Annotated in this window: 38 protein-coding genes and 4 tRNA genes; 16 read left to right on the top strand and 26 right to left on the bottom strand. The window is 37.8% G+C overall.

What is annotated here, in order from left to right; translation table 11 throughout:
* The first annotated feature begins 48 nt into the window (after window positions 1–48).
* From pspF to H4J50_RS08160, 6 genes are read left to right on the top strand one after another with little or no spacing between them, the layout of a single operon-like run.
* Complete coding sequence (gene pspF, locus H4J50_RS08185; RefSeq protein ID WP_108455290.1) at window positions 49–1,149, top strand: phage shock protein operon transcriptional activator; 1,101 nt, start codon at window positions 49–51, stop codon at window positions 1,147–1,149.
* Between the two features lie 9 nt (window positions 1,150–1,158).
* Window positions 1,159–2,778 (top strand): ABC transporter substrate-binding protein, encoded by a 1,620-nt coding sequence (locus H4J50_RS08180; protein WP_108455289.1) that lies wholly within the window; start codon window positions 1,159–1,161, stop codon window positions 2,776–2,778.
* Window position 2,779: 1 nt separating this feature from the next.
* Complete coding sequence (locus H4J50_RS08175) at window positions 2,780–3,811, top strand: ABC transporter permease subunit (protein WP_182255599.1); 1,032 nt, start codon at window positions 2,780–2,782, stop codon at window positions 3,809–3,811.
* Entirely contained in the window at window positions 3,798–4,691 is an 894-nt protein-coding gene (locus H4J50_RS08170; RefSeq protein ID WP_108455288.1) for an ABC transporter permease subunit, read from the top strand. The genes H4J50_RS08175 and H4J50_RS08170 overlap by 14 nt, the downstream gene beginning before the upstream one ends.
* A complete protein-coding gene (locus tag H4J50_RS08165) occupies window positions 4,691–5,683 on the top strand; it encodes an oligopeptide/dipeptide ABC transporter ATP-binding protein (protein ID WP_108455287.1) in 993 nt (330 codons plus the stop codon). Before H4J50_RS08170 ends, H4J50_RS08165 begins: the two co-directional genes overlap by 1 nt.
* Entirely contained in the window at window positions 5,680–6,465 is a 786-nt protein-coding gene (locus H4J50_RS08160) for an ATP-binding cassette domain-containing protein (RefSeq protein ID WP_108455286.1), read from the top strand. Before H4J50_RS08165 ends, H4J50_RS08160 begins: the two co-directional genes overlap by 4 nt.
* Before the next feature lie 171 nt (window positions 6,466–6,636).
* On the opposite strand, the gene H4J50_RS08155 is transcribed toward H4J50_RS08160, so the two are convergent.
* The 14 genes from H4J50_RS08155 to H4J50_RS08090 all read right to left on the bottom strand — a co-directional run bounded on the left by H4J50_RS08155 (window position 6,637) and on the right by H4J50_RS08090 (window position 21,319).
* Window positions 6,637–8,544 carry a SurA N-terminal domain-containing protein gene (locus H4J50_RS08155; RefSeq protein WP_108455285.1) on the bottom strand — a complete coding sequence of 636 codons (1,908 nt, stop codon included), beginning with the start codon at window positions 8,542–8,544 and terminating at the stop codon, window positions 6,637–6,639.
* Window positions 8,545–8,866: 322 nt separating this feature from the next.
* Entirely contained in the window at window positions 8,867–9,376 is a 510-nt protein-coding gene (locus tag H4J50_RS08150) for a cytochrome c-type biogenesis protein (RefSeq protein ID WP_259366202.1), read from the bottom strand.
* Window positions 9,376–9,927, bottom strand: coding sequence for a DsbE family thiol:disulfide interchange protein (locus H4J50_RS08145; RefSeq protein WP_182255597.1), 552 nt, complete (start codon window positions 9,925–9,927; stop codon window positions 9,376–9,378). Before H4J50_RS08145 ends, H4J50_RS08150 begins: the two co-directional genes overlap by 1 nt.
* A 4-nt stretch (window positions 9,928–9,931) precedes the next feature.
* Window positions 9,932–11,920: a heme lyase CcmF/NrfE family subunit gene (locus H4J50_RS08140; protein WP_108455283.1), complete on the bottom strand. Its 1,989-nt coding sequence runs from the start codon at window positions 11,918–11,920 to the stop codon at window positions 9,932–9,934.
* A 148-nt stretch (window positions 11,921–12,068) separates the two neighbouring features.
* Complete coding sequence (gene ccmI / locus H4J50_RS08135; protein WP_182255596.1) at window positions 12,069–13,328, bottom strand: c-type cytochrome biogenesis protein CcmI; 1,260 nt, start codon at window positions 13,326–13,328, stop codon at window positions 12,069–12,071.
* 501 nt (window positions 13,329–13,829) lie between these two features.
* Complete coding sequence (hupB, locus tag H4J50_RS08130) at window positions 13,830–14,105, bottom strand: nucleoid-associated protein HU-beta (protein WP_085302046.1); 276 nt, start codon at window positions 14,103–14,105, stop codon at window positions 13,830–13,832.
* A 287-nt stretch (window positions 14,106–14,392) separates the two neighbouring features.
* Window positions 14,393–16,741, bottom strand: a complete 2,349-nt coding sequence (gene lon / locus H4J50_RS08125) for an endopeptidase La (RefSeq protein WP_108455281.1) — start codon at window positions 16,739–16,741, stop codon at window positions 14,393–14,395.
* Window positions 16,742–16,892: 151 nt separating this feature from the next.
* Window positions 16,893–18,170: an ATP-dependent protease ATP-binding subunit ClpX gene (gene clpX / locus H4J50_RS08120; RefSeq protein ID WP_108455280.1), complete on the bottom strand. Its 1,278-nt coding sequence runs from the start codon at window positions 18,168–18,170 to the stop codon at window positions 16,893–16,895.
* Window positions 18,171–18,262: 92 nt separating this feature from the next.
* Window positions 18,263–18,862, bottom strand: coding sequence for an ATP-dependent Clp endopeptidase proteolytic subunit ClpP (gene clpP / locus H4J50_RS08115; protein WP_108457750.1), 600 nt, complete (start codon window positions 18,860–18,862; stop codon window positions 18,263–18,265).
* 128 nt (window positions 18,863–18,990) lie between these two features.
* On the bottom strand, window positions 18,991–20,298 hold the full coding sequence (tig, locus tag H4J50_RS08110; protein ID WP_108455279.1) for a trigger factor: 1,308 nt from the start codon (window positions 20,296–20,298) through the stop codon (window positions 18,991–18,993).
* Window positions 20,299–20,703: 405 nt separating this feature from the next.
* Window positions 20,704–20,780, bottom strand: a tRNA-Pro gene (locus H4J50_RS08105).
* A gap of 37 nt (window positions 20,781–20,817) precedes the next feature.
* Window positions 20,818–20,893 (bottom strand) — tRNA-His (locus H4J50_RS08100).
* A gap of 7 nt (window positions 20,894–20,900) precedes the next feature.
* Window positions 20,901–20,977 (bottom strand) — tRNA-Arg (locus tag H4J50_RS08095).
* Window positions 20,978–21,242: 265 nt separating this feature from the next.
* Window positions 21,243–21,319, bottom strand: a tRNA-Pro gene (locus H4J50_RS08090).
* Window positions 21,320–21,596: 277 nt separating this feature from the next.
* On the opposite strand from H4J50_RS08090, the gene folD reads away from it, so the two are divergent.
* Entirely contained in the window at window positions 21,597–22,451 is an 855-nt protein-coding gene (gene folD, locus H4J50_RS08085) for a bifunctional methylenetetrahydrofolate dehydrogenase/methenyltetrahydrofolate cyclohydrolase FolD (protein ID WP_182255594.1), read from the top strand.
* A 130-nt stretch (window positions 22,452–22,581) separates the two neighbouring features.
* Here folD and cysS read toward each other — a convergent pair whose 3' ends face one another.
* On the bottom strand, window positions 22,582–23,964 hold the full coding sequence (cysS, locus tag H4J50_RS08080) for a cysteine--tRNA ligase (RefSeq protein ID WP_182255592.1): 1,383 nt from the start codon (window positions 23,962–23,964) through the stop codon (window positions 22,582–22,584).
* Between the two features lie 225 nt (window positions 23,965–24,189).
* On the opposite strand from cysS, the gene H4J50_RS08075 reads away from it, so the two are divergent.
* Together H4J50_RS08075 and H4J50_RS08070 are read left to right on the top strand one after the other, a co-directional pair.
* A complete protein-coding gene (locus H4J50_RS08075) occupies window positions 24,190–24,681 on the top strand; it encodes a peptidylprolyl isomerase (protein WP_182255590.1) in 492 nt (163 codons plus the stop codon).
* A gap of 24 nt (window positions 24,682–24,705) precedes the next feature.
* A complete protein-coding gene (locus H4J50_RS08070; RefSeq protein ID WP_182255588.1) occupies window positions 24,706–25,476 on the top strand; it encodes a UDP-2,3-diacylglucosamine diphosphatase in 771 nt (256 codons plus the stop codon).
* Between the two features lie 275 nt (window positions 25,477–25,751).
* Here the strand turns inward: H4J50_RS08070 and H4J50_RS08060 are convergent, their stop codons facing one another.
* The 3 genes from H4J50_RS08060 to H4J50_RS08050 form a co-directional block, all read right to left on the bottom strand.
* Complete coding sequence (locus H4J50_RS08060; protein WP_182255586.1) at window positions 25,752–27,632, bottom strand: DUF885 family protein; 1,881 nt, start codon at window positions 27,630–27,632, stop codon at window positions 25,752–25,754.
* A 394-nt stretch (window positions 27,633–28,026) separates the two neighbouring features.
* Window positions 28,027–28,470: a DoxX family protein gene (locus H4J50_RS08055; protein WP_108455272.1), complete on the bottom strand. Its 444-nt coding sequence runs from the start codon at window positions 28,468–28,470 to the stop codon at window positions 28,027–28,029.
* Window positions 28,471–28,530: 60 nt separating this feature from the next.
* Window positions 28,531–29,124, bottom strand: a complete 594-nt coding sequence (locus tag H4J50_RS08050) for an FMN-dependent NADH-azoreductase (RefSeq protein ID WP_182255584.1) — start codon at window positions 29,122–29,124, stop codon at window positions 28,531–28,533.
* Window positions 29,125–29,401: 277 nt separating this feature from the next.
* On the opposite strand from H4J50_RS08050, the gene H4J50_RS08045 reads away from it, so the two are divergent.
* The 5 genes from H4J50_RS08045 (at window position 29,402) to H4J50_RS08025 (ending at window position 34,999) form a co-directional block, all read left to right on the top strand.
* A complete protein-coding gene (locus H4J50_RS08045; protein ID WP_310733258.1) occupies window positions 29,402–30,319 on the top strand; it encodes a pirin family protein in 918 nt (305 codons plus the stop codon).
* A 248-nt stretch (window positions 30,320–30,567) separates the two neighbouring features.
* The gene (locus tag H4J50_RS08040; RefSeq protein ID WP_182255582.1) at window positions 30,568–32,475 is read left to right on the top strand and encodes a monovalent cation:proton antiporter-2 (CPA2) family protein; all 1,908 of its coding nucleotides are present in this window, start codon (window positions 30,568–30,570) and stop codon (window positions 32,473–32,475) included.
* A 13-nt stretch (window positions 32,476–32,488) separates the two neighbouring features.
* Window positions 32,489–33,391: a LysR family transcriptional regulator gene (locus H4J50_RS08035; protein ID WP_182255580.1), complete on the top strand. Its 903-nt coding sequence runs from the start codon at window positions 32,489–32,491 to the stop codon at window positions 33,389–33,391.
* Between the two features lie 119 nt (window positions 33,392–33,510).
* Window positions 33,511–34,203 (top strand): pirin family protein, encoded by a 693-nt coding sequence (locus tag H4J50_RS08030; protein WP_182255578.1) that lies wholly within the window; start codon window positions 33,511–33,513, stop codon window positions 34,201–34,203.
* 64 nt (window positions 34,204–34,267) lie between these two features.
* Window positions 34,268–34,999, top strand: a complete 732-nt coding sequence (locus H4J50_RS08025; RefSeq protein ID WP_108455266.1) for a sulfite exporter TauE/SafE family protein — start codon at window positions 34,268–34,270, stop codon at window positions 34,997–34,999.
* Window positions 35,000–35,073: 74 nt separating this feature from the next.
* Here H4J50_RS08025 and H4J50_RS08020 read toward each other — a convergent pair whose 3' ends face one another.
* A complete protein-coding gene (locus tag H4J50_RS08020; RefSeq protein WP_182255576.1) occupies window positions 35,074–35,838 on the bottom strand; it encodes a tRNA isopentenyl-2-thiomethyl-A-37 hydroxylase MiaE in 765 nt (254 codons plus the stop codon).
* Between the two features lie 576 nt (window positions 35,839–36,414).
* On the opposite strand from H4J50_RS08020, the gene H4J50_RS08015 reads away from it, so the two are divergent.
* Complete coding sequence (locus H4J50_RS08015) at window positions 36,415–36,696, top strand: hypothetical protein (protein ID WP_108455264.1); 282 nt, start codon at window positions 36,415–36,417, stop codon at window positions 36,694–36,696.
* Window positions 36,697–36,910: 214 nt separating this feature from the next.
* On the top strand, window positions 36,911–37,510 hold the full coding sequence (locus H4J50_RS08010; RefSeq protein ID WP_108455263.1) for a Yip1 family protein: 600 nt from the start codon (window positions 36,911–36,913) through the stop codon (window positions 37,508–37,510).
* 103 nt (window positions 37,511–37,613) lie between these two features.
* On the opposite strand, the gene purF is transcribed toward H4J50_RS08010, so the two are convergent.
* The 7 genes from purF to H4J50_RS07975 all read right to left on the bottom strand — a co-directional run.
* Window positions 37,614–39,131, bottom strand: coding sequence for an amidophosphoribosyltransferase (purF, locus tag H4J50_RS08005; RefSeq protein ID WP_182255574.1), 1,518 nt, complete (start codon window positions 39,129–39,131; stop codon window positions 37,614–37,616).
* Window positions 39,132–39,163: 32 nt separating this feature from the next.
* Window positions 39,164–39,646 carry a CvpA family protein gene (locus tag H4J50_RS08000; protein WP_108455261.1) on the bottom strand — a complete coding sequence of 161 codons (483 nt, stop codon included), beginning with the start codon at window positions 39,644–39,646 and terminating at the stop codon, window positions 39,164–39,166.
* Window positions 39,647–39,717: 71 nt separating this feature from the next.
* The gene (locus H4J50_RS07995) at window positions 39,718–40,350 is read right to left on the bottom strand and encodes an SPOR domain-containing protein (protein ID WP_182255572.1); all 633 of its coding nucleotides are present in this window, start codon (window positions 40,348–40,350) and stop codon (window positions 39,718–39,720) included.
* Between the two features lie 18 nt (window positions 40,351–40,368).
* Window positions 40,369–41,643: a bifunctional tetrahydrofolate synthase/dihydrofolate synthase gene (folC, locus tag H4J50_RS07990; protein ID WP_182255571.1), complete on the bottom strand. Its 1,275-nt coding sequence runs from the start codon at window positions 41,641–41,643 to the stop codon at window positions 40,369–40,371.
* A 10-nt stretch (window positions 41,644–41,653) separates the two neighbouring features.
* Entirely contained in the window at window positions 41,654–42,511 is an 858-nt protein-coding gene (gene accD, locus H4J50_RS07985) for an acetyl-CoA carboxylase, carboxyltransferase subunit beta (RefSeq protein ID WP_108455258.1), read from the bottom strand.
* Between the two features lie 301 nt (window positions 42,512–42,812).
* Window positions 42,813–43,595 (bottom strand): tRNA pseudouridine(38-40) synthase TruA, encoded by a 783-nt coding sequence (gene truA / locus H4J50_RS07980; protein WP_182255569.1) that lies wholly within the window; start codon window positions 43,593–43,595, stop codon window positions 42,813–42,815.
* 145 nt (window positions 43,596–43,740) lie between these two features.
* On the bottom strand, window positions 43,741–45,189 hold a 1,449-nt coding region (locus tag H4J50_RS07975), incomplete at its 5' end, for a FimV/HubP family polar landmark protein (RefSeq protein WP_182255567.1).

Below are 45,189 nucleotides of genomic sequence, written 5' to 3'. Positions count from 1 at the left end.
TAAAATACACTATTTGTTAGTGAAAAAAACCAATTATTAGGTCAGTAAATGACACGTTTCAAACAACAAGATAATCTCATTGGTCAATCTAACAACTTTTTGGAAGTGCTTGAGCAGATTTCACAAATAGCCCCTTTAAGTAAACCCGTGCTGATTATTGGCGAACGTGGCACAGGTAAAGAACTTGTTGCTGCCCGTTTACACTACTTATCAAAACGTTGGGATCAAAATTATCTGAAACTCAACTGTGCTGCTCTAAATGAAAATTTATTAGAAACGGAATTATTCGGTTACGACAGCGGCGCCTTTACTGGCGCAAGTAAACGACATGAAGGTCGTTTTGAACGAGCGGATAATGGCACTTTATTTTTAGATGAAATAGCGAATACTACAGGATTAATTCAAGAAAAATTACTCCGTGTTGTAGAGTACGGTGAATTTGAACGTGTCGGTGGCTCTAGAACGATTAAAACTAATGCGCGCTTAGTAGCTGCAACCAATGAAGATTTACCTTCAATGGCCGCTGCTGGTGAGTTTCGTGCAGATCTTCTAGACAGGCTAGCCTTTGATGTTATTACCCTGCCGCCTTTACGTGAACGTTTAGATGATATTATGGTACTAGCTGAGCATTTCGCTATTAATATGGCGCGTGAACTTGAGTTTGAACTTTTTAGCGGTTTTACTGAAAAAGCAAAGCGTGCCTTACTTGAATATCATTGGCCTGGTAATATTCGCGAATTAAAAAATGTTGTTGAACGCAGCGTATATCGTTGCAACAATCCTCATTTACCCGTACATGAGTTAGTCATAGACCCCTTTGAATCGCCTTATAGACCGTCTAAACGCATTAAAACCCATGATAGAATAAAAGCCACACCTAAACTAGATACAACGGAAACAGCAACGGAGGTTGAACCTCAAGTTAAGTCTGAGGTAAAAACGCTGCCAATTACTGCCTCTTTGCAATTCCCTCTATCATTAAAAGATTTATCACAAAATTATGAAGTTGATTTAATTAAATCTGCATTGGCTAATTGCCAATATAATCAAAAGAAAACTGCTGATGCCTTAGAATTAACCTATCATCAATTAAGAGGCTACTTAAAAAAATATAATCTACTCGACTCAAGTAGTTCAGACGAAGAATAAAGATTCGCTATGGCTTACTCTACAACAACATCTTACAACCTTTTAGCGCTGTTTATGATACTTGTGCTATCTGGATGTGATTCAAATGAAACACTTTCTCTCAGTAAGAAGAGTATTATCTACTGTAGTGAGGGGCCGCCGGAGAGCTTCAATCCTCAAACCGTTTCTTCTGGTACGACAATAGATGCAACCTCCAATCAATTATATAATCGTCTGATGGAGTTTGATCCCTCAGACAATGCAATTATTCCCGCTATTGCTAAGTCATGGCATGTAACACGCGATGGCAAAATGGTAACCTTTTACCTTCGCAAAGATGTTCAATTCCATCAAACTAGATACTTTACGCCAACACGGCCTCTGAATGCCGACGATGTCATTTTTAGCTTCAATCGTATGTTGGATGTAAACCATGAATACCATGAAATTTCTGGTGGCAAATATCCATTTTTTGAGAATGCACAATTAGCTAACCTTATTGATAATATAGAAAAGATTAATGACCATACGGTTCGTTTTCAACTATCGCATTCAGATAGTTCATTTCTCGCTAACATTGGTGGAGATTCAGCCGTTATTTTATCAAAAGAATATGCTGAGCAACTCTTGCAACTCAATACGATGCAAGAAATTGATATGTTACCGATTGGCACAGGACCATTTAAGTTTAAATGGTACAGCTCTGGCTCATTTATTCGCTATGAACCTCATGAAAATTATTGGCGAGGAAAGTCTGAACTTAAACAACTTGTTTTCGATATAACACCACGAGATACCGGTCGACTAACCAAGTTATTGGCAGGCGAGTGTGATGTTATTGCTTACCCGATTGCACACGAAAAAATTAAACAACACCCTAACTTAATACTAGAATCAGTAACCGCTTTTAATGTGGGTTATTTAGGCTTCAATACCAGCAAACCCCCGTTCAATAATCCATTAGTGCGTAAAGCATTGTCTTATGCGATAAATAAACAAGCTATTCTTGATGCTGTTTATACTGGGCAAGCCGAAATAGCTAATGGTATTATTCCAAACTCTTCTTGGGCTTACGATGCCAGCATACCGAGCCAAGAGTATTCAATTCAAAAAGCACAAGAATTACTCACACAGGCGGGCTATAGCGAAGGATTTGCGATGGATTTATGGGCTATGCCTGTGCAACGTTCCTACAACCCAGATGCTGTGACTATGGCGAAGCTTATTCAGGATGACTTACTCAGAATAGGTATCAAAGTTGATATAGTGTCAGGCTACGAATGGTCAACTTTTTTGCGTAAAATTTCAGATGGCGAACATCAAAGCGTACTTTTAGGTTGGTCGGCTGATCATCCAGATCCCGATAACTTTTTTTCGCCCTTACTCAGTTGCTCTTCGGCATTAACGGGGAGTAATAGAACTTTCTGGTGTAATGAAAAATTCGACAAACTTATTCAACGAGCTTTACAAACAAACAATATTAATAAGCGTAAAGTATTCTATTCAAAAGCCTTAGCGTTAATTAATGAAGAAGTACCGTTAATTCCAATTGCGCATTCAAAGCGCTTTCAAGCACGAGCAAATAATATACACGGAAAATTGTTACGCGCCATTGGTGGCATTGATTTTAATGGGGTAACAAAAAACTAATATGCTTATATTTACCCTTCGCCGTCTTAACTTATTTATTTTTACAATCTTGTTATTAACAATATTGTCTTTCAGTTTAAGTTTTTTATTCCCTGGTGAGCAACTTATCAATTTAACCGGACAGTTAAATGCTTCACCAGAGCAATTGGCAATTTTAGCTGATGAATATAAACAACAATCAGGGCTAATAAGTCAGTATTTCAGTTATCTTAGTCATTTGTTTAATGGTGAAATGGGCTACTCTATGACAAGCCATTTACCTATTTCAACCGAAATACTTAATCGGTTACCCGCAACAATTGAATTGACCTCTGTAGCATTGCTCGTTGCAATGTTTTTCGGGATTCCCATTGGTTTTTTTGCTGCTATATATCATCGTAAATTACCTGACAACTTAATACTTACCGTTGCGATGCTTGGCTATTCAATTCCGGTTTTCTGGTTAGGCATACTTGCGATACTTGTATTCTCAATTCAGTTGGGTTGGTTTCCATCAGCAGGTCAAATCAGCCTATTATTTGAAATTGAACCTGTTACCGGCTTACAGCTTATTGATATTTTGCTCAGCGACAGTCCTTATAAATGGCAAGCATTTCAAGATGCAACTCGACACCTTATATTACCCGTTATTGTGGTGGCATTAGCCCCAGCCACTATTTTTATGCGTCTGGCTCGCACCGCAATGCTAGAAGTTTTAGACACGCATTACATTAAAGCGGCTAACGCAAAAGGCTTAACCTTTGCTCAGATTATATATCGTCATGCTATGCGTAATGCCTTTATTAAAGTTATTAGAGACGTGGGCTTGCAGTTTGCCAACCTTATAACTATTGCAATGGTTACCGAGGTAATTTTTAGTTGGCCGGGCATTGGGCGTTGGTTAATCGAAAGTATTTATCAACGCGATTACACGGCAATTCAAGGGGGGTTAATTGTGCTTTCTACCTTTATTTTTATCGTGCACATTATTATAGATTTTGTTTACGCTGCGCTTAACCCATTAGCTAGGGAGCCACGTAATGCCACGAGATAAAATATATCAGGAAGAAGAGTTTCCAACACCATTAATGCAACTATGGCATAACTTTAAAGAGCCGCCTGTCGTGCTTATTGGCTTTGGCTGTTTCTTGTTTCTTATTGCACTTGCAGTACTGGCTAATGTTATTACCCCTTATTCTTCAGTGGAGAACCATTTAGATCACTTGCTTTTGCCACCCGCATGGAGTGACGATGGTAATGTAAGTTTTTTACTTGGCACAGACAACCTTGGCCGCGACATGTTATCGCGCTTGATTCATGGTACATCACTCACTTTTGGCTTAAGCATTATTGTTGTTGTTGCATCGTTAGCGATTGGCGTTGTCATTGGCTCACTATCAGCGTTAACTTCTGGTATTAAATCTAGCTTTTTGAACCACTTTCTTGATGTGATCTTGTCAATACCTTCATTATTGTTAGCGATTATCATTGTCGCAATACTCGGCCCAGGTTTAGAAAACACCTTATGGGCCATTATCATGGTATTAATACCGCAGTTTGTACACATAACTCGAAACGCTGTACGCGAAGAGTTTGCGAAAGATTATGTATTGGCATCACGCCTTGATGGTGCGAGTTCACTTCGGCTTTTACGTTATTCTATTTTCCCTAATATAATCGAAAAACTTATTAGCCAAGCAACACTTGCACAATCAGCCGCTATTTTAGATATAGCCGCACTTGGCTTTTTGGGTTTAGGCGCGCCTATACCAATGCCTGAATGGGGTGCAATGCTAGCTAACGGTATTGATTTATTCTATATTGCGCCATGGACAGTATACCTTCCTGGTTTAGCTATTTTATTTTCGGTTGTAGCGACGAACTTAGTGGGTGAAGGCATGCGCCATGCATTAAAAGTGCGCAAGGAAAACTAATGAATCTAATTGATATACGTAATCTATCTATTGAGCTAAAAACAGCATCAAAACCCATATATGCTGTTGATCGTGTCAACCTCACCATGAAAGAAGGTGAAGTACGCGGCTTGGTTGGTGAGTCTGGTTCAGGGAAGTCATTACTTGCGCAAGCAATTGTAGGCGTGCTTGATGAAAAGTGGCGCGTAGACGCCGATCGCTTTCATTGGCGTGGTAATGACCTCATGCGTCTTTCACCCGCAGAGCGTAAAGCAGTTATATCTAAAGACGTTGCAATGATATTTCAAGAGCCTATGGCGTGTTTAGACCCCACTACAACTATTGGCGAGCAATTAGAAGAAGCGGTAGACTTCGAGCAACTTACTGGTTTTTTTTGGCAGAAACGTCAACAAAGAAAACAAGCCGCAATTAACTTATTGCATAAAGTTGGTATCAAGCAACATGAAGTATGTGTAAAAAGCTATCCACATCAACTCACCGACGCTTTATGTCAACGCGTTATGATTGCAATGGCACTTGCTAGACGTCCAATGCTATTGATTGCTGATGAACCAACCGCAGCGATGGAAAGTACAAACCAAGGCCAAATATTTCGTCTATTGGCGAGCTTAAATCAACTTAAAAATATGTCAATATTATTGATAAGTCATGATTTAGAAAACGTAACACATTGGACAAATACGATTACCGTAATGTACAGCGGACAATTTGTTGAAGCAGGAACAACAGAGCAGATATTTAACCAACCCTATCATCCTTATACACGTGCTTTAGTTGATAGTAGCCCGAGAGCGAATAGGATGATCCCTAGTAAATCTCGTTTAATGACATTGCCTGGCAGTATTCCTATATTACAACATTTACCTATTGGGTGCCGCTTGGGTCCAAGATGCCCTCGTGCGCAACAAAAGTGTGTGGATGCACCAAAAATTAAAAACTTTCATAGTCATCAAGTGAGTTGCCATTTCCCACTTAAGGATAGCTACTCGTGAGTACGGTATTATTACAAGTCAGTAATTTAAGTAAAACCTATAAAGACAAAAATTATTGGTTTAACAAAAAATGTGTCACGGCGTTAGAGCCTATTTCCTTTGATATTATGCCACATAAAACCTTAGCTATCGTCGGAGAAACTGGCTCAGGAAAATCAACCATTGCCAAATTACTTGTAGGTGCAGAGTTACCGACAACAGGCGATATTCGCTTGAATGGTCAAACCTTAGCTCCTGGCAACTTTAAGCAACGTTGTCAGCACATTAGAATGATATTTCAAGACTCAGGAACAACGTTAAACCCAAGTTTAACCATTGAGCAATTACTTGATGAGCCTTTGCGTCTTAATACCAATCTAGATGAAAGTGAACGTCATCAATTGATAAGAGAGACATTGCAAAAGGTGGGTTTATTGGCAGATCATATGAGTTTTTATCCACATATGTTTTCTGGTGGTCAAAAACAGCGTATTTCATTGGCCCGAGCAATTATATTACAACCACAAGTTATTATTCTTGATGAAGCATTAGCGTCTCTCGATCCATCTTTACGTTCTCAAATGATTAATTTATTGCTCGATTTACAGCAGCAGATGGGATTGGCATTTATATTAATTTCGCACAACTTAGGTATTGTTAGGCACTTCAGTGATGAAATGATGGTGATGTGTGAAGGGAAAGTATTAGAGACTGGAAAAACAATGGATATTTTGAAAAAGCCAAAGCACAAATACACTAAAAAACTGATCATGAGCCAACGCTTTCAATTATTGAACCATTAACTTGTCTTAGCCAAGGAGCTTGAACGCTTGATCACTTGAAGGGTATTCAGACCGAGTAACTTACCTAGTTAGTTACACTGCGGCTTATAATATAAAGCTGTAAAATTGATAACCAGAAATTAAAAACAAAAAACCAGCCAATCGGCTGGTTTTTTTATAAAAGCTTTACAACTAGTATTGCGTAGTTGGCGCCTGTACTTCTTTACGTACAATCTCTGCACCGACTTTAAGTGATTCAACATAACTTAAATAAGACGCTTGTGCTAATTGCTGAGTTAGCTGCTGTGACAAGTTTGGAGAGTCTTTCGCTTCGCCTACCTTGACAGATTGCACTTCAAGTAGCGCCAGATTACCGTTACTTAAATTAACTGTTGTTGCTGATACCGCACCATCATTAGGCTTAGGTAATTTAAACGCTTCACGGGCTAAACTAGCATCTAAGCCACTTCCAACACGTGTAACAGCTGTTTTAGTTTCCATAGTTGCGCCAATAGCACTTAATTGCTCGGTAATATCAGTACCTGACTTAAATGCAGCGAGTAACTCATCAGCAACTGTTTGTGCTTTTTCAGATGCTTTTTTAGCAACCAAAATACTTTTAATTTGCGCACTTACATCAGCAAGCGGTTTAATACTCGCATCTTGATATTCATTCAAACGCATAACGATTGCTAAAGTATCACTTACTTCAATAACATCTGAGTTTAACTGCTCATTAACTACAATATCTGAAAAGGCAGCATCTACAGCAGCACTTTCATTAAAAGGTGCTACATTGGCACCGCGTGTTAACCAACCAGAGGTTTTAACTGTCGCATTAATTGCACCAGCAGCATCGTCTAAGCTATCTGGGAACTCGAAACTTAAACGCGCAACTTCTTGTTGAAGCTCAAAGAATTTATCTTGCGCTTTTTCGCTTTTAGCTTTTTTGACTATGTCTTCACGCACTTCAGATAACGTTTGAACGTTTTCAGCTTTGTAGTCAGTAAGTTTAATGATGTGGAAACCAAAATCGGTTTTAACCACTTCACTTACACTACCAACACCTGTTAATGCAAAAGCGGCTTCATCAAAAGCAGCATCCATTACACCAGCGTCAATCCAATCTAAGTCGCCGCCATTTTCACCACTGAAAGTATCAGCTGAATTTTCTTTCGCTAAAGTAGCAAAGTCTTCACCGGCATTTATTTTTGCAAGTAACGCTTCTGTATCGGCTTTAGCTTTAGCTTCATCATCACCAAATTCAATTAGAATATGAGCAACACGACGTTTTTCTTCATCGCGATATTGGCTGATATTACTTTGATAATAAGCTTTAACATCTGCGTCTGTTAACACTACCTTGCTGGCAATGGTATTAACATCAAGCGTAATATAATTTACTTTTACTTGTTCTTGATTCTCGAAACGTGACTGGTTTTCAAGGTAATAATCATTTACCTCTTCATCGCTTAGTTCGATAGTAGCTTTAAATTGCTCCGCATTAATGGTAGCAAAACGAATATCACGTTCTTGATTCTGTAAAGCTGAAAACATACTTTCTTGGTAAGGTAAGCTAAATTCGCTTGCAACCAATGCCTGAGTTAATTGACGACGTGTCATTTCAGTACGTAAGTAATCGCGAAAATCAGACGATTGGTAAAAACCAGCTTGGTTAATCATCGCTAAGTAACGGTTGTTATCAAAAACACCGTCCACTTGAAATTCTGGCATATTGCGAATAGTACTTTTAATTCGTTGGTCAGCAACTCGAATGGCAAGCATTTCTGAGTTTTGGTCAATAAGTTTTTGGTTAATTAAGTTATCAACAACGCCCTTGCGAAAGTTACTCATGTAACCAGGATCAGATGATAACGTTTCAAACATTTCACCAAACTGCTGTGCCATACGATTACGTTGTTCTTGATAAGCTTTATTAAACTCATCTTGTGTAATTTTTTCACCATTGACGTCAGCAACTGACGAATCAACTGAATTACTGTAGCTACCAATGCCGGCAACAGCGAAGGTTAAAATAATAAAACCAAGAATAATCTTAGCGGTTAATCCTTGAGAGCTTTCTCGAATATTTTCTAACATCTTTATCTCTTTACACGCGGGTATTTTACTTTCCGGGCGACTTTATCTGCGGTATTAAATTACCGCTATTATACATAAAGTAAATAAAAACTGATGAGTGTATAAAAGTAAAATTTAACTTCTATAGCAAATCAAACAAATTATTTAATTAACTTATATGCTTTAAAATCGCGATATGAACGGGCATGTTAGCCCAATAATTATCAAAATGAAACTCTTTTACTCTAACGCACAAATAACGCTCAAATAAGCATCAATTATGTGTTCAACGTCGCTATTTCATTGTGTTCACCTTCGGATAATCACGACGCACTTTATTGGTTTATTTCTTGTTAAGAATATCGTCCAAATTAGCTTGTTCTTGCACCGACAAGTTAAGCTCATTGGTTTTCAACTTACTGCGCTTTCTTAGCACAAATACCACACCGAGAATAAACCCTAAAAGGATGACAATTGGACCAAACCATAAAATATAGGTTTGCTCTTTCAACGGTGGTCTGTAGAGAACAAAGTCACCGTAGCGATAAACCATAAAATCAATAATTTCCTGATCGGTTTTACCTTCTTGTAACAAGTTATAAAGGTTTTTTCTTAAATCAACGGCAATTTTTGAGTTAGAATCGGCTAAGTTTTGATTTTGACATTTTGGACAACGTAACTCTTTAGAGAGCACTTGAAATCGGACTTTAGTTACTTCGTCATTAAATTCAAAGGTATCTACTGGGTTTGCATTTACACTCGTTAGACCAATAGTACTTAACAGTAAGCAGGCAAATACGTAGCCTAGCATTTGCTTAACCAATAAAGCTTTTTTAATTAGGACGTTATGCATTAAGAAGCACCTTGGGCCATTTCCGTTTCTAATGTTTCAATTAGCGGTAAAAATTCTTTTTTCCATACTTCAGTATTAATAGGTCCAGCAAAACGTTTACGAATAACGCCAGTGTGATCAATCACAAAAGTTTCAGGTGCACCAAATACGCCAATGTCTAATCCCAAAGCTCCTTGTTCATCAAAAATAGTGAATACATAAGGGTCTTTATACTGTTTTAACCAACGCAAAGCTGCACTATGGTCATCGGTAAAATTAAGCCCGTAAAGCTTTATTCGTGGGTCTTTTGCTATCTCAAGTAAGTATGGATGTTCATATTTACATTGAATACACCAAGTGGCCCAAACATTAAGAAGGACAATATTACCTTTTAAATCTTCTCGTCCAACTTTTTGTTCCGTTGCCTTCAACATAGGTAATTCAAAATTAGGTAATGGTTTACCTATCATTGCTGACGGCATCGCTTGAGGATTAAGAAATAATCCTCGATAAAGCAACACACCCAATAAAACAAATAAAATTAATGGTATAAAACGAATAATACTTTTCACTAATTTACGCCTCTTTTAAAACTGCAGGGTTCGATTGTTCAGGGTCTTTCTGTTTTGGTGCTAATACTCGTTTACGATAACGTTTACTTAATATTGCTAAAAAGCCCCCTATCGCCATTAAGAATGCGCCTAGCCAAATCCATACAATAAAGGGTTTATAATATAAACGCATTGACCAAGTGTTTTTATCAAGTGGCTCGCCTAATGCTACATATATATCACGCCATAACGTTGTATGAATGGCGGCCTCTGTCATACCTGAACGTTGCACCTTGTATGTACGCTGTTCTGGTTGCAATAATGTGACAAACTTATTATCAATAGACACCTTAACTTGGCCTTGGACTGCACTGTAGTTTGGCCCTAATATATTTTTAGTGCCGCCAAACTCTATGGTATAGCCTGATAAAGTTGTACTTTCTCCAGCAGCCATTTTAACGTTAATTTCTTGTTCATAGGTTGAAACCATAGTCACACCTATCACAGTAACTGCAATACCGGCATGTGCAACCGCCATACCTATATGATTAAGTGGCACGGCTGAAAATTTAAAACTACCATCAACTTGTTTTGCGTTATTGAAAACATCTTTAAGCACCGCTAACACAATCCAGCACCCCAGGGTCATTCCAATAAATGCGCTAATGCTAAACTCACCCGCGAAAATAAATGGCCAAGCTGCACCAAAAATAACACTCACAATTGAGATAACATTTAAATGCTTAGATAGCTCGCCTTTACGTGCCTTTTTCCATCTAATAAGTGGACCAATCCCCATAAAGCAGAAAAGCGCAATCATCATAGGAACAAAAACCGCATTAAAATATGGTGCACCAACTGATATTTTACCTAATCCCATAGCATCAATAATCATGGGGTATAACGTGCCAAGTAAAATAGTTACCGTTGCTGTGATCAATATTGATATTGCCACTAATATCGTATTTTCACGAGAATAAAAGGTGAAACGACTAGGACTACTCACTTTTGCAGCTCTAAAGGCATAAAGTGTCAACGAACCACCTACTGCGATTGCTAATAAAATAAGTAAGTAAAGGCCACGTCCTGGGTCAACGGCAAATGAATGCACTGAGGTAATAACCCCTGAACGTACTAAAAATGCCCCTAATAAATTTAAAGAAAAGGTCAAAATAGCTAACAGTAATGTCCAATGCTTAAATGTATTTCGTTGTTCAGTAACCGCTAAAGCATGAATCAGCGCAGTACCGGCAAGCCATGGCATAAATGAAACATTTTCAACAGGATCCCAAAACCACCAACCACCCCAACCGAGTTCATAATATGCCCACCAACTACCTAGTGCGATGCCTACAGATAAAAATGACCAAGCAGCAACGGTCCATGGACGAGACCAACGTGCCCACGCTGCATCCATTTTACCTGCCATTAAGGCTGCGATAGCAAAAGCAAACGCGACTGAAAAACCAACATAACCCATGTATAGCATTGGCGGGTGAATGATTAAGCCTATATCTTGTAACAGAGGGTTTAGATCTTGGCCTTCTAGCGGGAAGTTTGGTAATAATCGCTCAAAAGGGTTAGAAGTGAGTAAGGTAAAAAAGATAAAGCCAACCGCTATCATGCCCATTATCGCTAAAACACGTGCAACAAACTCTTTTTCGAGTTGCTTACTATAAATACTAACCGCAAATGTCCATAAAGTTAGAGAAAAAATCCATAACAGCATTGAGCCTTCATGCCCGCCCCAAACCGCACTTATTTTGAAGTAATAAGGTAATAAACTATTTGAATGGTTAGCAATATATTTGACCGAAAAGTCATCAACAGTAAAACTGTAAGCTAATAGAAAAATACTAATACCAACAAATAAGAATAAGCCAAAACTTAGTGGCTTAGCACTATTGATAAGTTGCTGATTATTTCTCGCTACACCGATAAGTGGCACTATGCTTAAACATAATGCGAAAGCTAACCCGATAATGAGTGCGAAATGGCCGAGCTCTGGGATCATGATAATTCCTGTAAATCAATGTTAAAACATTATGGCAATTAGTTTAGCTGATTATAGCTAGTCAAGACTAGCGCCAAATCAGCTCATAATTAAGTAAAAATACGGTAAAGTCACGTTAATAACCTCACCTCAGCACTTTAAAAGCTCTTTAAGGAACTTGTATTGAAATTTCCATCGTTATTGGAGTTTTTGTCATGGTGTCTACATTCAACATTTCTGCTTTAAAATCACCTGACTTAATACCCACACTACCTTGCATAGACACTACTGCGTAAATATGAACTTTATTGACACTACTGAGGCGCATTTGCGGTGTCATGGCTTGTGAATCATCTAATACGATAGTGACAGGTAAATCACTGGTTTTTATTTTAACTGCAGCTAATGGCATACGAGGACCATCGGCAGCTATAGCGTATATAAATACGGTTTTATCATCACCACTGATTAATTGCTCTTGCAGACTAGACGCTAAAGAAACTTCAACGGTGAGGTGAGGCAAACTCATGTCAGATGTTTTGTTATCATTAACCAAAGGAGCTGACTCATTACTCAGGCGTAATTGGTTTTTAGCTTCTTCAACCGCATCAGCTAGCGCATCGGTGCTTATGCCAGGTCGCTCACTGTTTAATACCACTTCCCAATACTGAACCGCCTTAGCAAAATCTTGATGACTAAAACTATCCATGCCAAGCAAAATATTGGTTGCCGGATCTAGCGAGTCTAACGCTAATGCTTGATCAATCACACGCTGAACACCAGCATCTATTTGCTGATCATTTTTATAATACATAGCTTGGGCTTTTGGCCCCAATATTTCAGCGTGTTCGCCAACTTGTTCCATAACTTTATCAAACGCCGCTATCGCATTATCAAATTTACCAACAGAGATATAAGCTTGACCTAAGCTAAACCAAGCCTCTGCATTTTCAGGCTCATCAGCGACTACTTGCTCAAGTTGCTGTAGTCGAAAAGCTAACATCTGCTCTGGTGTTAATTGACTATGATCAGTACTTTCGATTGCTACAGGTGTGTTTAATAATTGATAAGAACCAAGCTTCATGTAACTAAAAAAGCTAAAGCTCACCACACTTAATGCAATGACAAGTGGCCACAACCAAGATCTTGTATTTTGTTCTTCATTAAGCGTGCGAGTTGAATTGGCATCTTGCAACAATGTTTTATCTAACTCTGCTTTCAACTGCAGGTAGCTATCTTGCTCAATACTGCCTTCAGCTAAATCAGCCTCAAGTTGGGCTAGGTGTTCATGATAAAGCGTGACGTTGGTTTCTTGACGAATATTGATATTTTCAGCACCGACAGTATCTTTAGATGAAGAAAAAATACGCCAGACAATAAGTAATGCAATCACTATCAATGATAAAATTGCCAGCCAGAATGTAATCATATTATTTAATTTATACCTATGTTGAAGCAATCACTTAATTCGTTTGATATTAGCCTTGTAGAAACTTTAATTAACGCCAATCAATTTATACATACTTTTTAATCGCGTCGTAGAGTAACAATTATCATCTATTTTTCCTAGCAATTCCGTCCGAAAAATCAGCGCATTAAGCGTATTGGAAAGTTAGATTCTTCATGGGATAAGCGTTTTTCTTGATAATGATTAGAAAGTAATAATGAATCTAATAAAAATAAAATATCATAAAAAAAAATGTGAAGATGTAATGAAAATGTACTGCCTTGCATAAAATTTATTAAACTTAGTTTTTTAAAATTTAAGCAGCGCTCTTTGGGTATAGTATGAGAGGTGTCGCGTGACAGGAATAGCGAGAAGTGGGTACTTTTATTAATCTGTACCGGTGAGTTAATATTTTTGATATCTCAGATACAATTAAGCCGCTTAAAAAGCGGCTTAATAAGTAATCTATAGCAAAGCTAAAGATTAGCCATTACATGCATCTTTAAGTGCTTTACCAGCTTTAAAAGATGGAATTTTAGCTGCTGCGATTTCAATAGTCGCACCAGTTTGTGGGTTACGGCCTGTGCGTGCTGCACGGTCACGTACTGAAAAAGTACCAAAACCTACAAGAGCAACTTGATCGCCACCCTTTAATTCTTCTGTAACTGCTTCGATAAATGAATCTAATGCACGACCAGCCGCAGCTTTAGAAATGTCAGCGCCAGCAGCAATTTTCTCGATTAGTTGAGATTTATTCACAGTGTATTCCCCTTCAAGTGTTATTATTCAGCGCTATCTTCTGTTTAGCGTCCTGCAGAAGCCTTATATTTTGCTTCTTTTTGAACATCAAGCGCCGAGTTAAAGAAAACTAAAAATATTGATAATTATTTTTATCTCTACTATGCCCCTTATACGTAGGGGCTCTAGCGTTATCAGCGTCATTAACTTACCATAGTTTCAGCGTTTGAAAAGCGTTAATTGCATTTTTTTCGAAATTTTCGCTATTTTTTTAAGTTTTTTAACAAAAACAGCTGTTTTTTAGCCATTTATTTATCTGATTGCCACTTTTCAACCGGATGTTCTAAAGCAATTTTCAACACTTCGTCTATCCATTTTACCGGATAAATGGCTAAATCTGCTTTAACATTGTCAGGTATTTCTTTCAAATCTCGCTCATTATCTTTCGGAATAATAACCGTTTTTATACCACCGCGATGTGCTGCAAGTAATTTTTCTTTTAAACCGCCGATAGCTAATACTTCACCACGCAATGTAATTTCGCCTGTCATAGCAACATCAGCTCTCACCGGATTACCTGTTAAGCTTGATACTAAAGCGGTACACATGCCAATACCGGCACTTGGACCATCTTTCGGCGTTGCTCCTTCTGGCACATGCACATGAATATCGCGTTTTTCATGAAAATCTTCATTAATACGTAATTTTTCTGTGCGACTGCGTACCACTGTCATCGCAGCTTGTATTGACTCTTGCATAACATCACCTAGCGAGCCGGTATAACTTAACTTGCCTTTACCAGGTACAGAAGCAGTTTCAATCGTAAGTAACTCACCACCAACTTGTGTCCAAGCAAGACCCGTGACTAGACCTACACGGTTTTCATCGTCAGCTTTACCATAATCAAAGCGTTGAACGCCTAAAAAGTCGGATAAGTTATCTTGGTTAATCGTTACTTTTTTAACTTTTTTGTCTAACAGTATCGATTTCACCGCTTTTCGACATAACTTAGATATGTCGCGCTCTAACGCACGCACACCTGCTTCACGCGTGTAATATCGAATAATACCAATAATAGCGCTGTCTTCAATTTCAATTTCTGTACTCTTTAAACCATTGCGTTCGATTTGCTTATTTAACAAATGATTTTTCGCAATATTGAGTTTTTCATCTTCGGTATAGCCCGACAAACGAATAACTTCCATACGATCAAGTAATGGTCCAGGAATATCCATGCTATTAGATGTAGCAACAAACATTACATCAGAAAGATCATAATCAACTTCCAAATAATGGTCATTAAAACTACTATTCTGTTCAGGATCTAGTACCTCTAGAAGTGCAGAAGCTGGATCACCACGCATATCAGAAGCCATTTTATCTATTTCATCTAACAAAAATAGTGGATTTTTAACGCCTACTTTCGCTATTTTTTGAATTAGCTTGCCAGGTAAAGAACCAATGTAAGTTCTTCTATGACCACGTATTTCAGCTTCATCACGAACACCACCTAGCGCCATGCGCACATATTTGCGGCCGGTTGATTTTGCAATAGATTGTCCTAATGATGTTTTACCGACACCAGGAGGTCCTACTAAACAAAGTATCGGTCCTTTTAGTTGACTCACACGTTGCTGAACGGCCAAATACTCTAATATACGCTCTTTAACTTTATCAAGTCCGTAATGGTCTTTGTCTAACACTTCTTGTGCTAACTTAAGATTACGCTTTAATTTACTGCGTTTTTTCCACGGTACACTGATCATCCAATCGATATAACTACGCACAACAGTTGCCTCAGCAGACATTGGCGACATCATTTTCAATTTTTTCAATTCAGTTAAGGTTTTTTCTTTAGCCTCTTTAGGCATTTGAGCAGCTTCAATCTGTTTTTCTATTTGCTCAACTTCGTTGGTACCTTCTTCATCATCACCAAGTTCTTTTTGAATAGCTTTCATTTGCTCATTCAAATAGTACTCACGCTGACTTTTTTCCATTTGTTTTTTAACACGCGTGCGAATTTTTTTCTCAACTTGCAGCAAGTCAATCTCACCTTCCATTAGCGCCATTAAAAATTCAAGGCGCTCTGAAACATGAGTAATTTCTAAAACTTTTTGTTTATCAACCAATTTAAGCGGCATATGCGCTGCCATGGTGTCAGCTAATTGCTCGGCATCATCAATACCTGATACTGACGTTAATACTTCAGGTGGTATTTTCTTATTTAACTTAACGTAGCCTTCGAACTGAGAAATAGCAGAGCGTATTAATACTTCAGTACTATCATCAGGAACACCTTCCACATTAAGAAATTCTGCGTTGGCAGTGAAATACTCGTCGGTTTCAACATATTCAGTTATTTGAGCACGACGAACACCTTCAACCAGTACTTTAACCGTACCGTCAGGTAACTTAAGCATTTGTAAGATGGTAGCAATTGTACCCGTTTGGTATAAATCGCTTTGTTTCGGGTCGTCAACTGCTGCATCTTTTTGTGCAACAAGAAAAATTTGCTTATCATTTTCATTAGCAATATCAAGACAACGGATAGATTTTTCGCGACCAACAAACAATGGGATAACCATTTGTGGATAGACAACGACATCACGTAAGGCTAATACGGGAATTTCAACTACGCCAGATAACTCTTTAGTCATTGGTTACTCTCTCGGTGAATAATATGATGTGATTTTTAAAGATATGTAATTGTATATGGGGTGTTTGTAAATACTTTCAACTGATGAATAAAAAAAAGTGACGTTACCCAAATTGGTTAACGTCACTTTTAGAATTAAATTAGCTTAGTTATTATTCTGAAGACGCTTTATCTTGCTGCGTTTCAAAAATAATAATTGGCTTAGATTCGCCTTTAATAACCGTTTCATCAACGACGACTTTAACGGCATTGTCCATTGAAGGTATTTCATACATGGTTTCAAGTAAAACCCCTTCAACGATAGATCTTAAGCCACGAGCACCTGTTTTACGAACCATCGCTTTATGGGCAATAGCTGATAAAGCATCTTCTCTGAATTCAAGCTCGACGTTTTCCATATCAAATAGCGCTTTAAATTGCTTAGTTAACGCATTTTTAGGCTCTTGTAAGATTTGAATTAGTGCACTTTCATCAAGTTCAGTTAACGTTGCTACTACTGGTAAACGACCAATAAATTCTGGTATCAAACCGTATTTAACTAAATCTTCTGGCTCTACATCCTGAAAACGTTGCGTTAAAGTTTTCTCTTGGTCTTTGCCACGAACAGTAGCACCAAAACCAATACCTGTACCGGTATGACAACGTTGCTCTACCACTTTATCTAAACCAGCAAATGCGCCACCACAGATAAACAGGATTTTAGAGGTATCTACCTGTAAAAACTCTTGTTGTGGATGCTTACGACCACCTTGCGGAGGAACAGAAGCAATTGTGCCTTCAATAAGCTTTAACAGTGCTTGTTGAACACCTTCACCAGAAACGTCGCGAGTAATAGAAGGATTGTCTGATTTACGCGAAATTTTATCAATTTCGTCAATGTAAACAATACCACGTTGTGCTTTCTCAACGTCATAATCACATTTTTGCAATAACTTCTGGATGATGTTTTCAACATCTTCACCCACATAACCTGCTTCAGTTAATGTTGTAGCATCCGCCATAGTAAATGGTACATCAAGTAAGCGCGCTAATGTCTGCGCTAACAATGTTTTACCACTACCTGTTGGACCAATTAGCAAAATATTACTTTTGCTAAGCTCTACACCATTATGTGAGTCGCCATTGCGTAAACGTTTATAGTGATTATAAACCGCTACAGCGAGCACTTTTTTAGCATGTTCTTGCCCGATAACATAGTCATCTAAGCTTTCACGAATTTCTTTTGGCGTTGGTAAGCTTTCTTTATCTTGCTTGGGCGAAATTTCTTTAATTTCTTCACGAATAATGTCGTTACATAACTCAACACATTCATCGCAAACAAACACAGAAGGGCCTGCAATTAACTTACGTACTTCATGCTGGCTTTTACCACAAAACGAGCAATACAGTAGCTTACCGTCATCACCGTCACCTGTTTTCATATCGGTCATACGGTACCTCTAATATTTAAAATTTTACAAACTAATACTGAACAGTATTTCATAAATCACGTAAATAACAACGCGAATAATAAAGAAGTCCGTTATTTATCGATTCTTTGTTCTAATATGGCATCAACTAAGCCATATTCAACCGCACTCTCTGCGCTTAAGAAATTATCACGATCAGTATCGCCAGATACTTTTTCAAGTGATTGACCGGTATGTTCAGCCATTAAGCGGTTAAGCTTACTTTTGATATACAAAATTTCTTTCGCATGTATTTCAAAATCAGACGCTTGACCTTGAAAACCGCCAAGTGGTTGATGGATCATAACGCGAGCATTAGGTAGACAGTAACGTTTACCTTTTTCTCCGCCTGAAAGCAAAAATGCGCCCATACTTGCCGCTTGACCAATACAAACCGTACTAATATTTGGCTTAATAAATTTCATGGTGTCATAAATAGCCATACCAGCAGTAACTGACCCACCAGGAGAGTTGATATATAAATAAATATCTTTATCTGGGCTTTCTGACTCTAAAAATAGCAATTGCGCAACAATCAAATTGGCCATGTGGTCTTCAACTTGACCACAAAGAAAAATAACGCGTTCTTTTAATAGTCTTGAATAAATATCGTAAGAGCGTTCACCTTTGGCGGTTTGCTCAACAACCATAGGCACTAAAGCACCTTCGGTCATACTCGTTAAATCGTGAGAATTATTGTGAGAAGTAAACAACTAACTTTCCTTTTTTATAAAAAAATGGCTCATATGTCCCCATACAAGCCATTTAAGCGATTGCTCAGCAAAATGTCAATCTAAAAGGTCTATTTACCTTCAGGATTCATGATATCTTTGAAGCTTGCTTTTTTGTTTTTCACTTTAGCGCTTTCAAGTAAGAACTCAACAGCCTGCTCTTCTAATGCAACATTTTGCATTTGTTGAGCAAGTTCTTTGTTAGTTTTGTAGTACTCGATTACTTCAGCTGGGTCTTCATAAGCTGATGCAGCTGATTCAATTAACTCAGTTACTTTTGCTTCGTCAACTTTTAATTCGTTAACTTTGATAACTTCACCAAGAAGCAAACCTGTTTTAACACGCTTTTTAGCTTGTTCTTCAAACATTTCTGCTGGAAGTTCAGGTAAGTTATTTGGATCCATTTGATCTGCAAAACGTTGCATTGCTTGCTTGCGTAACACATCAACTTCTTGTGCAATTAAAGCAGCAGGTATTTCTAATTCACTCACTTCGAGTAAACCTTCAATCACTTGCTCTTTAACTTTAGCTTTAACCGCTTGGTTAAGCTCACGAGTCATGTTTTTACCAACTTCTTCGCGAAGTGCAGCAACGCCACCTTCTTCAACACCGAAAAGTTTAGCAAATTCGTCATTTACTTCAGGTAATACAGCGCCTTCAGTTTTGTGAACAACGATATCAAACTCTGCATCTTTACCTTTAAGCTTTTCAGCATGGTAATCATCAGGGAAAGTTACGGTGATTGTTTTTTCATCGCCGGCTTTCATACCAATGATTTCTTTTTCGAAACCAGGGATCATGCGGTTTGAACCTAACTCAAGTTCAAAACCTTCAGCTTTACCACCTTCAAATTCTTCACCGTCTACACGGCCATTGAAATCGATAGTAAGTTTGTCGCCTTTCTTGGTTTTACGTTTGTTTTCTTTCCACGTTTTATGCTGGTTTTGCAACGTTTCAAACATTTCATCAAGATCAGCATCAGTAACGTCAACTGCAGGACGTTCTACTGCTATTTTATCTAAATCTTTTAAAACAACTTCAGGGTAAACCTCAAATGTTGCTTCAAATTCTAATGCTTTGCCATCTTCATTGCTTTTAGCAATAAATGAAGGACGACCTGCTGGGTTTAATTTCTCAGCAACAATCGCATCAACAAAGTTACGTTGCATTAATTCACCAGCAACTTCTTGACGAACAGATTGACCATAGCGTTTTTGAATAACTGACGCTGGTACTTTACCTGGACGGAAACCATTGATACGCTGTGTTTTACCGATGTGGCGAAGACGATTCTTAACTTCAACATCTACTGTTTCGGCAGGAACTGAAATCGTTAAACGACGTTCCAAACCTTGTGTAGTCTCAACTGAAACTTGCATTTAATTACCTCAAAAAACTTAGCGTATGCACGCTTTCTATAACGCATCTAAATATAGTCAACACAACCTTAAATCAAAGTTGTGCTTTCAGCTTACTTGTTTGACAAGCAGAGCCCGGAAAATCCGAATAAAGATGTTCAGATTAAAATAATGACGCGAAATTATAGCGGTGCTTTAAACAAGAGTCGAGCCTAGAACGCAAATAAATTAAAATTTAGTGCTATAGCGTTAATAAATCGCTAAAAAAAGTTAATATATAGAATATGAAGGATTAAAAAACTAGAAATGAAAATTTGAGAATGTGCTTTGTAAGATGAAATTCTAACTTGTGAATGAATTTAACGACATAAAATCATCACTGAACTTAAAACTAAGGTAGTTTTATAAAGTTCTTAAAAAAAGAAGTGGTCGGTGATGCAAGATTCGAACTTGCGACCCCTTGGACCCAAACCAAGTGCGCTACCAAGCTGCGCTAATCACCGATATACTTTTATCTTTTACTACAACCCATACAAAAAATGGGGTGGCTAAAGGGACTTGAACCCTCGACAACCGGAATCACAATCCGGGGCTCTACCAACTGAGCTATAGCCACCACTGTATGGCGCGCCCTGCAGGATTCGAACCTGCGACCCACGCCTTAGAAGGGCGTTGCTCTATCCAGCTGAGCTAAGGGCGCACATTTACCTACAGATGCTGAACAAACTTAACTATATAAAGTTCATTCCTTTTTCACTTAAAAGTAAAAAAGTGGTCGGTGATACAAAATTCAAATTGTGACTGAACTTTAGAATACCTAAACCAATACTTAGCCTTTCAAATTACTTAAAGTATTAAGAAAAAAAAGTGGTCGGTAATGCAAAATTCAAACTTCGACTGAACTTTAGTATACCCAAACCAATACTTAGCCTTTCAAGTTACTTAAAGTATTAAGAAAGAAAAAGTGGTCGGTGATGCAAGATTCGAACTTGCGACCCCTTGGACCCAAACCAAGTGCGCTACCAAGCTGCGCTAATCACCGACATTTGTTAAAAACGCTTGCGTTCTCAACGGGTGCGGATATTACCTAGTTGCCCGTTGCGCGTCAAACACTTTTTTTAAATAAATGTGCGTTCGCTCACTTTTACAGCATCTTGGTTAAAATACCACTCATAATGGCTGTTAAAATATAAATATCGGCTTTTTTTACCATTATTCACCAAGAAATCATTTTTTCGACAATCAAAGCATTTATTTTCTACAAATAGCTTTTCTAATATGCGAAAATAGCCACGTTTATTAGCCTTTTGTGAAGAATTATGACTGCAGCTCTTATTGACGGTAAGTTGATCGCCCAACAACTACGCCTTTCTGTTAAAGATAAAGTTCAAAAACGTATAGATAGTGGTTTACGTGCGCCAGGGTTAGCCGTTATTTTAGTAGGTTCAGATCCTGCATCACAAGTATATGTTGGTAGCAAAAGAAAAGCCTGTGAAGAAGTTGGTTTTGTATCTCGTTCTTATGACTTACCTCCAACCACAACACAAAAAGAGCTTTTTAATTTAATCGACGAATTAAATAACGATAATGCTATAGATGGCATTCTTGTACAGTTGCCCTTGCCTGCAGGTTTAGATGCCAACTTAATTATTGAACACATTAGCCCATTGAAAGATGTTGATGGCTTTCACCCTAATAATGTCGGCAAGCTAGCATTACGACAACCCGGCCTTCGTCCTTGCACCCCAAAAGGCATAATGACTCTGATTAAGTCAACAGGAATAGACCCTCATGGTCTAGAGGCTGTTGTTGTAGGAGCTTCTAATATTGTTGGCCGACCAATGACTTTAGAACTATTGCTAGCAGGTTGTACCGTAACCACAACCCATAGGTTCACTAAAGACTTAGAAACAAAAATAAGAAATGCCGACCTATTAGTTGTTGCTGTCGGCAAGCCTGAGTTTATTCCAGGCGAGTGGATTAAAGCCGGTGCTATAGTGATCGATGTGGGTATTAACCGCCTAGATAACGGTAAACTGGTTGGCGATATTGGTTTTGCTAAAGCAAAAGAAAGTGCCGCTTATATTACTCCAGTTCCAGGGGGAGTTGGGCCTATGACAGTTGCAAGTTTAATCGAAAACACACTGATTGCTTGTGAAAAGTTTCATCATTAAAATTATAACTTTCTGACAATACACGTTTTTATGATTGATTAATCAAAAATAAAAAAAGAACAGCCTGCTATTGCAGGCTGTTCTTTTTTAAATCGTGTATATTTTAAAACAATGTATATTTTAAAATAATTTATGCTTTACGCCACGTTGTGCCGCCGGCACCATCTTCTAGAATAATATTTAATGCGGCTAACTTATCGCGTGCATCATCAGCCATCCCCCAGTCTTTATTCGCTCGGGCGTCATTACGTTGTTTGATTAAGGCTTCGATTTCTGCAACCTCATCACTGTCAGCATCCCCACCTTGGAAAAAATCTTCAGGTGAATTTTGCGCAACACCTAACACCTCACCAAGTGAAACTAAAATAAAAGCAAGTTTTGACGCTTCAGCTATATCTGTAGCTTTAATGCGATTGATCTCTTTCGCCAATTCAAATAACACTGGCATAGCTTCAGGACAATTAAAGTCATCATCCATCGCTTTTTCAAAACGCTTAACGTATTCGTTGCCTTTTAATTCTACTTTCGTTGGTGTCACATCTCGTAATGCCGTGTAGATACGTTCTAAACTGGCACGTGCTTGCGTTAAATTATCTTGTGAATAATTTAATTGGCTGCGGTAATGACTAGACGTTAAAAAGAAACGTACGCTTTCAGCATCATATTCATCGAGCACACTGCGCAAAGTAAAAAAGTTATTTAAAGATTTTGACATCTTTTCTTTATTTATTTGCACCATACCACCATGCATCCAGTAATTAACATATGGTGTATCATGTGCACAACAAGATTGAGCGATTTCATTTTCATGGTGTGGGAACTGTAAATCAGAGCCGCCGCCATGAATATCAAAATGTTCACCCAAATGCTTTAAATTCATCGCCGAACATTCAATATGCCAACCCGGACGACCTTTCCCCCAAGGTGATTCCCAACTTGGCTCGTCAGGCTTTGCCATTTTCCATAGCACAAAATCTAATGGGCTACGTTTCGCTTCATCAACGTCAACTCGAGAGCCCGATTGCAACATATCTAAATTTTGTAAACTTAATTTACCGTAATCTTTATATGTACTGACTTCAAACATGACATCACCATTACTGGCAACATAAGCATGTTTTCGCTCAATTAAACGCTCAACTAACGCAATAATTTCATTCATATGACCGGTGACTGTCGGCGCAATATCGGGGCGCATAATGTTAAGATCATCAAAATCTTGATACATTTGCGCGGTCATACGTAAAGTTAAGTCTTCACAACTTTCACCGTTTTCATTGGCACGTTTAATTATTTTATCGTCTACGTCAGTGATGTTACGCACGTGTGTTAAGTCGTAGTCTAAATATTTAAAATAACGGGCAATAATATCGAAGGCAACATAGGTTCTGGCGTGGCCAATATGACAGCGGTCATAAATTGTAATACCACAAACATATAAACCTACCTTGTTGGAAGTGATCGGCTTAAAAACTTCTTTTTTCCTGCTTAAGGTATTATAAATTTGCAACATAACGACTGTTTTTCCTATGTAATATCAATACTTGATTAAATTCTGTTACTCCCAGAGTGGGAATTATCGCAATTGTACCCCAAGTATTGCAATGAATCATTAGCTTGGCTGTATTTGCTGTAATATTTACCGATTAATTTTTGACGACATTTTGCCGAGAAATGTTTCTTTTATTGAGTTACAATTTGCCTAATTACATTTCCTTTAGATTTATGAGTAAAAAAAATGATCACATTTAAAACAACCTTAGGCGAAGTTAAAATTGAATTAGATTTTGATAACGCACCTGTTACGGCAAAAAACTTTCAACAATACGCTGAAGACGGCTTTTATAACGGCACGATTTTTCACCGCGTAATTAAAGGTTTTATGGCGCAAGGCGGTGGATTCGCATCAGGTATGGACGAAAAAACCAGCCGCGAATCAATTCAAAATGAAGCAAATAATGGTTTAGCCAATGCTCGTGGCACTTTAGCTATGGCGCGTACACAAGAACCACATTCAGCTTCAGCACAATTTTTTATCAATTTAGCCGATAACGATTTCCTTAATTTTAAAAGTGAAGATGTGCAAGGCTGGGGTTACTGTGTATTTGGTAAAGTTGTTGAAGGCATGGACATTGTCGATAAAATGACGCTAGTTGATACAGGTCGCATGGGATTTCACGACGATGTTCCAAAAGAAGAAATAATTATTGAAGAAACAATCGTAGCGTAATTCTTGATTACCGACGTAAATGATATGAGTGAAACCTCTCATTTGAATAATCAATCAGCATTAACCTATTTTATTGCTGATTTACATCTTGCGCAAAACAGGCCCGATATTACGGCCTGTTTTTTATCTTTCTTGAAAAACGAAGCACCAAAAGCACAAGTATTATATATTTTGGGCGACTTATTCGAGTACTGGATTGGCGACGATGATGACAGTCCCTTTATTTTGCAAATTTCTCAGGCGATTAAAGCTTTATCATTGCTCGATTGTAAAGTGTATTTTATACACGGCAATCGCGACTTTTTATTAGGCAAACGCTTTGCCAAGCAATCAGGTATGGAGTTACTACCTGAAGTGACGCTAATAGACTTATATGGCACACCTGTTATTATTATGCATGGCGATACACTTTGTACACGTGATGTGGGCTATCAAGCTTTTCGTAAAAAATCACGAAGTTGGTGGTGGCAAGCGATGATAAAAAGTTTACCCTTATTTGTTCGACGAAAAATTGCCAATAATTATCGCGAGCAAAGTGCGACAGCGACAGCGATGAAGTCGCAAGACATTATGGATGTTACTGAAAGTGAGGTTATTCTTTGTTTGGAGCAATATCAAAGTCAAATCTTGATTCATGGTCATACTCACAGACCAGCGGTACATGATGTAAAGGCAAATAACCAACATGCTCAGCGAATTGTACTAGGAGACTGGTACGAGCAAGGAGCTTGGTTGAAGGTAACACCAACCTCTATGGATTTAATGGACAAACCTTTTGAAATAAAAAGTGATTAATACCCATTAAAATGAGTAACAAGTTGTGGTTATTCTTTTAGTCTAAAATCAGAGACTAAAAATGAAAAAGCAGTGGCTCAAAAATCCATCTACATTAGCAGTTATTGGAAAAAAGGCGTGACAGAAGATGGGCATAAGGCTTTTAAACAATGAGACGCTAAAAAAGAGCGTTAATTATAAAAATTGATCATGGCGCTTCACAAATATAATACATAAAATAGTTTATATTTGTGAAGCGCCAATTAATTTGTCAGATAACAGACTAGTGTCAATGACTACTTAGGCATTTGACTACTTACCCAGTCATTTACTCTTCGCTCTAATATTGCCAATGGCATTGCTCCACCACCAAGCACGGTATCGTGGAAACTACGAATATCAAAACGTTCACCCAATGCTTGTTTGGCACTTTCACGTAATGCTAATATTTTTAACATACCAATTTTGTATGATGTTGCTTGCCCTGGTAAAACTAAATAGCGACGCACTTCAGATAGAATAGCTTCTTCAGCAATCGGGGTTTTTTCTTTGAAATAAGCAATGGCTTGCTCTTCGGTCCAACCCTTGGTATGCAGGCCAGTATCTACTACCAAGCGAACCGCACGCCACATTTCATTTACTAAGCGACCAAAATCTGAAAAGTCATCTTGATAAGCCCCCATTTCTTTTGCTAATAATTCAGCATATAAACCCCAACCTTCGCTGTAAGCTGTAAAGTTTGCTTGCGTGCGAAATTGCGGGACTGACGTTAGCTCTTGTGCAATAGAAATTTGCATATGATGACCAGGATTACCCTCGTGATATGCAACACCTTCCATTTCATTTTTTGGCATCGCTGACATATCAGATAAGTGCGCGTAATAAACACCTGGGCGACTACCGTCAGGTGTGCCTGGATGATAATGCTGGGCGGCACCATCTTGCTCTCTGAACGCTTCAACCCGCTTCACGGTTAACCCTGCTTTAGGCAAAATACCAAAATATTCAGGCAGTTGTTCATTAATAAAATCTAAGTATTCTTCCGTATCTGTAATATAGCCTTGTCGGCCGCTATCTGTGTTTGGATAAAAAAATTGTTCATCTGTTTTAATAAAATTAAAAAATGCGGCTAAATCACCTTCAAAACCCACACGGTCTTTAATCTCGATCATTTCTTCTGTGATACGCGCTACCTCTGCAACACCAATGTCATGTATTTCATTAGCAGACAATGACGTTGTTGTAGAAGCACTTAGCATATAATCGTAAAACGCTTGACCATTTTTCTGTGTGGAGACACCTGTAGGGTTGCTAACGGTATTAACAATATCACTTTCAAACCAAGTAATTAACGCTTGATAACTCGGTAGGAAGCTTTTAAATAGCTGCGCTTTAGCATCACTTTTTAATGATGATGCTTGTGCTGCAGTAATTTTTTTAGCATCAACTAAAGTGGTGATCTTTCGTTGTATATCCATCCAAAGTGGCGAATCTATAGCCCCTTCAGCTTGAGAGAATGGAACGCCTGTAATCAGGTTGTTAGACTGTTCAATAACACCTTCGTAAGCAAACTTAGGGGGTCTAGTACCTGCGGCGGAATTTTCTTGCGCCCGAACCAGTAATTGGTCAATAGCAGTACTAATACCTTTAATTCGCTTGATATAAGCCTGCATGTCACTTAGATCGTCAACTTGATGGAAGTTTATTAAAAACTCGGCAGCAAATGATTGAATACCGTTAAATTGAGTAAATACATAGCCGTTTTTATTAAATTGTTGCCCGGCTTTAGCTTGTTCATATTGATAAATCCAAATGTCGTATGAAATTTTAGCTTCAGCGGTAAGTTTTTCATAATCAAAGTTGGAAGTTAACTCTGCAACAGTCGCTGCTTGCCAAGCTAACTGTTTTTTCTCAAATGCCACTGACATATCATTAATTTGGTCATTTTTTTCTTTACGTCCTAAAAATGTCAACAGGATAGGGTTACTTTGCAGCTGCTCTTCATATTTAGTGGCAAACCATTGATTTAACCTTTCAGACTCACTTATATTATTTTGTGTTACACCTTGAGCAGCGGCAACCGCTGTTGGCTCTTGAGATATATTTTGTGAAGGACTATTGGGCTGGCATGCAGATAAACATGCTACAGCACCCACCAATGCAATCAGAGTACGCATTTATTACTTTCCTTATATATTAATTGATAGCACTTTAAGAGCGCCTACTTTCATATTACCGAGTTATGATGATAAATAAAAATTTTATCCTACTATATGCATACATATTTAGGTGTTTGTTCTACTTAGCATTATTTCCGCATGGGCAATATCTAATTATATACAGTTAAGGTGTTGGTAAGCCACGTTGAAATTTAAAATCGGAATCTTAGACATTAATTAATTCAACTTCTTTTTCACCAAAAACTTCACCCGCTCTGTGATGTGTTTACTAGCTAATTTTTCAGTAAGAGAAGTATTATTAATAATGACTTAAATTTTAGTCTGTGGAGGTTATCCTCAACTTAGATTAAACATAAACTAGGTTGAGGATTATTTTGCAGAATACTAATGCTTAACTTAATTTTTTAGCGAGTACATTATCTAAAGCCAACTTACCTGAACCCGACAACGCTAATGAAATACTTGCTGCTAACAAGGCTAAGCCAAACTCATAGCCGTTGTTCGCCATAAATAAACCATTGGCAAAATGTACTGAGAAAATAGCCACGATCATAGTGAATGAAAGCGCAATAGCAGCTGGGCGTGTTAATAAACCTAACAGAATAAATAAACCACCAAAAAACTCTGCACTACCCGCTAATAACGCCATAATAAAGCCAGGCGCCAAACCAATTGACTCCATCCAACCGCCCGTACCTTCAAGACCGTAGCCACCAAACCAGCCAAAGAGTTTTTGTGCGCCATGGGCCATAAAAATAATCCCAATAGGCAGACGAAGTGCTAATGCCGAGAAACCTGCATTTGAATGGGTTAACTTTGCTAATAATATTTTCATTTTAATATCCTGAACCTTGTTAATAATATTAAATATTATTAAATTTGTTATACGGCTTTATTAGAGACTGAAGTTCTTTATCTCTGCTTGTGCTGCTGCGTACCTTTCTTCGTTACCTGGCATATTCAAACCTTCAGCGTAAATAAAAGTAATGTCATCAAGGCCGAGAAAATTAAAGAAACTCGTTAAATATTGCGTTTGTGAATCACTTACCGTGCCAGCATGTATACCACCTCGCGCCGCCACTATGACTACTTTTTTATTTTTTAATAATCCAACGGGACCATTCTCCGTATAACGAAATGTCACGCCTGCTCGAGCGACTCGGTCTACCCAAGCTTTAAACGTTGACGGCACGCCATAGTTATACATAGGCATAGCAATGACTAAGGTATCGCTAGTTGTTAACTCTTCAATTAAGCTATCAGAAATATGCGTAAGTTTGACCTGCGCGCTATTACGCTCATTTGCTGGAGTCATCCAAGCGGCCATTTCTATTTGAGTTAAATGTTCAAGCCCCTGCTCTGCTAGATATCGTTCAACAACCTTGACCTCTGAATTTACTGATAAATTAGCGACTAACTCTTGCGCTAATATAGTTGAATTACCTTGCTCACCATTTAATGACGATTTAATAAATAAAATATTATTCATAGCTAACCTCTTATCTTGTGTAAATTTTAACTTGGTCTAGTTTTTACAGTAAAAACTAGCGCTTAAATTCGATGAGTACAGTATTCACTAAAAATGAGGAGAACAAAATTACTAATTTAAGCACAATTCATTCTATTAAATAGAATGTTGGTAACGTTCATCTTTTCAATGATGCTAAGTAACAATTCCCTTTAGAAGAATGTTTTATTAACTTTTAACTAATATTGTTATCTTAAGAGGAATGTTAGATTTATTTACAGATAATATATGAGAACGAGTGACGTTAAGCGGTAGCCATCGTCAGCAGTTCAATCATTCATCATTTACTAAAAGTGAGTTCAACATGGCAAAAGTACTAACAGCAATCGAACACGACCTCGGTGGTTTGCAAGTAAAACGCGTTTTACCTCATCAAGAAAAACGTATGGTAGGCCCATTTATTTTCTTTGACCAAATGGGCCCTAATGATTTCCCAGCAGGTAAAGGGATTAATGTTAGACCGCATCCACATATTGGACTATCAACCTTAACGTACTTATTTACCGGGAATATTTTACATCGCGATTCACTGGGTAATAATCTTGAAATAAGTCCCGGTGATGTTAATTGGATGACCGCAGGTAAAGGTATTACACACTCAGAGCGTGAGTCTTTTGAAGTAAGAGCAAACCCACATGTCATTAGTGGCTTGCAATGCTGGATAGCATTACCAGAAGATAAAGTTGAAATTGAACCGGCTTTTATTCACGTTAAAAAACAAGACTTACCACACTCGACTTATAAAGATGTCATGATGAGGCTTATTGTGGGTGATGCATACGGGTTAAGTTCACCAGTAAAATGTTATTCACCCATGTTTTATATTGACATAGTGGCTGGTGAAGAGAGCACTATTACTAAGCCGCACCCAACACACGAAACCGCAATATTCGTCATCAGTGGCAAAATTGAAATAAATGGTCAAGCGTATGGCGCAAGTGAGTTTATTTTATTAGGTGAAAATGAACATGATATTACCATGGTCGAAGGCGGAAGATTTATCATGCTTGGTGGTGAAAAGTTTCAAAAAGTTCCTTACTTACATTGGAATTTTGTCGCTTATACTAAAGAAAGAATGGAACAAGCCAAAGACGATTGGAAAAACGGTAAGTTCCCCACCATTCCTGGTGATGATAAAGAGTTTATTCCTTTATAAAGCGCGTATCACTAGACTTGTTAGCATTAGCCCTGCTAACAAGTAAAATGTCATGATATTATGTACCGCAGCGGTAAAGTGTAAAAATAAAGCCTATAAGTAGGTAAAATAAAATGAATATTTTATGCTCATTCAGTTAATAACATGCCATATAAAGCAGTAACTACTTTCTTATATGGCATGGTATTACATCGTCACAAAAACACATATATGCAGTTGTTTATTAAAATAATAAAAAAGAGAAAACTATGTTAGAAATGGCAGTCATCTATTTAGCCGCAGCCATCGTAGCTGTGCCCATTGCCAAGCGTTTAGGCCTGGGCTCTGTGCTTGGCTACCTCATTGCCGGCATTATCATTGGTCCCTTTGCTTTTGGGCTTGTTGGCGACCAAACCGATGTCATGCACTTTGCCGAGTTTGGTGTGGTCATGATGCTATTTTTAGTGGGCTTAGAGTTACAGCCGTCAAGACTATGGAAGTTAAGACATTCCATAGTGGGCTTAGGCGGATTACAAGTTTTACTCACTACAGCGTTATTTTATGCTGTTGGTTATTTTATCTTAAACTTGCGCTGGGAAGCCTCACTAGCCATAGGACTTATGCTAGCGTTGTCATCAACCGCTATTGTTTTGCAAACGTTGACTGAGAAAGGTTGGATCAAACAAGAAGCCGGTCAAAATGCATTCTCTGTACTGTTATTTCAAGATATTGCCGTTATTCCAATTTTAGCGCTATTGCCATTACTTGCCTTTAGCGAAATAACTAATGTTGCCACAAATCATGGTAATTTAATTGAACACCTTCCTGTATACGCACAAGTATTAATATCACTGGCGACCATTGCCGCGATAATATTTTCTGGCAAATACATCGCGACACCACTCTTTCGATATATAGCGGAAACACGTTTGCGTGAGTTATTTACCCTTTTCGCTTTATTTTTAGTCATTGTTATTGCGGTCATCATGCAAAAAATTGGTTTATCTCCGGCTTTAGGGACATTTTTAGCCGGTGTTGTCTTAGCCGAAAGCGAGTTTAGACATGAGTTAGAGGTCGATATTGAACCTTTTAAAGGTTTATTGCTTGGGCTGTTTTTTATTACGGTTGGTGCATCTATAGATTTCCCGCTATTAATCGAACAATTTAGCAATGTGATGATATTTGTTATCGGGCTCATTGTGATTAAAGCTTTCGTGTTATATATCCTTGCATACGCTTTTAACATTAAAAGTAAACAAAAATTACTGTTTACCTTAGCGTTAGCGCAAGGAGGCGAATTTGCCTTTGTCTTGTTATCACTAACCAGCACATTACAAATTCTCAGTGTAGAGCAAACCAAGTTAACCACTCTAGTTGTTGCCATATCAATGCTAATGGCCCCTTTGCTGTTGATGTTTTATGAAAAAATAATTAACCGTGAAGATAACACACAAAAAACCTTTGATAGCCCAGAGGAAATAGAAGCCACTAAGAATGTCATCATTGCTGGCTATGGCCGTTTTGGTCAAGTTATTGGTCGTTTATTAGCGGCGCAAGGTTATCACCTATCGATTCTTGACCATAGCCCAAGCCAAATTGAGCTGCTAAGACGCTTTGGTAATAAGGTATTTTATGGCGACGCTGCGCGTATAGACTTGCTAACCGCTTCTGGTGCTAGCGAAGCACAATTACTAGTTATCGCCATTGATGACCCCGACAAAGTCCTAGAAATAGCCACTATGGCGCAAAAGCACTACCCTCATTTAAAAATTGCCGCACGTGCAATTGATCGCCGTCATGCTTATCAATTAATGAAGTTAGGTATTAGTACCTTCAAGCGTGAAACTTTCGACTCAGCACTAAACTTAGGCGTAGAAGTACTTACCCTGTTAGGCAATAAGCCTGCCGATGCCAAGCGAGCGGGTGAAATATTTGCCAAACATGATCACGAGTCTTTAACCGCACTAGCTCATTTATGGGGTGATGACCACAGCTATGGCATTGCTGTTAAACAACGTATCGAAGATTTAAAACAAGTATTGAGCAACGATAGAAATGAGCAAGATAAATTAAATACTTGTCGAAAAAGTGACGGTACACCTTGTGATGACATTGTAGAAAGTAATGAGGCAAGTGTTGTAGAAAGTAGTGCAACAACGTCGAAACAAACTCAATAATGCGAGCAAATAAATGCTAAGAATATCTTTAGAGCAATGGCGTATGTTTCATGCTGTAGTTGAGTTTGGTGGCTTTAATCAAGCGTCTCAAGGTGTACATAAAAGCCAATCAAGTATTCATAACGCTGTCAGTAAAATAGAAGACTCGCTAGGAGTAAAACTATTTAAAATTGAAGGACGTAAAACGGTATTAACTGAGGCTGGTCAATTAATGCTTCAACGGGCAAATTATTTACTTGAAGAAGCGAGAAAAATTGAAGCTATTGGTCAAACATTAAGTCAAGGTATCGAAACTAAGTTAAAAATTGCCGTTGATGAAATATTCCCACGCACATTGTTATATCAAATACTGGAAAAAGTTTCCGTGCAATTTCCTTTACTGCAAATTGAATTAATTGAAACCATACTCAGCGGTGCTAGTGAGTTACTTGAACATAATGACGTTGAAATTGCTATATCCCCCATTTCACTTGGTGCTGGCTTTAGTGAAAGCTTGTGTTACATCACCTTTAACGCTGTTGCTAGTCCAACTCACCCTTTACATAAACTTAAACGCAAGCTCAGCTTAGAAGACCTTAAGTCTTATCGACAAATAGTCGTGCGAGATTCTGCGCAGTTAAATAAAGACAAAAAAGCCAGTGAAGGCTGGCTAGAAGCAAATCAACGTTGGACGGTCAGTCATTTACAAAGCTCAATAGACATGATTTGTCAGGGCTTAGGTTTTGCTTGGTTACCGGTGAGCTTAATTGAACAACAACTCAAAAATAAGCAACTAATCCCCTTAAAGTTAAATGAAAATAGACAGCGCTCTACTCAACTTTACCTTACCTATAAAGATGGCGATTGCCTTGGTCCTGCGGCTAGAAGTTTTATAGCAGAGCTAAGAGCACAATGTATGAACTTGCAAAACACTTAACAATAAAAGCTTTACAATAGTTCTTAAAATACGAATGGCATGTGCTATTAATGCTAATTTTAAGCTATCAATAAGAACGGTATGATCACTTCAAGAAAAACAATTGAAGGAGTTTATCCATGAAATATATTAGAAAGTCAGCAGATCGAGGCAAAGCAAATTTTGGTTGGTTAGATAGCAAGCATAGTTTTTCGTTTGGCAATTACTACGACAAAAAGCATATGGGCGTTTCGGTATTACGGGTAATCAACGATGATATGGTTATGCCAGGTAAAGGCTTTGGTGAACATGGTCACCGCGATATGGAAATTATTTCCTATGTTATCGAAGGCGCACTACAACACGAAGATAATACCGGAAACAGCTATAAAGTGCCCGCCGGTGACGTGCAGCGTATGAGTGCTGGCCGTGGTGTATTACACTCTGAGTTTAATGCTTCAAAGAAAGATAAAGTAAAGTTTTTGCAAATTTGGATACAGCCTAATGTAACCGGCATTAAACCGAGTTATGAGCAAAAAACTATTCGCCAACAAGATAAATTAACCACATTAGTTAACCCTCAAGGTGCTAACGGCGCTTTGTCAATCAACCAAGATGCAAGCATGTCACGTTTAGTGTTGAACAAAGACGAAGACATCACCTTAAACACTGAGCAGCGCATGGGTTATATGCATATTATTAAAGGCCAATTAAACGTTAACGGCGAACAGTTTTCAGCGGGTGATGGTTTTGCTATTGAACCTGAGCAATCGTTAGAAATAAAAGCAGACGCCGACCTTGAAGCGTTGTGGTTTGATTTACCTATATCTTAAATAAGAACAGAACAAGGCTGAGTCAGCCTCTTAATATGCAATAAAACCAGAGGTATTATTAAAAATGGATATATCCGCAGTATTACTTATTGCTGCTGTAGTTTTACTTATCGGTATTTCCAAATCAGCTTTTGCAGGGGCACTTGGCGTGTTTTCGGTGCCTATTTTAATGTTTAAGTTTAGCGCTATTGAAGCAATAACCTTGATGTTACCTTTGCTTATTATCGCAGATATGATGAGTGTAAAAAGTTTTTGGAAAAAGTGGGACACTGCTTTACTGGCTAAACTAATACCCGGTGCTATTGTGGGTGTTGTGATAGCAAATTTACTGATAGATATTGTCAATGCAGAACACCTGCGTAATTTTATTGCCTTTATTTGCATTACCTTTGCCATTAAAAACATCGGCTTTAAAACATTGCAACTGAGCTTAGTTAATAATCGCTACGGCGCGTATGTTATGTCTGCAATGTCAGGCATTACGAGTACTTTAGTTCACGCTGGCGGCCCGCCCTTAATCATCTACTTTACCGCCATCGGTTTAGCGCAATCAAAATTTGTTGCAACAGCCGCCGCCTTCTTTGCCATCATGAATATCATTAAATTAATTGGCGTTGTATCTTTAGGATTATTAACTTTTGATGTGGTACTTACCGCTCTCGCATTTGTACCTTTAGCTGTGTTCGGAAATTGGCTTGGCGTTAAAATTAATCAACACCTAGATAAACAACGCTTTCTAAAAGTAATGAATTACCTTTTGTTATTACTAGGTATTTGGTTATTCTTTACAAAATAGTGATCATTAATCGCGAAATTAACCAATTTTTAAAATAATGTTAATAAAACATAATCATTTTTGATTATAAAAAATTATTGTTTTATCGGTGAACCACTGTGAAATTTAAAGTCTGTATCTGGCGTTGAAATCAAATCTGCTTCAACCTTACCAAAATGAGCAATACGATCACTAATATCTTTACCTGCAATTTGCTCTGCTAAGGCTAAGTAGTCTTGATAATGTCGAGCTTCTGATCTTAATAACGAGGTGTAAAATTTATTTAAATCATCATCTAAATGAGGCGCTAGCTTTGCAAAGCGTTCGCATGATCTAGCTTCAATATACGCACCACAAATTAGCTTATCAATTAAGGTATCTGGCTCATGTGTTGTAACATGCGTCATCATACCTTTTGCGTAACGGCCAGCTGATGTGTTTTCAAAGGCAATATTACGGCCTTCCATTATTTCTAACACTTGATAAAAGTGATGTAACTCTTCTTTGATTAACAACACCATTTTATCAATCAAATCTTGGCCATACTCAGAGTTACTTTTAGGGAAGACTGATTTTGATAAGGCGTCTTGGTTAGCTAAAGATTGTAAATCCCCTTCTTGACGATATAAGTAACCTTCATAAGGCTTAAACCAATCAGCTAATATTTGTCCGCTTTTCTTATCAACAGCATATTTACGCATAAGGTGCATTGCTGTCTGCCCTGCCTTTAATTCACAAGCAAGGTGGTCCCTTAATATAATGGCTAAATTCTCTGGTTTTTTAGCTTCATCAATCCAAGCATTAGGCGTTTCACATTTAAGAAAACTTAAGATTGGTGCTAATAATTTTTCGGAAGGCAATTTTTAAAACTCGGTATTTATCTAGAACATTGTAATGATTTTAACATGAATTTTTTTAAATAGGCTAGCTGTCTGGCTATTAAAGAGTAATCCCCATTAGGTTTAGCCTTAAAATAAAGTGTTAAACCCTAAAGGCTATTTTTTTATCGCTTATAGAACAATTTACGCTAAAAATTAGTGTCTAAAATCAGAATCTAAAAACTTACAATGTACAGATAAACATTCAGTTCATAAAGAAGATATTCAAAGTAAAGTACAGATAAGTGTTTGTCAGCTTCAGCTTCTTCAAGCAAAATAGTAGTGTCGCTACTTTTATAAAATTATTGATCGGCATAAGTTATTTAGACACACCATAAAGAACGTTATTAATAACTTTTTTACTTTAAAAGCCCAGTACTTGAGTTACCAATAAACCATGGTGTAATAGTTTTGATACTAAATTAACCGAGAGCTATCGGCTATTTAGGTATAACGAACTCAATTAAATGAATAAAGTTATGCTATTTGTTATGATAATAGCAATTCAATTATATTAAATTGCCTTATAATTATTTTTGACCAAAATACAGTGAACTAATGATGAAAAAAACGGAAGCAAAATCACTAACAGACAAACACAAAGACTTAACCCATAGTGAGCATCAAACCGTACTTTCACATGTACAACGTGAAGTAGATGAATGGTACTTAAATACCATCATGTTAAAAGGTATTGATGTGCCCTTTAAATATCGTAGAAAAAAGCTGTATAAATCGTTACAAAATCAGCTGGTCAATATTACCTATTATCCAGCGACTGAAACGGTTGCAGGTTTTGAACTTGAAGTCATGAAAATTGTTCGAATTAAAGTCTGTTAAATCAGTTTTTCGCCCGAAAAATTGGACAATTAGACTGGTAGATGGCTAAAAAACATCTTTTTACGTTGAAATATCAAACAAGTCTTGACGAATCCCTCGCCATCTTACATAAATAACATATCAACAATAAAAATAAGAAAGTTGATTAGAATGTAAGGTCGCAGAATTTTACTTATATCTGCATTATTTTTGGGGACAGAGAGAGGTATTTAACATGATCTTAAATCATATCTGGGGGCTTTATACTGCACCTAAAAAAGAATGGCAAACAATTGAGAAGCGTCACGAGAGTTTAATGTATTCGATGGTGCATATACTCACCATTGCATTAATTCCAGCTATTTGTGGTTATTATGCTGCAGCGCATATTGGTTGGTCTATCGGTGCTGGAGATCCAATTAAACTGACAGAGTCAAACGCTCTATTTATGTCAGTAGCAATGTACTTTGGTTTAATTCTAGGTGTTTTTTCTTTAGCCATTTTAATTCAGTGGATGGCAAAAACTTTTGATTCAAAACCTGACTTCACCCAATCGTTAGAATTAGCAGCATACACAGCTACCCCATTATTAATGGCAGGGTTAACCGCATTATTTCCTGTTTTATGGTTTGTTGTACTCGCTGGGTTAGCGGCATTATGTTATTCAGTTTACCTACTTTATTCAGGTGTACCGATTATGATGAATATACCTGAAGAAAAAGGCTTTATTTATTCAAGCTCAGTAGTTACTTGTGGTTTGGTACTTATTGTAGCCTTGATGGCCGCCAGTGCTATCGTATTTAACTCTGGTTTAGGTGTTGAATACGTCAGCTGATTTGATAACAGTCATAAAAAAACCGCTTAATAGCGGTTTTTTTATGACTTAAATTTGGTATTCAGAGTTATCAGTTAATAAATACCTAAATCCCCATCATGCTTTATTCAGCACCTTCATTATACATATCAATAATTGAGTCAGCATTTTTGTCTGAAGTTTCTTTAGTTTCATTGTTTCGCATCGCATCTAATCTATCTAAATAGCTTTGGTCGATGTCTTTTGTCACATATTCGCCGTTAAAAACTGAGGTTTCAAACTCTGTAATATCTGGGTTAGCCGTTGATACAGCTGACACTAAATCTTCTAAGGTTTGGAATATTAACTTATCAGCACCGATAATTTCGCAAATATCGTCAAGGTCACGACCATGTGCAATCAATTCATTTGCACTTGGCATATCAATACCATAAACATTAGGGAAGCGTATTTCAGGCGCTGCAGATGCAAAGTATACTTTTTTAGCGCCGGCTGCCCTTGCCATTTCAATGATTTGACCTGACGTAGTGCCACGAACAATAGAGTCATCTACGAGTAAAACATTTTTACCCACAAATTCTGCACCGATAGCGTTCAGTTTACGACGTACTGATTTTTTACGCTGCTCTTGTCCTGGCATAATAAACGTGCGGCCAATGTAGCGATTTTTAACAAAACCCTGACGATATGGAATATTCAGATGACGAGCAATTTCTAGCGCTGTATCACAAGAAGTTTCAGGGATAGGGATCACAACATCTATATCGATGTCATCCCATTCTTTAGCAATTTTATCGCCAAGTTTTTTACCCATATCAACACGAGATCCGTAAACAGAAATTTTATCAATTGAAGAGTCAGGGCGAGCGAAGTAAACATATTCAAAAATACAAGGGTGAAAAGAAGGGTTTTCAGCACATTGTTGGCTATGAATTTGGCCTGATTCTGTGAAGAAAATAGCTTCACCAGGCGCAACATCACGAACAAATTCGAACTCGTTAGCATCAAGCGCAACCGATTCAGATGCAACCATATACTCAACACCTGATGTAGTTTCGCGCTTACCAAATACTAGTGGACGAATACCGTTAGGGTCACGAAATGCCACCATGCCATAACCAATAATTAAGGCAACCGTTGCATAGGCGCCACGTACACGCTTATGAACATTACTTATTGCGGTAAAAATATCACTAGGGTCTAATTTATGCTGTTCTGAATTTTGTAATTCATGACCTAAAATATTAAGTAATAGTTCAGAGTCAGATGTAGTATTAACATGACGTCTAGCTTCACTGTTAAGCCATAATTTAAGCTCTTCAGCGTTCGTCAAATTACCGTTATGCGCTAATGAAATACCAAAAGGTGAGTTAGCATAAAAAGGCTGCGCTTCTGAAGAGCTAGACGTACCAGCCGTTGGGTAGCGAATATGCCCAATACCCATATTACCTTGAAGGCGCAACATATGACGAGTATGAAAAACATCTTTAACTAAACCATTACCTTTGCGTAATCTAAAGGTGTTTTCGTGAATAGTCACGATACCCGCAGCGTCTTGTCCACGATGCTGTAAAACCGTTAAACCATCATACAATGCTTGACCAACGGGGGATTTACCAACAATACCAACAATACCACACATGCACTTATTCTCCGACGAACTAGGTTTAAATACTAAGCTAAAAAACTTGACGATTGTTTGAGATATTCAAAAAACCATTCAACTATTAATGTAAATTCTGGAACCAATTGAGAGTTTTGCCACCAAGTTGCAGAGGATGCCGGTGTAAATGCGTCCATAAAAAATAAAACGGCGGCAATAATCAGTACGCCTCTTAGCGCACCAAAAACGATACCTAATACTCTGTCTGTGCCAGACAAACCAGTTTTACTAACCAGTTGTCCAATAACGTAATTAACCAATGCGCCTAAGATTAGCGTGGAGATAAATAAAATAGCAATCGAGGCAGCATTACGCAGCAGTTGATCGGAAATATTGGTGAGTAGGGTCGACAAATTAAGATAGAAGGTACTTGCGACAAAGAAAGCACTGATCCAGACAATTAAAGACACAGCTTCTTTGACAAAGCCACGCACTAAACTTATTAAAGCTGAAATGCCAATAACAGCCAAAATGGCATAATCTATCCAAACCATAAATCGAATATTCTCATTGATTAGAGGCGCGCATTCTACCAGAAGCCGCCTAGGATTTGCTAATAATTTTATTATTTAGCGGGATAGAATCGAGCAACTTTACCTTGTACATTTGTTAGCTTTTTCAATGCTGGTAGTTTTTCTTCTAGCGATGATTTTATTAATTCAGGTCCAATAAAAACTTTGGTCAACTTTCCTGACTTAGTCTTAATAGGTTTAGTAAAGGCGGTGTAGCCTTCTTTTTGTAACTTACTGACCAATTCATCAACATTGTTTTGGTGACGAAAACTGCCTAATTGAATAACCCATGCTTGCTCTGTTACGGCTTTACTTGGTGATTTTTTTGTCACTTTATCAATCGTATTTTTTGCTGGTAGAGTAGCTTTATCCGAAGAAAAAGGGGCTTCTTTAGCTAGCGTGGTTACCGTAACATCTTTTTCTTTGAGCGCATTTGCTGAATCTATAACACTTTGATCGTCGAGCGCTAACTCATCAGTAAAATCTTCTGTGGGTAAATTAGCGAGTTTGTGCTCAGGAAAGCTGGTATTTTCTTGAGTTAAATTAACTTGCGGAGCATCTGGAATCGCTTCAAAGTTATCTTGGTATGTTTTTTTGTCGCCATCAAGTACATCAGGTAAAAATATAATAGCGATAGCCGCAACAATAATAGTACCAACTAAACGATTTTGAAATGGTGTAGACAAATTAAACTCCAATCATAGTTAAACTAACAAACGTCTTATTTCAGCAACCGTAAAGAAAGATCCAAAAACCAGAATAAGATCAGTTGCTTTTGCATTATGTTTTGCCATTTTAAATGCCTGAGAGACATTGTCAAAGCAATTCACCTTTGTCGTGTCTATTTGTGTAGATTCTAAGATACTTTTTGCTGCACGCCCCCTTGGAGCGTCAAGCGTACCAATATACCAATGCGAAACTAAAGGTAAAAGTGGCGCGACAGTATTTGTTGTATCTTTATCAGCAAGCATTCCTAAAACAGCATGTACCTTGGGATAATTCAATTGTTGTAATTGTGAGGCTAGGTATCTTGCAGCTTGTGGGTTATGCCCAACATCTAAAATAACATCGCAACCATCACTAAACTTCTCCATTCTGCCAGCAACAATAGTTTCATCAATCACTGTATTTATAAATGTGCTGTCTAGCGTTAACGCAAGCTTATCAGACAATACACTAAGCACCATTATTGCTGTGCCAACATTGTCTTGTGGTATTTTACAATCAGAAAGCCCTGAAAAATTATGCCTATCACTTTGCCACTGCCAATCATTGTTATTAGATTGTTCAATCATAAAGTTTTTGTCACGAAAGTATGATTTAGCGCCAATGCATTTTGCATGTTCTATCAGTGAATTTGGTGGGTTGGTATCACCAATGACTGCAATTTTGTTGGAGCGCATTATCCCAGCTTTCTCAAAACCAATGGCTTCGCGAGTATTGCCCAAATAAGCTTGGTGATCGAGATCAATAGTCGTAATCACAGCAACATCTGCATCAACGATATTGGTAGCATCCAAACGCCCGCCTAAACCAACCTCAAGAATAATAACATCGGGCTGCTGTGCGGTTAAAATTAACAAAGCCGCTAATGTTGTATATTCATAATAAGTTAAGGATATGTCTTCGCGAGTACGCTCGATAGTTTCAAAGGCATTAACCAAGTCATCATCATTTACTTCAACTTTATTGAGGCGCAAACGCTCATTAAAGCGTTCAATATGTGGAGATGAATATACCGAGCACGTTAAATTTTGAGCTAAAAAAGCATTCTCTAAAAATGCACAGGTTGTGCCTTTACCATTAGTGCCAGCAACCGTGATAACAGTAGACGAAGGAAATGCAATATTAAGCTTTTTGGCAACAGCATTAATGCGAGTTAAGCCAAGCTCTATTTCAACTGAATGAATACTCTCTAAATAAGAAAGCCATTCAGTGAGATTGTTTCTCGCTGAATGGCCTTTAATCATTTTTGACATGAATTTTCCGTTATGCTGCTGGGCTATCTTGCCCCATAAATTTAGCAAGCATTCTTGCTAAAGTACTGCGCATTTCGCGACGATCTACAATAATGTCAATCGCACCTTTTTCTTTTAAGAATTCACTACGCTGAAAGCCTTCAGGTAGTTTTTCACGAACGGTTTGTTCGATAACGCGCGGGCCAGCAAAGCCAATTAATGCTTTAGGCTCGGCAACATTAATGTCACCTAACATAGCTAAACTTGCTGAAACACCACCCATAGTAGGATCGGTTAGCACTGAAACATAAGGAAGGCCTTTTTCACTCATTTTAGCTAATGCTGCACTGGTTTTTGCCATTTGCATTAGTGAAAACAATGCTTCTTGCATACGTGCGCCACCACTGGCAGAAAAGCAAACAAAGGGTACGTTATGCTTTAAACAATATTCGACACCTTTAACAAAGCGAGCACCAACAACAGACGCCATTGAGCCACCCAAGAAACCAAATTCAAATGCAGCTACCACAATAGGTTGCCCATGAAGTTCGCCTCTCATAACCACTAGCGCATCTTTTTCACCGGTACTTTTTTGCGCCGCTGAAATACGATCTTTATAGCGTTTAGAGTCTTTAAATTTAAGAATATCTTGTGCTTCAAACTCTTCACCTAGTTCAACTCGCTCGCCTTGGTCAAGAAAACCATCGATACGTTTGCGTGCAGAAATACGCATGTGATGATCACACTTTGGACAAACTGACATTTGTCGATCTAGCTCAACTTTATAAAGCACCGCGTTACAGCTAGAACACTTACTCCAAACACCTTCTGGAATATTTCTTTTTTGTGTTGCTTTTGCTTTTGGGAGAATCTTTTCAATCCAGCTCATAATATATTTTTGCCTATACACGAAAAAATTTAATAATTGTTTAAAATACAACCACTAAATATAAAATTTTTGCTAATTCGTTGAATTAGACCATAGAACACCTACACAATTATAGGAAAAACTGGTCTGTTTTCTTCTTATTCACTTATTTGAGTAATTAACTACGCTACCGTTTCATTTAAAAAAATGTCTAATGACTAACGAAAATCAAACAGTTTAATTGCGTATCTATCTTTATAGCACGATTATTGCCTAAGATAGTCATTAAATAAGTCATCAATCAACATGGCTTTAATATTGATTATAGTAGAAATAATGGTCCTGGGCTACGCTTTGGAATACCGAACGTTTCTGGGTAATCCACATCAACAAAATAGAGTCCCGCAGAAGGAGCCGTAATACCCGCAACACAACGGTTTTTAGCCTCAAGTACTTCTTTGAGCCAACTAACAGGTTTTAGTTCCTGACCGACTTTCATTAAACTACCTGCAATATTTCTCACCATATGGTGTAAAAATGCATTGCCTTTAATATCAATAATAACGAACTCACCTTGGCGATAAACATTACAATAGTGCAAAGTTCTAGTAGGCGAATTTGACTGACAGTGCACCGTTCTAAATGATGTAAAGTCATGACGTCCAACTAAGTATTGTGCCGCTTGATGCATTAAATTTTCATTTAGTGGGTAATGGCAAAAACTAATACCAGAACTTAAAATAGCCGACCGTAGACGATTATTATTAATGATATAACGGTAGCGCCGAGCTGTTGCGCTAAAGCGAGCATGAAAGTCAGTATTAACTTCTTTCACCCAAGATACGGCAATGTCTTTAGGTAAGTTAGTGTTAACCCCTAATGTCCACGCAACATCTTTACGCACCTTTTCTGTTTCAAAATGAATGACCTGATTGGTCGCATTAACCCCAGTATCGGTTCTGCCTGCGCAGACCACCTCAATGGGTTCATTGGCAATTTTTGATAAAGCTTTTTCTACCGACTCTTGAACGCTAATTACATTCTTTTGTCTTTGCCAACCGTAGTAGTTACTACCATCGTATTCTATGCCTAAAGCGTAACGCATTTTATCCTCCATTGCTAAGGTGAGACATTATCCATTATTTTACGCGTTATACCAATTGAATTAATGTATTCAACACTTTGCAATAATTAAAAAGTATAAAGGCTGCAAAGAGCAGCCTTACTATTACCTACAGCATTAAAATATATTAATCTTTAAGATTATCTAATAATTGTTGAGCATCAAACTGCTGCTGTGCATCACCTTGCTTGATCACATCAAGTAAGATCACTTCGGCATTATCTTGATCGCCAATTTCTAGGTAAACTTTCGCTAAGTCTAATTTAGCGGCAATACCATTATCATCGTCATCAACATCTTCTTCGGTAATATTACCAGAAAACTCAGGAAATTCGCTTAACCCTACATCAATGTTCATTTTTTCATAGGGTTCTGTAGGCTTGCCATCAAGTAAACTATCGGATAATAAAGAATCTACAGAAATAAAATCTTCCTCTTTATTTTCCTTATTCGAATCGTTATCTTCTAAGGTAACATCTTCTGACACATCTAATTCAAAGTCATCGCCAATATCAAAACCTTCGCTGTATTCAAATTCATCGCTACTGCTTTGGCCACTTTCTTCTTCAATATTTGCTAACAAGTCATCAAAATCTAGGTTATCTAATTCTTTAATGCCTTTAACTTCCTCAACATTACTGGCTTCTGATTTTCTATCATTAGCTTGTGCCGGGGTCTCATCATCGGCAAGTAAATCAGCTAAAACATTACTATCAGTAAAGTCCGGAGATAACTCCACCATATCATTACTATCTTTTTCGTCGTTCAATAAGTTAGTTAATGTTGACTCGTCAAAGTCACCGGATAATGCCGCTAAAGTTTCTTCATCTATCGCCGCAGCTTCTTGATCTGCTAATTCGCTCTCAGATTCTTTAGACTGTAAATCACTATCAGATAATTCGGTATCAAGAACATCATCACCAATTTCTAATGCATCTTCACTCTCGGCTTCTGAGTTATGATTGACTTCTTCAATTAAAGCGTCAATGTCAAAATCATCTGAAATGTCTTCGCTATTATCGGCACTATCGCTTTTATCATTATTCTCAAGAGTTTCGCTTTCTTTACTTACTTGTTCAGCCCGTTGCTCTTGTTCAGCAGCCTTATTGGATACATCATCAGCATTGTCTGTATCCAAACTTTCGGTGGCGTTCTCATCGGATACATCGCTCAGATCAGTATCTATAAATGATTGTACGTATTCATCCGTAAAGTTATTAATGAGCTCGGTATTTTCACTTTCAGTAGACTCTGACTCTGTTATTTCACTTGCATCATCAAGGCTAACGTCACTCTCGTCAATTTCCTCAGTCGAAGCTTTATTTTCTGTCGGAGTTTCGTCTTGAGCGTTAATCGAATCTAATAGTGCATCAATATCATCAGGGTCTGCTACTTCGTTTGACTCATCAAGGCTATTGTCATTCTCGTCAATATCGTCAGTAGAAGCTTTATTCTCAGTCGGAGTTTCATCTTTGTCGTTAATCGAATCTAGCAGTGCATCAATATCATCAGGGTCTGCTACTTCAAGGTTGTCTTCACTTGACGTGTCATCCTCAGTAGGTGCATCACCTTGATC

This window comes from Colwellia sp. 6M3 (genome assembly GCF_014077595.1).
Classification (GTDB): domain Bacteria; phylum Pseudomonadota; class Gammaproteobacteria; order Enterobacterales; family Alteromonadaceae; genus Cognaticolwellia.
The sequence above is the reverse complement of the archived record's forward strand: the minus strand, read 5'-3'. Positions and strand labels throughout refer to the sequence as shown.

Bases quoted from the DNA above. Each gene is read 5' to 3' on its own strand.
- H4J50_RS08025 (WP_108455266.1), top strand. From the start codon at position 34,268: ATGGATATATCCGCAGTATTACTTATTGCTGCTGTAGTTTTACTTATC.
- H4J50_RS08030 (WP_182255578.1), top strand. From the start codon at position 33,511: ATGAAATATATTAGAAAGTCAGCAGATCGAGGCAAAGCAAATTTTGGT.
- H4J50_RS08075 (WP_182255590.1), top strand. From the start codon at position 24,190: ATGATCACATTTAAAACAACCTTAGGCGAAGTTAAAATTGAATTAGAT.
- pspF (WP_108455290.1), top strand. From the start codon at position 49: ATGACACGTTTCAAACAACAAGATAATCTCATTGGTCAATCTAACAAC.
- clpX (WP_108455280.1), bottom strand. From the start codon at position 18,170: ATGACCGATATGAAAACAGGTGACGGTGATGACGGTAAGCTACTGTAT.
- H4J50_RS08175 (WP_182255599.1), top strand. From the start codon at position 2,780: ATGCTTATATTTACCCTTCGCCGTCTTAACTTATTTATTTTTACAATC.
- H4J50_RS08010 (WP_108455263.1), top strand. From the start codon at position 36,911: ATGATCTTAAATCATATCTGGGGGCTTTATACTGCACCTAAAAAAGAA.
- folC (WP_182255571.1), bottom strand. From the start codon at position 41,643: ATGTCAAAAATGATTAAAGGCCATTCAGCGAGAAACAATCTCACTGAA.
- H4J50_RS08035 (WP_182255580.1), top strand. From the start codon at position 32,489: ATGCTAAGAATATCTTTAGAGCAATGGCGTATGTTTCATGCTGTAGTT.
- H4J50_RS08040 (WP_182255582.1), top strand. From the start codon at position 30,568: ATGTTAGAAATGGCAGTCATCTATTTAGCCGCAGCCATCGTAGCTGTG.
- H4J50_RS08055 (WP_108455272.1), bottom strand. From the start codon at position 28,470: ATGAAAATATTATTAGCAAAGTTAACCCATTCAAATGCAGGTTTCTCG.
- cysS (WP_182255592.1), bottom strand. From the start codon at position 23,964: ATGTTGCAAATTTATAATACCTTAAGCAGGAAAAAAGAAGTTTTTAAG.
- folD (WP_182255594.1), top strand. From the start codon at position 21,597: ATGACTGCAGCTCTTATTGACGGTAAGTTGATCGCCCAACAACTACGC.
- H4J50_RS08180 (WP_108455289.1), top strand. From the start codon at position 1,159: ATGGCTTACTCTACAACAACATCTTACAACCTTTTAGCGCTGTTTATG.
- H4J50_RS08170 (WP_108455288.1), top strand. From the start codon at position 3,798: ATGCCACGAGATAAAATATATCAGGAAGAAGAGTTTCCAACACCATTA.
- H4J50_RS08015 (WP_108455264.1), top strand. From the start codon at position 36,415: ATGATGAAAAAAACGGAAGCAAAATCACTAACAGACAAACACAAAGAC.
- truA (WP_182255569.1), bottom strand. From the start codon at position 43,595: ATGCGTTACGCTTTAGGCATAGAATACGATGGTAGTAACTACTACGGT.
- tig (WP_108455279.1), bottom strand. From the start codon at position 20,298: ATGCAAGTTTCAGTTGAGACTACACAAGGTTTGGAACGTCGTTTAACG.
- H4J50_RS08070 (WP_182255588.1), top strand. From the start codon at position 24,706: ATGAGTGAAACCTCTCATTTGAATAATCAATCAGCATTAACCTATTTT.
- H4J50_RS08050 (WP_182255584.1), bottom strand. From the start codon at position 29,124: ATGAATAATATTTTATTTATTAAATCGTCATTAAATGGTGAGCAAGGT.
- H4J50_RS08000 (WP_108455261.1), bottom strand. From the start codon at position 39,646: ATGGTTTGGATAGATTATGCCATTTTGGCTGTTATTGGCATTTCAGCT.
- lon (WP_108455281.1), bottom strand. From the start codon at position 16,741: ATGACTAAAGAGTTATCTGGCGTAGTTGAAATTCCCGTATTAGCCTTA.
- H4J50_RS08155 (WP_108455285.1), bottom strand. From the start codon at position 8,544: ATGTTAGAAAATATTCGAGAAAGCTCTCAAGGATTAACCGCTAAGATT.
- H4J50_RS08060 (WP_182255586.1), bottom strand. From the start codon at position 27,632: ATGCGTACTCTGATTGCATTGGTGGGTGCTGTAGCATGTTTATCTGCA.
- ccmI (WP_182255596.1), bottom strand. From the start codon at position 13,328: ATGATTACATTCTGGCTGGCAATTTTATCATTGATAGTGATTGCATTA.
- purF (WP_182255574.1), bottom strand. From the start codon at position 39,131: ATGTGTGGTATTGTTGGTATTGTTGGTAAATCCCCCGTTGGTCAAGCA.
- H4J50_RS08165 (WP_108455287.1), top strand. From the start codon at position 4,691: ATGAATCTAATTGATATACGTAATCTATCTATTGAGCTAAAAACAGCA.
- H4J50_RS08140 (WP_108455283.1), bottom strand. From the start codon at position 11,920: ATGATCCCAGAGCTCGGCCATTTCGCACTCATTATCGGGTTAGCTTTC.
- clpP (WP_108457750.1), bottom strand. From the start codon at position 18,862: ATGACCGAAGGTGCTTTAGTGCCTATGGTTGTTGAGCAAACCGCCAAA.
- H4J50_RS08150 (WP_259366202.1), bottom strand. From the start codon at position 9,376: ATGCATAACGTCCTAATTAAAAAAGCTTTATTGGTTAAGCAAATGCTA.
- accD (WP_108455258.1), bottom strand. From the start codon at position 42,511: ATGAGCTGGATTGAAAAGATTCTCCCAAAAGCAAAAGCAACACAAAAA.